The 57,671-nt window shown below is 44.4% G+C and carries 50 protein-coding genes and 1 pseudogene (1 of these 51 running past the window's edge); 30 read left to right on the plus strand and 21 right to left on the minus strand.

Going from position 1 to position 57,671, the window contains the following annotated elements; genetic code table 11:
* Positions 1-365: 365 nt before the first annotated feature.
* The 11 genes and pseudogenes from cobB to Q1A70_RS07045 all read right to left on the minus strand — a co-directional run bounded on the left by cobB (position 366) and on the right by Q1A70_RS07045 (position 11,604).
* Complete coding sequence (cobB, locus tag Q1A70_RS06995; RefSeq protein WP_299690123.1) at positions 366-1,100, minus strand: Sir2 family NAD+-dependent deacetylase; 735 nt, start codon at positions 1,098-1,100, stop codon at positions 366-368.
* Between the two features lie 207 nt (positions 1,101-1,307).
* A pseudogene (locus Q1A70_RS07000) lies at positions 1,308-2,217 on the minus strand (hypothetical protein).
* A 364-nt stretch (positions 2,218-2,581) separates the two neighbouring features.
* Positions 2,582-2,998, minus strand: a complete 417-nt coding sequence (locus Q1A70_RS07005; protein ID WP_299690119.1) for a hypothetical protein — start codon at positions 2,996-2,998, stop codon at positions 2,582-2,584.
* Entirely contained in the window at positions 2,982-4,076 is a 1,095-nt protein-coding gene (locus Q1A70_RS07010; RefSeq protein WP_299690115.1) for a formate dehydrogenase subunit gamma, read from the minus strand. Before Q1A70_RS07010 ends, Q1A70_RS07005 begins: the two co-directional genes overlap by 17 nt.
* Positions 4,077-4,090: 14 nt before the next feature.
* Complete coding sequence (fdh3B, locus tag Q1A70_RS07015) at positions 4,091-4,699, minus strand: formate dehydrogenase FDH3 subunit beta (RefSeq protein ID WP_299690112.1); 609 nt, start codon at positions 4,697-4,699, stop codon at positions 4,091-4,093.
* An 11-nt stretch (positions 4,700-4,710) separates the two neighbouring features.
* Positions 4,711-7,566, minus strand: a complete 2,856-nt coding sequence (locus Q1A70_RS07020; RefSeq protein WP_299690110.1) for a formate dehydrogenase subunit alpha — start codon at positions 7,564-7,566, stop codon at positions 4,711-4,713.
* A gap of 10 nt (positions 7,567-7,576) precedes the next feature.
* On the minus strand, positions 7,577-7,777 hold the full coding sequence (locus tag Q1A70_RS07025) for a twin-arginine translocation signal domain-containing protein (protein ID WP_299690126.1): 201 nt from the start codon (positions 7,775-7,777) through the stop codon (positions 7,577-7,579).
* 77 nt (positions 7,778-7,854) lie between these two features.
* On the minus strand, positions 7,855-8,517 hold the full coding sequence (locus Q1A70_RS07030; RefSeq protein ID WP_299690107.1) for a molecular chaperone TorD family protein: 663 nt from the start codon (positions 8,515-8,517) through the stop codon (positions 7,855-7,857).
* Positions 8,518-8,520: 3 nt separating this feature from the next.
* Complete coding sequence (locus tag Q1A70_RS07035) at positions 8,521-10,182, minus strand: 4Fe-4S dicluster domain-containing protein (protein ID WP_299690104.1); 1,662 nt, start codon at positions 10,180-10,182, stop codon at positions 8,521-8,523.
* A gap of 299 nt (positions 10,183-10,481) precedes the next feature.
* On the minus strand, positions 10,482-11,150 hold the full coding sequence (locus Q1A70_RS07040; protein ID WP_299690101.1) for a DUF3306 domain-containing protein: 669 nt from the start codon (positions 11,148-11,150) through the stop codon (positions 10,482-10,484).
* A complete protein-coding gene (locus tag Q1A70_RS07045; RefSeq protein WP_299690098.1) occupies positions 11,140-11,604 on the minus strand; it encodes a DUF3305 domain-containing protein in 465 nt (154 codons plus the stop codon). The genes Q1A70_RS07040 and Q1A70_RS07045 overlap by 11 nt, the downstream gene beginning before the upstream one ends.
* 549 nt (positions 11,605-12,153) lie before the next feature.
* On the opposite strand from Q1A70_RS07045, the gene fdhD reads away from it, so the two are divergent.
* Positions 12,154-12,990: a formate dehydrogenase accessory sulfurtransferase FdhD gene (fdhD, locus tag Q1A70_RS07050; protein ID WP_299690095.1), complete on the plus strand. Its 837-nt coding sequence runs from the start codon at positions 12,154-12,156 to the stop codon at positions 12,988-12,990.
* A gap of 631 nt (positions 12,991-13,621) precedes the next feature.
* Positions 13,622-15,511, plus strand: coding sequence for a methyl-accepting chemotaxis protein (locus Q1A70_RS07055; protein WP_299690092.1), 1,890 nt, complete (start codon positions 13,622-13,624; stop codon positions 15,509-15,511).
* Positions 15,512-15,704: 193 nt separating this feature from the next.
* On the opposite strand, the gene Q1A70_RS07060 is transcribed toward Q1A70_RS07055, so the two are convergent.
* A complete protein-coding gene (locus Q1A70_RS07060; RefSeq protein WP_299690089.1) occupies positions 15,705-17,288 on the minus strand; it encodes an ABC-F family ATPase in 1,584 nt (527 codons plus the stop codon).
* 506 nt (positions 17,289-17,794) lie between these two features.
* Between Q1A70_RS07060 and Q1A70_RS07065 the strand changes: the two genes are divergently transcribed.
* A complete protein-coding gene (locus tag Q1A70_RS07065) occupies positions 17,795-18,682 on the plus strand; it encodes a mechanosensitive ion channel domain-containing protein (RefSeq protein WP_299690086.1) in 888 nt (295 codons plus the stop codon).
* Between the two features lie 237 nt (positions 18,683-18,919).
* Here the strand turns inward: Q1A70_RS07065 and Q1A70_RS07070 are convergent, their stop codons facing one another.
* The 3 genes from Q1A70_RS07070 to Q1A70_RS07080 form a co-directional block, all read right to left on the minus strand.
* The gene (locus tag Q1A70_RS07070) at positions 18,920-20,947 is read right to left on the minus strand and encodes a cache domain-containing protein (RefSeq protein WP_299690083.1); all 2,028 of its coding nucleotides are present in this window, start codon (positions 20,945-20,947) and stop codon (positions 18,920-18,922) included.
* Complete coding sequence (locus Q1A70_RS07075; protein WP_299690080.1) at positions 20,937-22,403, minus strand: sigma-54 dependent transcriptional regulator; 1,467 nt, start codon at positions 22,401-22,403, stop codon at positions 20,937-20,939. The genes Q1A70_RS07070 and Q1A70_RS07075 overlap by 11 nt, the downstream gene beginning before the upstream one ends.
* Positions 22,404-22,488: 85 nt before the next feature.
* The gene (locus Q1A70_RS07080) at positions 22,489-22,662 is read right to left on the minus strand and encodes a hypothetical protein (protein WP_299690077.1); all 174 of its coding nucleotides are present in this window, start codon (positions 22,660-22,662) and stop codon (positions 22,489-22,491) included.
* A 66-nt stretch (positions 22,663-22,728) separates the two neighbouring features.
* Between Q1A70_RS07080 and Q1A70_RS07085 the strand changes: the two genes are divergently transcribed.
* The 6 genes from Q1A70_RS07085 (at position 22,729) to Q1A70_RS07110 (ending at position 27,969) form a co-directional block, all read left to right on the plus strand.
* Positions 22,729-23,535, plus strand: coding sequence for a substrate-binding domain-containing protein (locus Q1A70_RS07085; RefSeq protein ID WP_299690074.1), 807 nt, complete (start codon positions 22,729-22,731; stop codon positions 23,533-23,535).
* 120 nt (positions 23,536-23,655) lie between these two features.
* On the plus strand, positions 23,656-24,354 hold the full coding sequence (locus Q1A70_RS07090) for an ABC transporter permease (protein WP_299690071.1): 699 nt from the start codon (positions 23,656-23,658) through the stop codon (positions 24,352-24,354).
* 10 nt (positions 24,355-24,364) lie between these two features.
* Positions 24,365-25,084 carry an energy-coupling factor ABC transporter ATP-binding protein gene (locus tag Q1A70_RS07095; protein WP_299690068.1) on the plus strand — a complete coding sequence of 240 codons (720 nt, stop codon included), beginning with the start codon at positions 24,365-24,367 and terminating at the stop codon, positions 25,082-25,084.
* Positions 25,062-25,646 (plus strand): molybdenum cofactor guanylyltransferase MobA, encoded by a 585-nt coding sequence (mobA, locus tag Q1A70_RS07100; RefSeq protein ID WP_299690064.1) that lies wholly within the window; start codon positions 25,062-25,064, stop codon positions 25,644-25,646. Before Q1A70_RS07095 ends, mobA begins: the two co-directional genes overlap by 23 nt.
* Positions 25,646-27,463, plus strand: a complete 1,818-nt coding sequence (locus Q1A70_RS07105) for a bifunctional molybdopterin-guanine dinucleotide biosynthesis adaptor protein MobB/molybdopterin molybdotransferase MoeA (RefSeq protein WP_299690061.1) — start codon at positions 25,646-25,648, stop codon at positions 27,461-27,463. Before mobA ends, Q1A70_RS07105 begins: the two co-directional genes overlap by 1 nt.
* Positions 27,464-27,702: 239 nt before the next feature.
* Complete coding sequence (locus Q1A70_RS07110; RefSeq protein WP_017063882.1) at positions 27,703-27,969, plus strand: DUF2960 family protein; 267 nt, start codon at positions 27,703-27,705, stop codon at positions 27,967-27,969.
* A gap of 113 nt (positions 27,970-28,082) precedes the next feature.
* Here Q1A70_RS07110 and nagK read toward each other — a convergent pair whose 3' ends face one another.
* Positions 28,083-28,991, minus strand: coding sequence for an N-acetylglucosamine kinase (gene nagK / locus Q1A70_RS07115; protein ID WP_299690057.1), 909 nt, complete (start codon positions 28,989-28,991; stop codon positions 28,083-28,085).
* A gap of 344 nt (positions 28,992-29,335) precedes the next feature.
* Positions 29,336-30,076: a tRNA-uridine aminocarboxypropyltransferase gene (locus tag Q1A70_RS07120; RefSeq protein ID WP_299690054.1), complete on the minus strand. Its 741-nt coding sequence runs from the start codon at positions 30,074-30,076 to the stop codon at positions 29,336-29,338.
* Positions 30,077-30,154: 78 nt separating this feature from the next.
* Here Q1A70_RS07120 and Q1A70_RS07125 point away from each other — a divergent pair, with 78 nt between their 5' ends.
* A complete protein-coding gene (locus Q1A70_RS07125; RefSeq protein ID WP_299690051.1) occupies positions 30,155-30,958 on the plus strand; it encodes a sterol desaturase family protein in 804 nt (267 codons plus the stop codon).
* Positions 30,959-31,203: 245 nt separating this feature from the next.
* On the opposite strand, the gene Q1A70_RS07130 is transcribed toward Q1A70_RS07125, so the two are convergent.
* Positions 31,204-33,258 (minus strand): methyl-accepting chemotaxis protein, encoded by a 2,055-nt coding sequence (locus Q1A70_RS07130; RefSeq protein WP_299690048.1) that lies wholly within the window; start codon positions 33,256-33,258, stop codon positions 31,204-31,206.
* Positions 33,259-33,364: 106 nt separating this feature from the next.
* Between Q1A70_RS07130 and Q1A70_RS07135 the strand changes: the two genes are divergently transcribed.
* The gene (locus Q1A70_RS07135; protein WP_299690045.1) at positions 33,365-33,850 is read left to right on the plus strand and encodes an NlpC/P60 family protein; all 486 of its coding nucleotides are present in this window, start codon (positions 33,365-33,367) and stop codon (positions 33,848-33,850) included.
* A gap of 68 nt (positions 33,851-33,918) precedes the next feature.
* Here Q1A70_RS07135 and Q1A70_RS07140 read toward each other — a convergent pair whose 3' ends face one another.
* Positions 33,919-34,263 (minus strand): DUF3802 family protein, encoded by a 345-nt coding sequence (locus Q1A70_RS07140; RefSeq protein ID WP_299690042.1) that lies wholly within the window; start codon positions 34,261-34,263, stop codon positions 33,919-33,921.
* A gap of 418 nt (positions 34,264-34,681) precedes the next feature.
* Here Q1A70_RS07140 and Q1A70_RS07145 point away from each other — a divergent pair, with 418 nt between their 5' ends.
* Both Q1A70_RS07145 and Q1A70_RS07150 read left to right on the plus strand, forming a co-directional pair.
* Positions 34,682-35,548 (plus strand): fructosamine kinase family protein, encoded by an 867-nt coding sequence (locus Q1A70_RS07145; RefSeq protein WP_299690039.1) that lies wholly within the window; start codon positions 34,682-34,684, stop codon positions 35,546-35,548.
* A gap of 109 nt (positions 35,549-35,657) precedes the next feature.
* The gene (locus Q1A70_RS07150) at positions 35,658-35,861 is read left to right on the plus strand and encodes a CPXCG motif-containing cysteine-rich protein (RefSeq protein ID WP_299690036.1); all 204 of its coding nucleotides are present in this window, start codon (positions 35,658-35,660) and stop codon (positions 35,859-35,861) included.
* A gap of 215 nt (positions 35,862-36,076) precedes the next feature.
* Here the strand turns inward: Q1A70_RS07150 and Q1A70_RS07155 are convergent, their stop codons facing one another.
* Entirely contained in the window at positions 36,077-36,691 is a 615-nt protein-coding gene (locus tag Q1A70_RS07155) for a riboflavin synthase subunit alpha (RefSeq protein WP_299690033.1), read from the minus strand.
* 161 nt (positions 36,692-36,852) lie between these two features.
* On the opposite strand from Q1A70_RS07155, the gene Q1A70_RS07160 reads away from it, so the two are divergent.
* Positions 36,853-38,223 (plus strand): MATE family efflux transporter, encoded by a 1,371-nt coding sequence (locus tag Q1A70_RS07160; protein ID WP_299690030.1) that lies wholly within the window; start codon positions 36,853-36,855, stop codon positions 38,221-38,223.
* An 85-nt stretch (positions 38,224-38,308) separates the two neighbouring features.
* Here Q1A70_RS07160 and Q1A70_RS07165 read toward each other — a convergent pair whose 3' ends face one another.
* Complete coding sequence (locus Q1A70_RS07165; RefSeq protein WP_299696823.1) at positions 38,309-39,151, minus strand: DNA ligase; 843 nt, start codon at positions 39,149-39,151, stop codon at positions 38,309-38,311.
* A gap of 311 nt (positions 39,152-39,462) precedes the next feature.
* On the opposite strand from Q1A70_RS07165, the gene Q1A70_RS07170 reads away from it, so the two are divergent.
* The 16 genes from Q1A70_RS07170 to Q1A70_RS07245 form a co-directional block, all read left to right on the plus strand.
* Entirely contained in the window at positions 39,463-39,792 is a 330-nt protein-coding gene (locus Q1A70_RS07170) for an STAS domain-containing protein (protein ID WP_299692501.1), read from the plus strand.
* Positions 39,793-39,853: 61 nt separating this feature from the next.
* Positions 39,854-40,687, plus strand: coding sequence for an OmpA family protein (locus Q1A70_RS07175; RefSeq protein WP_299692504.1), 834 nt, complete (start codon positions 39,854-39,856; stop codon positions 40,685-40,687).
* Complete coding sequence (locus Q1A70_RS07180) at positions 40,684-42,783, plus strand: SLBB domain-containing protein (protein WP_299692507.1); 2,100 nt, start codon at positions 40,684-40,686, stop codon at positions 42,781-42,783. Before Q1A70_RS07175 ends, Q1A70_RS07180 begins: the two co-directional genes overlap by 4 nt.
* Positions 42,783-43,472: a chromosome partitioning protein ParA gene (locus Q1A70_RS07185; protein ID WP_299692553.1), complete on the plus strand. Its 690-nt coding sequence runs from the start codon at positions 42,783-42,785 to the stop codon at positions 43,470-43,472. The genes Q1A70_RS07180 and Q1A70_RS07185 overlap by 1 nt, the downstream gene beginning before the upstream one ends.
* 542 nt (positions 43,473-44,014) lie before the next feature.
* On the plus strand, positions 44,015-45,007 hold the full coding sequence (locus Q1A70_RS07190) for an ABC transporter substrate-binding protein (protein ID WP_299692510.1): 993 nt from the start codon (positions 44,015-44,017) through the stop codon (positions 45,005-45,007).
* Positions 45,008-45,167: 160 nt separating this feature from the next.
* Positions 45,168-46,067, plus strand: coding sequence for a proline/glycine betaine ABC transporter permease (locus tag Q1A70_RS07195; protein WP_299692513.1), 900 nt, complete (start codon positions 45,168-45,170; stop codon positions 46,065-46,067).
* Positions 46,060-47,292 carry a glycine betaine/L-proline ABC transporter ATP-binding protein gene (locus Q1A70_RS07200; protein WP_299692516.1) on the plus strand — a complete coding sequence of 411 codons (1,233 nt, stop codon included), beginning with the start codon at positions 46,060-46,062 and terminating at the stop codon, positions 47,290-47,292. The genes Q1A70_RS07195 and Q1A70_RS07200 overlap by 8 nt, the downstream gene beginning before the upstream one ends.
* Before the next feature lie 380 nt (positions 47,293-47,672).
* A complete protein-coding gene (locus tag Q1A70_RS07205; RefSeq protein WP_299692519.1) occupies positions 47,673-48,077 on the plus strand; it encodes an Hpt domain-containing protein in 405 nt (134 codons plus the stop codon).
* A gap of 164 nt (positions 48,078-48,241) precedes the next feature.
* Positions 48,242-49,747: a sigma-54 dependent transcriptional regulator gene (locus Q1A70_RS07210; RefSeq protein ID WP_299692522.1), complete on the plus strand. Its 1,506-nt coding sequence runs from the start codon at positions 48,242-48,244 to the stop codon at positions 49,745-49,747.
* Positions 49,728-50,864 (plus strand): glycosyltransferase family 4 protein, encoded by a 1,137-nt coding sequence (locus tag Q1A70_RS07215; RefSeq protein ID WP_299692525.1) that lies wholly within the window; start codon positions 49,728-49,730, stop codon positions 50,862-50,864. The genes Q1A70_RS07210 and Q1A70_RS07215 overlap by 20 nt, the downstream gene beginning before the upstream one ends.
* A 204-nt stretch (positions 50,865-51,068) precedes the next feature.
* Positions 51,069-52,442: an O-antigen ligase family protein gene (locus Q1A70_RS07220; RefSeq protein ID WP_299692528.1), complete on the plus strand. Its 1,374-nt coding sequence runs from the start codon at positions 51,069-51,071 to the stop codon at positions 52,440-52,442.
* A 93-nt stretch (positions 52,443-52,535) separates the two neighbouring features.
* Positions 52,536-53,321: an acyltransferase gene (locus Q1A70_RS07225; protein WP_299692531.1), complete on the plus strand. Its 786-nt coding sequence runs from the start codon at positions 52,536-52,538 to the stop codon at positions 53,319-53,321.
* Complete coding sequence (locus tag Q1A70_RS07230) at positions 53,314-54,432, plus strand: glycosyltransferase (RefSeq protein WP_299692534.1); 1,119 nt, start codon at positions 53,314-53,316, stop codon at positions 54,430-54,432. The genes Q1A70_RS07225 and Q1A70_RS07230 overlap by 8 nt, the downstream gene beginning before the upstream one ends.
* The gene (locus Q1A70_RS07235; protein ID WP_299692537.1) at positions 54,429-55,853 is read left to right on the plus strand and encodes a Wzz/FepE/Etk N-terminal domain-containing protein; all 1,425 of its coding nucleotides are present in this window, start codon (positions 54,429-54,431) and stop codon (positions 55,851-55,853) included. The genes Q1A70_RS07230 and Q1A70_RS07235 overlap by 4 nt, the downstream gene beginning before the upstream one ends.
* Before the next feature lie 341 nt (positions 55,854-56,194).
* The gene (locus Q1A70_RS07240) at positions 56,195-57,295 is read left to right on the plus strand and encodes a glycosyltransferase (RefSeq protein ID WP_299692540.1); all 1,101 of its coding nucleotides are present in this window, start codon (positions 56,195-56,197) and stop codon (positions 57,293-57,295) included.
* On the plus strand, positions 57,292-57,671 hold the 5' end (the start) of the coding sequence (locus Q1A70_RS07245; RefSeq protein ID WP_299692543.1) for a glycosyltransferase family 2 protein. The gene runs 808 nt beyond the window's last position; 380 of the gene's 1,188 nt are visible here — the first part of the coding sequence; it begins with the start codon at positions 57,292-57,294; the stop codon falls past the right edge of the window. Before Q1A70_RS07240 ends, Q1A70_RS07245 begins: the two co-directional genes overlap by 4 nt.

Consider the following 57,671-nt stretch of genomic DNA (forward strand, 5'->3'; position numbering starts at 1 on the left):
GGTCATCTTCTTCCTTGGAACATGCCAAAAACGGACGAGTCCCCCATTTCCGAATAGCGTTCAGAATGACAGATACCGCCTTAGTTGGCGGTATCTGTGTTGATATTAGAAAGTCAATGAGTCGGTTCGTAGACGCTTACAGTAATTAAGTGATCAGAAATAGCGCAGGAAAAAAACTTGAGAACAAGGCAGCTCTTTTCAACAAAAATTTTCGGTAAGTAGTTATTCTACAATCAAAAATTCTAACGCAGTTATCAAGCGCTTTTACCAGCTAGGGTGACCAGTTATTTGCTACTATTGGAATAAGTAGCCTCGTGTCTTACTACTGGCGGTTCTGTGTTTATCGCAGCATTATTAAAGCGATTTTAAGCCAGTTGAGAGCCCTTCTCTAAGCATAGTAGTTCACTCACCAGTTTTGGTACTTCGATACTTGCGTTACCGTATCGCTTTTCTTCAAATTCACTTTCAACCGCACTTGGCTCAAGATTAATCTCTATTGTGTGCGCACCATGCATTTTTGCATCATGAACAAACCCCGCTGCGGGATAAACTACCCCTGATGTACCTATAGAGATAAACAGGTCTGCTTCTTCTAATGCCGAATAAATATCCCCCATTCTTAAAGGCATTTCACCAAACCAAACAATATGAGGACGCATTTGAGCTGGAATTTGGCAGCAGTGACAAAGATCTCCTGTATTGATATCCCCTTTATGATCGATAACCTGATTGGACTCACTGCAGCGAGCCTTTAAAAGTTCACCATGCATGTGAATGATATTGTTGCTACCCCCTCTCTCATGCAAGTTATCGATGTTTTGGGTGATGATCGTCACTTTACCATCCAGTTTCTCTTCGAGTTCACCCAGGGCTCTATGAGCTAAATTGGGCAAGATACTATCGCTTTGCAAGCCCTGACGACGTTTATTATAAAATGCTTGTACTAAGTCTGGATCTTTTACGAACCCTTCAGGAGTAGCGACATCTTCAATCTTATGGTTTTCCCATAATCCGTCTTGTGCACGGAAGGTTTGTATCCCCGACTCCGCTGAAATCCCAGCGCCAGTAAGAATTACGATATTTCGATATGGGAAATTCATATAACGTCCTTTTTAATATGTCACATAGTAACAGCTTAGCACTGTTCATATTTCAACAATAGTTTTAGGGATTAGACGATAGTCTTAGCCAACTGAATTCATTGGTTATTTGTGAGGTCACTCGTGTGTTGCGCTGCTTGTACTTTCAAACAAGATAAAAAAAAGCGGCCGAAGCCGCTTATTACCTTTAACTGCTCAGTTAATGAATCAGTCTTCGTTGATAGAGGAAATCTTATGGATTGAAAGATCAGCGCCGTTGAATTCTTCTTCTTCGCTCAAACGTAATCCCGTTAATTTGCTCAACACACCGTAAACAATCAGTGCACCAACCAACGCCACAGTAATGCCTGCCAGGGTGCCGACCACTTGCGAAGCCAAGCTTACACCGCCTAATCCCCATAGCCCTTGTTGCCCGAAGATACCCGCGGCAATACCACCCCAAGCATCATGCATAGGCCACACACCTAATACATCATCAATTTGTGTCTTGTTTTGCATGTAAGTAGGTAAACAAACAGTGCTCCCGCAACGCCACCGGTGACTAACGCACCAAGTGGGTGCATTAAGTCTGAACCGGCACAAATAGCCACTAAACCAGCCAAAGGCCCGTTGTGAATAAAGCCTGGGTCATTTTTACCAGCAACTAACGCCGCAAGAATACCGCCGACCATTGCCATCAGCGAATTCATCGCCACTAAGCCACTGATGCCATTGATTGCTTGCGCCGACATCACGTTAAAGCCAAACCAACCGACACATAAGATCCAAGAGCCTAGCGCTAGGAAAGGAATGTTCGATGGTGCGAAGTTAGTGTGTTTACCTGCGCGAATGCGACCTTTACGCATACCAAGAAAATAAACCGCGACCAAAGCGATCCAGCCGCCGACACCATGCACAACCACTGAACCTGCAAAGTCATGGAATCCGTATCCAAACTGGTTTTCTAACCATGTCTGGAAACCGAAATTACCGTTCCAAATAATGCCTTCGAAGAATGGGGAAACAAAGCCAGCATGCATCAAGAAGACCATGATGGCACCGAGTAATGGAATAAAGTATCTGAACTTTGGGTAAGGGACTGTACTGCACTATGAACTTGAGTCACGGTTTCACTCATTAAAGCATTCTCCTTCGCTTTATTTGATCTGCACTGGTTTCGTGCAAACTAATAGGTAATTAAAGACTCAATAGCTAATGCAGAATACGTTCCAACTTAGTAGCGCACTTTTTGTGCGATAAACTTTAATTTTAAGCTTATGATTTAAAAAGAAATTTGGTTTATTGCACCTATTTATAACTTATAGGAGAAAAAATGAAGTACACACAGCGCACTATTTTGGGGAGGTGCACCATAATCGATCGGTGAATTAACTAGGATTTTATAGAATGAATTACCAAAAAAAGCCCAATGAGTGAAGTCACTGGGCTTTCTAATAACGATTGTTCTAGATAAGTCGCTATCTAGTCTGTCTGGTTCTCTACTACAGGTTTGGTCCTGTTGAAGGATTTTGCGGTAAATTTTGACTTAAACGCTGCATACCTTGATACATTCGGATGAACCAAATCACAATCGCAATACCACCAAATAACATACCGACGTACGGAATGTAATAAGCGATATCATCAATAAAGTGGTTGTGGTACCAGTAGTTGTTAACGCCTACCAAGACACCGTTAGACGTCGCTACCGTTACGATAAGCACCACAAAGAACGTTAGATTCAAGAAAAATGAGCGAATCAGACCATAATAATGAGAGTCGATCACTTCTCCGTCTTCACCTTTATCTAAGCGGTAACCAGCGTAGATGATGGCAATTACGCCAGAAAGGAGACAAGTAAATGGTGTAAAGCAACTTAAAATATAAGCAACCCAAATACCTTTATGAGGTTTGTTCATTCTTATTCACCCCTTCACTCTTATCTGTCGTTACGCTCGCGCTTTCTTCTGCGCTGACACCCGCTTGATCACTGTTTAATTTCTCTTGATCCATCATTTCTTTGTACCAAATGTCATGATGCTCTTTTGCCCAGGTTTCATCAACTTCACCTGTTACCATCGCTTCTAGTGCACCTTCCATACCGAATAATCCGATGTAGATGTGGAACACAAAACCACAGATTAGAATAAGAGCAGAGAACATGTGCACTAGGTTGGAAAGCTCCATATCACGGCGTGTTTGACCGAAAATTGGGAAATCTAAAACCAAACCGCTGATAGCAGCAACAACACCCATGACTATCAACAGCCAAAATAGTGCTTTTTCCCCTGCGTTCGAAAACTCAGCAGATGGATGAGAACCTTTATGCTTGCCAACCATGCCGCCCAGTTTCATGAACCACTGGATATCAACCATCTTGAAAATCGATTTACGCCACCATTTAATAAGAACAGCCATCAACAACACGAAGAAAAGCGGGCCGATGTAGTTGTGATACTGCTTCGCTAAATGAACGATGAATCCCCATAGCTCAGTTGGAATGTATGGTTTCAAGAAGTGCTTACCATAAACCAGCATCAAACCACTGAATGCCAAGGTTAAGAAGGTAAAAGCCATACTCCAGTGCAATGCGCGGTCCATTCGAGACCAGCGTTTGATCTTACGTCCTGTTCTCGGCGCACTCAACATCAATGGACCAATCGCAAGGTACATTAAGGTAACAACGGCAACACTCCCGAAAATAGCGACAGCTCCCGCGGGTGACATCCATTTTTCTTTGAGTATGTACCACGTTTGCCCAGGGGTACTGATCAACACGCCATGCTCAGCAGATTGCGAGGTGGTGTAACCCTCTTCACCGTCTCTGACCTGTCGCCAAAAATCAGCGCCTGCAAGTTGTGTGATTTCTTTTTCAGCACTGCTCGGTTGAGCTTGTGAATTGTTAGTCTCAGATGCATGACTCAAAGGAGACAGCATTGTTAGTGCTGCCAAAACTGGCAGCACAACAAGGAAGAGACGCTTAAATATTGTAAGCATATGTCTCTCCTAACTTAGCTCTTAGTCGCATCATAAGAAAGGTCATTGCCGTCGGTCCAGCCTGCCCCCTTCGCACCACGCTCAACAACACGTTGACGGAAAACATCAGAAACTTTCTCTGCATCGCCCGCTAACAGTGCTTTGGTTGAACATAAAGATGCACACATTGGTAGCTTGCCTTCAGCAATACGGTTCGCACCGTACTTTTGACGCTCTTCTGCGGAACCCGGTTCCGTTTCAGGGCCTCCGGCACAGAATGTACATTTGTCCATCTTGCCGCGCTCACCAAAGGCTTCCTGTTTAGGGAATTGAGGTGCGCCGAATGGGCAAGCAAACAAGCAGTAACCACAACCAATACATAGGTCTTTATTGTGAAGTACAATGCCGTCTTCGGTATGTTCAAAGCAGTCTGCAGGGCAAACTGCCATACAAGGGGCATCTGTACAGTGCATACATGCTACTGAGATAGAGTTTTCACCCGGTTCACCGTCGTTCAGTGTCACAACGCGGCGACGTTGAATACCCCATTCAAGAGCATCGTCATTTTCATTTTTACATGCAGTGACGCAACCGTTACATTCGATACAACGCTTGGTGTCACAAAGAAATTTCATTCTAGCCATTTTAAGACTCCTTACGCTTTACGAATATTACAAAGGGTTACTTTCGTTTCCTGCATCAAGGTGACAGGATCGTAACCATAGGTGGTCGCTGTGTTAGCCGCTTCACCAGTAACGTAAGGGTCCGTGCCTTCTGGATATTTAGAACGCAAATCTTCACCTTCGAATCGGCCACCGAAGTGGAATGGAAGGAACGCCAGACCCGGTTTAACACGACGAGTGACCATCGCTTTCACCTTAATACGGCCTTTCTCTGCCCCCTCAACCCAAACGTCATCGCCATCTTTAAAGCCAATGTCATTTGCATCTTTCGGGTTGACTTCAACAAACATCTCTTGCTGTAGCTCTGCCAACCAAGGGTTAGAACGCGTTTCTTCACCACCACCTTCGTACTCAACCAGACGACCAGAAGTCAGCACTATTGGGTATTCAGCCGACTTGTCTTGAGCTTGGATCGACTTGTACAAGGTCGGTACACGGAAAATCGCTTCTTTGTCATCCCACGTTGGGTAATCGGCAACCAGATCGCGACGCGGTGTGTACAGTGGTTCACGGTGCAGCGGTACACGGTCTGGGAATGTCCAAACAATCGCACGTGCTTTCGCGTTACCAAAAGGAATACAGCCGTGCTTGATAGCCACACGTTGAATGCCACCCGAAAGGTCGGTCTTCCAGTTCTTACCCTCAGCCGCGACTTTCTCTTCCGCCGTTAAGTCATCCCACCAACCCAGTTGTTTAATCAACTTGTCGCTGAATTCTGGGTAACCGTCTTTGATTTCACATCCTTTTGAATAGCTATCTTCCGCCAGCAGGCTTTGGCCTTCAAATTCCACACCAAAACGAGTACGGAAGTTACCGCCCCCCTGTGCAACAGGTTTAGACGTATCGTATAGGATATGCGTACCTGGGTGCTTCATCTCTGGAGTCCCCCAACATGGCCATGGAAGACCGTAAGTCTCGCCATTAGCTGGCCCGCCTTCTGCTTCCAGAGACGTTTTGTGGAATGTGTGCCAATTTTGTTGGTGCTCTTTTAAGCGCTCAGGGCTTTGACCAGAGTAACCTATCGTCCACATACCCTTGTTGAATTCACGAGTCAGGTCTTCAATAAGTGGTTGGTTATTTTCCACTCGGATGTTTTTGAACATCTGATCTGCGAAGCCAAGCTTTTTAGTAAGCAGGTACATGATCTCGTGATCAGGCTTAGATTCAAACAGAGGCTCAACCACCTTGTCACGCCATTGTAGAGAACGGTTTGACGCCGTTACACTGCCGTAGGTTTCAAATTGAGTGGTTGCAGGTAGCAAGTAAACACCGTCAGTACGGTCGTTCATTACTGCTGCGTGTGTTGGATACGGGTCAACGATAACCATCATATCCAGCTTCTGCATCGCCTTTTTGATCTCTGGACCACGAGTCTGGGAGTTCACCGCGTGACCCCAGTAGAACATGGCTCGAACATTTTCGCGTTGGCGAATCTTGTCTTTGTCTTCGAGTACGCCATCAACCCAACGAGAAACAGGGATACCTGCACTGTTCATTGGTTTCTGACCGCCGTATGCATTGTCGTCGAAACGTCCTTTGATCCAATCAAAGTCTACGTCCCAAACTTTCGACCAGTGACGCCAAGAACCTTCAGATAGACCGTAGTAACCTGGGAGTGTGTCAGAGAGTACGCCAAGGTCAGTTGCGCCCTGTACGTTATCGTGACCACGGAAAATGTTGGCACCGCCACCTGATTTACCGATGTTACCTAGCGCAAGTTCAAGTACACAGTAAGCACGTGTGTTGTTGTTACCTGTGGTGTGCTGAGTACCACCCATACACCAAACGATACAACCCGGACGGTTCTCTGAAAGGAGTTTAGCAGTCTGGAAAACGTCTTGTTCGTTTACGCCTGTTACACGTTCAACTTCTGTAGGGTTCCATTTCGCCACTTCTTCACGGATCTCTTCCATGCCGAATACGCGCTGGTTGATGAACTCTTGGTCTTCCCATTTGTTAGCAAAAACATGCCATAGTACGCCCCAGATAAACGCAACGTCAGAACCTGGACGAAGTGATACATAGTGATCAGATTTCGCAGCAGTACGCGTACGACGAGGATCCGCCACAACAATCTTACAGTTGTTCTTCTCTTTCGCGATTAGGATGTGTTGCATCGCAACTGGGTGGGCTTCTGCTGGGTTTGAACCAATGAACAGCATCGACTTACAGTTGTGCATGTCATTGAACGAGTTGGTCATCGCACCGTAACCCCAAGTGTTTGCTACACCGGCTACTGTGGTTGAATGACAAATACGCGCTTGGTGGTCAACGTTGTTGGTGCCCCAAAGTGACGCCATCTTACGGAATGCGTAAGCTTGTTCATTACTGTGTTTTGCACTACCTAGGAAGTAAACCGAATCAGGGCCAGACTCTTTACGAAGCTCTAGCGCTTTGTTACCGATCTCTTCAATCGCTTGTTCCCAAGAAAGCTTCTTCCACTTCCCGCCTTCCAATTTCATTGGGTACTTAAGACGACGTTCACCGTGGCCATGCTCACGCAGAGCGGCACCTTTAGCACAGTGTCCACCAGCGTTGAATGGGTGATCGAATGCAGGCTCTTGACCTGTCCAAACACCGTTTTGAACTTCCGCGTAAATACCACAACCCACAGAACAGTGAGAACAGATGGTACGTTTCACTTCTGTTTTCGCTTCTGGATCGACAGATTTAGCTTGCGCCTTTTTCATCATCCCCGGGGCGAATAGACTTGCGCCTACAACCGCGCTACCAGCGGCTAATGAGGTGTTTTTCATGAAGGCGCGTCGAGACACACCTAGTTGATTGGTTTCTTTGCTCACACTATCGGAGCGTTTGACAAGTTTCATCCGTTATCTCCTAAAGTGTGTCGTAGTAATCACGAATATGCTGTGTTTCACGATAGCCCGTTTTCTTGATGTCTTTCTTTGTCGTATCAACCGTTTCTGACGCAATTGCCACTTTGGTTGTCCCAGCGACAACGGCACCAGCTACGGCTGCAGTCGTCAAGCCTTTGAGTAAGTCCCTACGGCTTGTATTTATATCTTTATTATCTTTCATCATTGCTTCCTTACCTTACGGTAGATCTTTTTTGGAGGCTTAATGCCCCTCTATCGATATAATCGCGTACTGCTCGATTACTCGTAATCAGTGACGTTTTTCACATCAATCTTTAATTTGTGCTTCATACTTTGTGTATTCACGCTAAAACGCACTTGCTCTAGCGTTAGGAATGCTTCACACAGCTGAGCGGCCGACTTGTAGAAGTTCGCGCTTTCTGCCCCTTCAAGCTGACGCGTGAAAGAGTTAAACCAAGGGCCAAGGTGTTTATTGAACACTGCTTGTTGCAGGGCTTCTTCTTCAGCCGTTAGCATGGCCATTACTTCACACAATGCAGCGATATGATCTTCCGGCTCTTTCACTTGATCATCACGTTCAATGCCTAATAGCTCAAGATCATGACGAATTTCTGCTAATGGTTTTTCCATCATGGTGCCCGTTCGATGCCACGAGCCAAATGGAACGACCTCTCCACGGCCAATGCCAATGAACAGATCTTGATATTCTTCTTCTAATGCTTCGCGATTTGATTGTGCGGCGGCTTGTTGAATCGCAACCCACGCTTTTTGCATCGCACTTTCAGACACTTCAATATCTAGTGTCTTTAGGAAATCAATAACCTCCGCAGAAGGCGCACGACGAAACAATGAAGAAAGAACCAAATAGATTTCCGTTCTTAGTGTTTGCTCTTGTGCTTGATCGGCTTCTTGTGTGTGTTCCAAATTAGTATCCAATGCCAACTCCTAGTATTTCAGTTGCTTCAATGGGTCTTCAGCCATCGAATCAAACATATCTATCACACGACAGTCTTCACACATCGCAATACGGTTGATTGCGGATTCATCTGAAAAGTGAGAGTGACCGCGTAACTTATTCTGTAACATGTCAATCATAGATTGCGGTGCGAATGGCTTATGGCAACGAATGCATTCCGCGGCTTTCTCTTCATGAATGACAACCGCTTGTTGACGATCTTCTTTTACCCAATTCATACGTGGAGTCAGGGTAAGAACATTTTCAGGACACGCCTTTTCACATAGACCACATTGAATACAGTCTTGTTCGACAAACTTAAGTGATGGAGAAGCACCGTCGGTATGAAGCGCACGTGTCGGACAAACGGCCACGCAACTCATACACAAGGTACAGTCTTTGCTTTCACACGAAACCGTGCCATAGGGAGCATTCGATGGAAGTTCAACAATGTTCTCTACCGGAATACGAGAGGAAGACATTGCATCAAGTGCGGTGAATAAACGTTGACGTTTATTACCTTGAAGATCGCCAAGTGCAAGGTCAAAAGAGTCTACACACAGTGTTGGAGGACCTTCACGCAGAGATTCTAAATACAGGATATCGATGGCTTCTTTAGGCACACCGATTTGGTCAAGCAGTTCTTGAGCGATACCAACTTCGTTATTTAAAACACGAAGGATGGTTTCTGGCATATAACGAGAAGCGGCAAACAGAACTTGAGTTGCACCATTCACCAGCGCAGCAAACCAAGTATCAATTCCAATCGAAGGCAGCTCTTCAACAACGATAGGAATAACGTTATCCGGTAACACTTTTAGTGCCATCACGTTGTAGGTCTCATGTCGAGAACTACAAATCAGAATGATAGGATCCAGACCGCCCGCTTGCTCATAATTGGCTAGCGTACGTTCAATAAACTTTTGAGTGTCATCAGGGTTTGGCAGCGCATAGGTAATCGCTTCTGTCGGACAACTGGTTGCGCACGTTCCAACACCTTGACATAAGTAAGGGTTAATCTCGATCTTATGACCGGTTTTCTCCGAACCGACACTTGATAGTGCACCTGCAGGACAAGAATCGACACAACGTTCACAGCCTTTTACGCCACGTGAACTGTGCGCACAGAGATCCGTGTCTAAACGAAAGAATTTGGGCTTATCAAATGTGCCCATTAAGGTTGGAATCTCTTCCAGTGCCTCTGCCAGTTTTGGGTAACCACGCCCGACTGGGAAGTAACCCGGAACCGGCACTTCTTCCGTCATGCAGCTATTTAGGCATAGATCCAAAACGACGTCGAAACGGTCTTGGTTAATGGCCACTTTTGCGAGGTTGGTCGATGAAGCTTGAGTTTCAATCAATACTTCAAATGTACCCAAGAAGCCAGATACTTGAACCGACTTGGCGAAGTACAGCTCAGGGTTGCTACCTTTTACGCCATCTGTCGACAATAACGTTAGGCTCGTCAACTGAGGTAGTTGAGCCGCTGCACTTTCAATGATTGCAGTTGGACCAATAACAAGAGTATTACCGCCACTTTCATAGCTAACGGTAGGCGGGATCAAATTGGTCAGCTCAACTGTATTTTCAAATGCATACAGCCTTGCTTTCGCGTTGTTTGAAGTTGCTTGTTGTAATAATTGTTTAAGCATTGCTCAGTTCCATTTATGGACATGGATAGTCTGTTCAACCTTCAGTGTAGTAAGCGATAGAGAACTTGCTGAAGAATCAATTAACGCATCTCCCTTAAGGTAAGTGCGCCATTTTCAGCTTGTTTACGCGTTTAATTACAATAAAGTTGATAATGAACGTCATATAGCAAATGCCGTGCCATTTTAATAACCAATTAATATCAGTTACTTAATGGGTTGAGGCGTTCTATGTGTGTATAAAAAAACCGCCTGAGACATTTTGTCGCAAGCGGCTGTTTGGATGTGTAGTCAAAATGTACCTATTGTTTGTGTGGTATATTTTGTCCCATCTCTTTTAGGTCCTCTTCGTCTGAGATTGTCTCGCCCTTACCTGGTGCTGTGTTTTTATACAGCTCTTTTTCTATTGCCGTCATTTCGGCATTTTCATCAGGTTCTCTATCACTCTCAGCATGGTCTATATCCGATTCTTGACCTTCATTATCAATAACTTGCTGTAGTTCTTCCTGTGTTTCATCTTCGGCTTTTTCGTTAACCCAATCACGTAAGGTTTCCGCTACACCTTTAGAAAGTGATTTCAAATTGCTGTAATCGTCGTCGTAATCGTCTAAACCATCACGAACATTAAACTCTTCAGAGAGAAATAATTTACGCAATGCGGCTTTTTTTACGCTTTCTGATGCTTCTGATACCAATAGTTGAGCAACAGACAAATCTTCACTTGCTTCTGTTACTCCATCTTGCGTGGCTTCAATCTCAGTATCTGAAGCGTTTTCTAATGACTCAGATGTTTCTGCGTTAGCAGAAGAAAGGGCATCAGACGAAGTTTCAGAAGTTGGAACCTCTGAGGAAGTCACTTGAGCTTCTTCAAGCGTTTGCTTGGTTTCTAATGCTTGTTCTGCTTCGGCCGCTTGCTCGGCGGAGTCGTCTAGTTTTCGTTGTGACCAACGGCTGAAAAAATTAGTTGCCATTAGATCGACCTGCACCTTTACGCTTTTTACGTCTTTGCTCTAACAATTCACCATGACGGCCTATAAAAGCTTCCATCCAAGCTTGAATCGGTAACGGCATATCGCAAGATAGCACTTGATTGTCACCATCCATATATTGCCCTGCAACGCTTTGTGACGCAGTAAGTAGTTGAATAATTGGCTTTACATCAGAATCAACATTATCCATCACCAGAAAAAGCTTCGGATGTTGAGAGCTTAAGTTGAAACGGTAGTCCGTACGCTCGTCTTTAAAGAGTTGAAGTAAGCAAACGTCTTGGGTAGTATCGTCTGGCGTTAACTCAAAGCCCGTAAGCTCCCACTGAGTGGTGACCCAAATGCCAGTTTTGATCTCTTTTTCTGCTCTTTGAACACCGATTGGCCAAGCTGCTTCTGTTTTTTCAAATTGTTCTTTGAATTGTTTTATCTCAGACATACTTCACCTAATTGATTCCTCTGGCGTGAATGCGTGTCGGACACTTTGTACTGAGTCCGAGTCTATGAACCCTCTAAGCAATAAACACGCCAATACGCGCTTTGTTCCATCTTTCACATGCTCTTGGGTTGCCGTCCATACTATTTGTTAACGACTGACTCTTTCGACAACTTGTTTATTAAGTTGCTTTATAACGTTAGTCGATACCAGCCAATTCGATGCGGTTAACTCCCCTATTTTGCGCTATTTTAATCTAATGCTTCATCTTTTCATCAATGCCCGTTATTTTGGAATAAGATTTGCTAAGTAAGAATATTATTGGATAACAGGCGCTATAGCTAAGAGTGTTGTTTACTTATGTTATCTGTTTACTAACGATATTGAACGCTATATCGGACGAGTGGATAAGCCGGCAGCCATATAAACAACCGATTGTACTTGTTCATTGAGTGCATTGATTTATTTAGTACCATTGAGCAATTGGAGCGCTGTCGCTCCTGTTGAATTCCTCTCTCATATAATCGCTATCTCATTAAGTAGGACGTGACTGTGGTAAAACCTAACATAATAAAAACCAGTGAAAACCCACTTCAGACCATCAAAGTTGAAGTGTTCGACGAGTATGGGGAGAAGCTAACCAAACAGATCGCTTGCGAACGCCCTCTTACCGTGATGTTGAACTGGAAAGAGATCGTAACCTTAATGACCTTAGGCTCGCGTCCGGAAGCATTAGTCTTAGGTTATTTAAAAAACCAGAGCTTCCTGTCTGATCCAGAAGCGGTGGAATCTATCATCATCGATTGGGAAACCAGCTCTGCAGCGGTTATCACCAAAGAAGATACCAGCCAACTTGAACAAGCATTGAAGAAGAAGACGGTAACGTCTGGCTGTGGTCAAGGCACCATGTATGGCAATGTCATGAAGCAACTGGAAGACTACCAAGTACCTCAGAACAAGATCAAACAGTCGGAAATCTATACTGCCCTTGAAGCGTTGACTCATTACAACGATACCTATAAGAAAGCCGGAGCGGTACACGGTTGCGCTGTGTGTAAAGATGACCAAGTGCTGTCATTTGTCGAAGATGTTGGTCGACACAATGCGGTGGATACGCTGGCTGGCGAGATGTGGCTTAACAAAGAGTCAGGTCAAGATAAGATCTTCTACACCACTGGTCGTTTAACCTCTGAGATGGTGATTAAGGTCGCACAGATGGGGATCCCTGTTCTACTGTCGCGTTCCGGTGTTACACAAATGGGTTTAGATTTAGCTCAACAGTTTGGCATTACGACCATCGCTCGCGCGAAAGGCCTGCGTTTCCAAATATTCACTGGCGCTGACAAGATTGATTTTGACGTCAAAGGCCAACAGGATACTAAATGTTAACAAGCTAATTCCTGGTGCGAGCTCAGGCTTGCACCTCATTTGCTCTGCGTCATAATGAACATTTCCCCCTTTACACTTTCTCTTCCAAGTTACTGGCCCTTTGATTACCAATATCGGCCTTAATTCCTTTATTTTGCATATAAAGCTATTAGAGTTATTGCGTTCGAAGCTCACCTTTTTCCACCTATATTTGCAACCCTTTTGTGGTAGGTAAACCCTCAGATATCGTCACATCATTTCCCTGATTAATATTCATGACAACAGTTCGTCACTTTACTAGGGCGTGTTGATCTTTCGCGGTTAAATTCTGTTCAAGATAAAAGTGTTTTAATCGCGGCGAGGGGAAGTAGCCTTCATTCTCAGTAAACCCTCCTCAACAAAGAGTAAAACGCTTTTAGCCGAACCCTTCGGGCAGCGTTTGCTGGTCATTTCTATTACGTTATCGGTTTCTCATGCACATGTAGTCTTGTATAAATACCCAGCAACTCGCTACAAAAATTAGCTCGAAAAATCAACACACCCTAATTAGCTTGAATTCTTGTATTAGCGTCAATATGAGCTATTAGTTGTATATCAATGAATGATAAGTAAATCACAAAATACCAACGTCTATGGCTAAAGGGAGTTATCCATGAATAATGAACCTGTCAATCAATCTAGGTGGTTGTCTCTTTCGATCCGCAACAAGTTTATTTTAATTAATGTCACATTGTTTGTTTCCGTTTTAATTTATGCTTTTTACGAACAAATCAGCCTAGATAGGCTGGAATCCTTAGAACGTACCGCAAGTGAAAACGTCAAAAGCTCGGTCGATCTATTAATGCTAAGACGGTATGAAAAAGACTTTTTATTAAGAAGAGAGCAAAAATATGTGCTGTGGTTCGACGAAACCGCAAAGGAGTTAGAGCAACGTTTAGCAGCCTTGAATACAACCCTCACCTCACACGAATTACACCTATCCGATAAAATGTCAATCATCTCAGAAACGCTTAGAAAGTATCAAGCGCAGTTCCATCAACTTGTGTATCAGGTTAACGACATAAATCGCGTTGAGCTACCGATGGGTTATGTCGCTGTACTGGATGAGAAACGAAGTGATCTTAAAGAAGTCATTGCACATGAAGAAAACTTGGCTCTGGAACTGGCTTTGTTAGAGCTTTTTGAGAAGGACTATCACTACCTCGCGGATATCAATAGTGACACCAGCAACGCATTAGCGACGGCTCTAACGGTTTTTGAGTCTTACGCTCAGACGTCAATTAGCACGGAGCAGTCCTATAACGCTTATAAGGAGGCGGTAAATTCACTAATGCATGCCAATGCTGAGTTGGGTCTGTCTGCTGAACTTGGCTTAAAAGGCGCGCTGAGAGCGAATGTCCACGAGACTGAAAAAGCGATCAATACGATTCAAATAGAAATCAGCCAAGCGATTACCGAGGCCAGTAATAGAACCAAAAACATGCTACATCTATTTGGCGCGGCCATTGTAGTGCTGCTTTCGCTACTGTTAGCGATGATAGGTCGTACTATCTTGAAACGCATCAAAGCAATCAATCACATGATGGAATCGATTGCCAGTGGTGATGGTGATCTAACGGTGCGTATGAATGCAAAAGGTGAAGACGAGCTAACCCAACTGGCCAACTCCTTCGACGCCTTCATCAATAAACTGCATGGCAATATTAAAGAGCTTTCTGATGTGACGACAGTGCTCAGCGACAGTTCAGCTAGCTCTGCAGAGGCCGCGATAAAAAGTATGAGCAATACCGAAAAGCAGAAGCAACAGTCGGAGTCAGTTGCGACAGCGGTCAATGAACTGGTTATGACCAGCAATGAAGTTACCGCCAACATTGAAAATGCGGCGCTCAATGCTGATCAAATAAAACGTAACGCTCAGCAAGCACTTGAAGAAACACACTCAACTAATGAGAGCATCAATCAAATGGCAACTAACATTGCAGAATCGCAAAGCTTGATTGTTGATCTTGAAGTACAAAGCCGAGAAATTAATCAAGTGGTGACCACAATTCAAGGGATCGCAGAGCAAACCAATCTATTAGCGCTCAATGCAGCGATTGAGGCAGCGCGTGCGGGTGAACATGGGCGAGGTTTTGCGGTCGTCGCCGCCGAAGTTAGAGAGCTTTCTTTGATGACCAATGATTCAACACACCAGATTGAATCGACGATACAAGCACTGACGTCTGGTATTGATAAAACCGTTGCAAAAATGGCGACGAGCCTAGAGCAAACGGAGTCCGTAAAATTACAAACGAAGGATGTCGTCAACGCCATTCAAGGAATACATCAGCAAATAATTGAAATGTATGACTTAAACACGCAAATAGCGACTGCTTCCGAGCAGCAATCGGCGGTATCTGCCGAAATAGACCGCAATATTACCGATATCGCGCTTAAGGCGGGTGATACCAACTCTATAGTCTCAGGGTCGGTTCGTTGTAGCGAACAAGTATCCAATGCGAGTGTCAAACTGGATAAAATCGTCGCCCAGTTTAAATACTAACAAGACTGTCCTGTGAAAAAAGGGGCACTCATGTGACTGAATCCACTTTGTTTAAGTGACACAAAACAAAAGGGCTCTATCTTATAAAGAAGATAGAGCCCTTTCTCATTGAGTATACGTACTAACTGTCATTTACGAATTAACTATCTACTTATATTAACCATCTACGTATATTAACCATTACTACACGGTATTAGCCGCGTGCTTTCAAGAATTCAGCGTAAGTACCACGGAAGTCATTGATCTTGCCGTCTTTGATTTCAAGAACGCGAGTTGCTAGTGAGTCTACGAATACACGGTCGTGAGAGACGAAGAACAGTGTGCCTTTGTAGTTCTCAAGAGCCAAGTTAAGCGCTTCGATAGATTCCATATCCATGTGGTTGGTTGGTTCATCCATTAGCAGGATATTTGGTTTATGCATCATAATCTTACCAAGAAGCATACGACCTTGCTCACCACCAGAGATAACCTTAACCGATTTCTTGATGTCGTCTTGACCAAAAAGCATACGACCTAGGAAACCTCGAACAACCTGCTCGTCTTCGCCTTCTTGACGCCATTGGCTCATCCAGTCAAACAAGTTCATATCTGTCTCGAAATCGTGGGCGTGATCTTGAGCGTAGTAACCGATATTTGAATTTTCAGACCACTTGTACTCACCAGTTCGAGGCTCAAGAGCGCCGGCTAGTGTGTTAAGTAGTGTTGTTTTACCCACACCGTTCTCACCGATGATAGCAACACGCTCACCTACTTCGAAGATACCGTCAAACTTATTGTATAGGTCTTCTTCAAAACCTTGAGACAGGTTTTCAACCACAAGTGCATTACGGAATAGCTCTTTAGACTGTTCGAAACGGATGAATGGGTTTTGACGGCTAGACGCTTTAACTTCATCTAGTTGGATCTTATCGATCTGCTTAGCACGAGACGTTGCTTGTTTCGCTTTCGATGCGTTAGCAGAGAAACGAGATACGAACGTTTGAAGTTCAGCAATTTGTGCTTTCTTCTTCGCGTTGTCAGATAGTAGACGTTCGCGAGCTTGTGTCGCGGCTGTCATGTACTCATCGTAGTTACCTGGGAATAGACGAAGTTCACCGTAATCAAGGTCAGCCATGTGAGTACAAACAGAGTTTAGGAAGTGACGGTCGTGCGAAATGATGATCATTGTGCAGTTACGTTGGTTTAGCGTATCTTCCAACCACTTGATGGTGTCCATGTCCAGGTTGTTCGTTGGTTCGTCAAGTAACATGATATGCGGGTCTGCAAACAGTACTTGAGACAATAGAACACGAAGTTTCCAACCCGGTGCAACTTCACTCATCAGACCATAGTGCAGTGACTCTTCGATACCTACCGCAAGAAGAAGCTCACCGGCTTTCGCTTCTGCCATGTAGCCGTCCATTTCTGCGAACTGAACTTCAAGATCAGCCACTTTCATGCCGTCTTCTTCGCTCATTTCAGGCAAAGAGTAAATACGGTCACGTTCTTGTTTGATCGCCCAAAGCTCTTTGTGACCCATGATAACCGTGTCGATTACCGTAAATTCTTCGTAAGCAAATTGGTCTTGGTTTAGCTTAGCAACGCGCTCGTTTGGATCGTAGCTTACGTTACCTGCCGTTGGCTCAAGTTCACCAGATAGGATCTTCATGAATGTCGATTTACCACAGCCATTCGCGCCGATTAAACCATAACGGTTACCTTCGCCGAACTTAACTGAAATATTTTCGAAAAGTGGCTTAGCGCCGAATTGTTGGGTGATATTTGCTGTGGAGATCAATGCCTTTACCTTTTTAATGTGAAAAACGCCGCAACGTTACTTGTTCAAGGCTTTAACTGCAAGTATTGATTGCAATTACTGGCCATTAAATGAGTGACGACCTAACTAAATCATAGTTTGCGCTGACTCACATTTTCAATTTTATGTTTACAGCGAACATATCGTCTATTTTCGAGGAAAAAATAGACCGTGCAACCTTCTATCATCGCCCATACACAAGGCTTTAATTCATGCCAGCCGTTGACGTTATCGCCTGCTGACTTTCTGGTTGGAAAAAAGCCAGATTTACAAAAATCGTACCAACCCCATTCTCACCTGAAATCTTATCTGAATGTACCCAACTGAGCACCGCCGAGATCACCGGGATCCTGCGTTATTTTGAAAGCCGTGGCTATATTGGTTGGCATGAGGAAAAGGCTCGAATTTCCGAACACTGGTTCCGCCATATTACTAACGTTCTCGACCGTCAACATCTGCTAGTGAAGTAAAATGAAGGGTGAAATAAAATGAAGAAGTTATTTGTCCTATTATTTGTTGGCTTGGCGACAGCGGTAAGTTTCCCGACTTATGCGACAGAAGAGTTAGCTAATGTAGAAAACATTTCTAAGATTGCGAGTCTAGTGCGTTGGAGTGGCGTGTTGTTCTCTATCATCGTCATTGGAGCGATGTGGCTATTATTGAAGTTCATCAACTCAATGGTGACTAGCTTTGGTAGTCAGTTTGTTCAATATCGAATGCTGTTGCAAAAGCTTCAATCGTTCATGCAGTTCTTCATATACGTGAGCACTGGTCTTATCGTGTTCATGATGAGTTTCCGCATCAACGACCAAATCTTGGCTCTAATTGGCGGTACCCTGGCGGTGTCGGTTGGCTTTGCACTTAAAGACTTGGCAGCCTCTTTCATCGCGGGTATCACCGTAATGATTGACAGACCATTCCAAGTCGGTGACCGTGTCACGTTCGAAGGTAACTACGGTGACATTATTACAATCGGTTTACACTCGGTACGTATGAGAACTTTGAACGACGACATCATCACGATTCCGAACAACAAGTTCTTAAACGAAGTAACCACCAGTGGTAACTATGGCGCGTTGGATATGCAGGTGGTGATTCCGTTTTACGTAGGTATGGATGAGGACATCACCCTCGCCCGTGATCTGATACAGGAAGCGGCCTCATCAAGCCGTTACATCCACTTACCCAAGCCTGTGACGGTTTTGGTGAAGCAGACGATTACCGATAACTACCTCGCAATACAATTGACGTGCAAAGCTTATGTCGTGGACACCGCTTATGAAAAGTTGTTTGAAACCGACATCACCCTACGAGTCATGAAAGAGTTTAAAAAGCACAATATCAACCCGCCGAAAATATCGGTGACCGCGCATTAACGGGTCGGTGTAAGGTCTTACGTTCGAGGTCTTTAGCAATTAGTCCTTAATCATTAGGGTACCTATCCATCAGCACCTCTTATTTCGGAGGTGCTTTGGTGTTGCGTGCTTGAGGTGTTGGTGGATAGGTAAGTGGTAACGCTTCACGCCAGTTTAGCAACGGCTCAGGTCTGTTTAGAGAGCAAATTCACCGTATTACTACAATGCCACCAACATGACTGAGTGCCCAGCCTGAACTCAAAGATTCGACACCAACAACTGCGGTGTGGCTTTCTGTTGTAGGTAGATACTAAAACAGCTTCCCTTACCGACTTCAGATTCCACTCTTATCTCACCACCAATTTGGCTTAAAATACTTTGAGAGACTGATAAACCGAGCCCGGTACCGTCCCTTTTCGTGGTATAAAAAGGGGAAAAGATACGTTGTAATTGCTCTTCTTTGATACCACAGCCTTGGTCTTGAACATGAATAATCGCCCCGTGAGATACGCCATTTTCAATCCAATCCTCACTTATGATAGTCAACGTTCCTTGTCCGTCCATCGCATGAATGGCATTCATCTGGAGGTTAACCAGAATCTGTAGCAGTTGGTTGCGGTTAACTTCGACTGACGTTTTCGCATTCAGCTCGGAAACATAGACTATGCCTTTTTTCTTCGCGCCTGTTTTTACAAGTGTAATACTCTCATCAACGATTGGGTTGATATGATGCCATGTCACTTCGTCTTGAACACCGCCATGCCGGCTGTATTGCAAAAGGCTGCGGGTAATGTTTCGAATTCGGTCAATCTGTTCCATGATCGCGTGAACTTCTTCGTCGACTCTACTGATGTCATCGCCCAACTCAAACTTCATCAGCTCGACATTACCTAAAATCACGGCCGTTGGATTATTGATCTCGTGTGCAATACCGGCCGTTAGCTCACCCAGTGCCGCGAGTTTTTCATTGACCACCAGCTTGTCTCTTGCTTGATTAAGGAGCTTAATATGGAGCTCAAGCTCCTCGGTTTTCTCTTTTAAACTGGCGGTACGCGAATGTACCTTACACTCAAGCTCTGACGCGGCTGTCTGAATTTCCTGATTGCGTTCATGCAGCAAATCCAACATTTTATCGAATTGCGTCGCTAGCAGAGCAAGTTCATGTTGATCATCTAGCCCAAGCGTACCAATTCGCTTGTCTTGTCCCATTTGCACCAGCTTTATGACCTTATGAATCCGCTCAATAGGGGCGAAAAGATCACGAGCGCCACGGTGAACGATCAAGCCTGAAGCCACTAACAACAACATAATAGTGAAAACGATTTCGCCAAGGTGAGTCACATAGGTTTGTATTAACGGCCAAACCAAATACCCTGTATAGAGCATGCCAATCACGTTATCAGATTGGTCGTGAATCGGTTGATAAGCCGTAATGTACCAAGCGTCGTAAACAAACGCGCTGCCTAACCACTGTTCGCCTTGATCTAAGACTTTATGACGAACTTCATTGGAAACACGCGTGCCGATTGCGCGTCCTTCACTGTGTTTACTGCTGAGAGGCACATTAGTACTCACCCGTAGATCGTCGAGAAACACGGTCACAGTGCCAACACGACGATTAAAACCCTCACGCTGCGGATAGATTAGATCACTGATTTTATCGACTAATTGAGTACTGTTATTAAGCAGGACCCCGCCATCAAGAAACCCTATTACACGATCATTTTCATCCAGAATAGAAACAATGGTTCGACTGACTAAACCACGAGTCTCGACACCTTGCTCAGTCAGCATCGCCACTTCCGCTTTATTCACCAGCTCTCGACCTAGGCTGTCGAGTTCCTTTTGATTAAGAACACTGAAAAACGACAATTTATCTGCCAAACGTAAATACTCATGCTGATTTTCTACGCTATCCACACTACGCCAACGTAAAAAATCGAGCTGATAGCGGGATTTATTTCGAGCAACCCAATGCGTCAGTTGTTCTTGTGAAGGGTTGCTGGCGAGTTTGGTGCGAAACTGATGAGACTCAGCAAACGCACGAACGTTGTAAGTTTGCTGCTTTTGAATAAGATGAATGCTGTTATCGGCCACATACAGGCGCTCATCAACATCAATAAGCGCCTCCTGCCAAGTATAGTGAATAGACCAATATAGGGTAATGGCGACAAGTGCACACAAGGTTAAAATGATCGGCGCAGAGGTCAGAAACAACAGCCGATAACGAACCATGGTTTTAAACCGAAATACCCACTTTGACCACCAACAATGGCTAATTGGCATAATCAGAACCTTCGGTATTCCAGTCTTTGTATTTACGCTCTAGTGTTTTTCGAGCAACGCCAAGATCTCTCGCTGCAGCCGATTTGTTACCATCATGGTAGCGAACAAGTTGTTCAATGTGCGCCTTTTCGACCTCTTTGAGCGTCCAAGAGTTCGGATATCCTTCGCCCGCAGCTGTCTCATTATTGGCATTGACCGTGTCGGCATTCGGTGACGCCGTCACTGAAACGTTGGACGATGCCGTACTGCCACTAAGCTCTCGCCAATAATGAGCGGGGGGCTTATTCAAAAGAATGCATCTTTCCACTAAGTTTTTAAGCTCACGTACATTACCCGGCCACTCGTACTCATTCATCGCCAAGATATCTTCATGTGCCCAACTAGGGAGCGGCATGCTAAGTTCACGTGATAATAACCGCGTAAAATAGGGAACCAGTTCCTTTAGGTCGGATGGTCTCTCTCTCAAAGGGGTAACATCAATCTTAAGCACATTGAGTCGGTAGAACAGATCGCGTCTAAATTTACCGCTGTCGACCTCTTGTTGCAGGTTTCGATTGGTCGCAGTAACCACACGTACATCGACAGAAATTTCTTTTTCGCCACCTACTGGTCGAATAGTACGCTGCTCTAAGACACGTAATAACGCAGCCTGCATTGGCAGTGGCATTTCGCCAATTTCATCCAAAAATAAAGTACCGCCACTGGCCACTCTAAATAGGCCTTCTCTGTTTTTTTTCGCACCAGTAAATGCACCGGACATGTGCCCAAAGAGTTCACTTTCTAAAAGCTCTGGAGCAATTGCGCCACAGTTAATTGGTACAAATGGTCCTGCACGCTTACTTGCTTCATGCACGCCACGCGCAACCAGTTCTTTACCTGTACCCGACTCGCCCTCAATCAGAACCGACGCCTTGGATGGTGCAAATTGGCTAATAAGTAACTTAAGTTGTTGGGTTTGCTCTGAATTACCGATAAGCTCTGTTTTGATATGGCGGCTAACATCACGTTGCAATGCATATTGCATGCGTTGCTCTAGGCGCTTGTCCATACAACGTAAAACAGCTTGAATCATCTGTTCTAGGTTGAAAGGCTTGAGAATAAAATCAGATGCGCCTAACTTAAGCGCTGAGATGGTCATTTCGAGATCAGCGTAGCCCGTCATAAAAATAACGTCGGTGCGTTTGTCATGGTCGTTAAACACTTCTTCCCATTCAATACCAGAGCGACCTGGCAGATTAATATCAAGAACGATTAAATCGAAGTGCTCATTACAACGCAAGGTTTCAGCATCCTCTACGGAACCAGTACTAGAAACCTTGCTAAAGTACTTACCCAGTGCTTTCTTAAGAATAGCCTGCATCCCTACTTCATCGTCAACCACTAACACAGAAAACGCCTGATATTGAGTTGATGTACTAGGGTGGAGATGAGAGAGATTTGAACTAGGCAAAGACATAATGGACACCGATGGGGAATTTGGGACAGAGTGTACCAATTAAACTTTAGTACAACAGCGGCAATGTGCGACATTTTGTCCTAGCTCAAACTACCCGCCATTTTATCGAACCAAATAGCGCTATTTTATCCGGATTAGCGGTTTTATCTGGATTAATAGCATTCAATCGATTTGGATAGCAATAATCTTGATAGTGATCATCTGGCATGAATATTGCTTTACTGCAATTTAAAATGACAAAATCAATATCTGTGTACATGCTCTAAGTCACTCCCTTAAAATTGTAAGCATGTCATTAATTTATCAAAGAATGGACATAATAATAATGAAAGTGATTCCCTTAGCTATTGCTGCCCTTTCCATCGTTAGTTACTCGGCCAGCAGTGCTGAAGACGTGAGCCACATCAAGCTTGCGACAACCACCAGTACCTACCACTCTGGTTTACTGGACTACTTATTGCCTGAGTTCGAAAAAGATTCAGGTATTAAAGTTGACGTTCTTGCGGCGGGGACAGGTAAGTCACTTCGCATGGGAGAAAATGGTGATGTTGATCTGGTGATGACGCACGCACCGCAAGCCGAAGAAAATTTTGTAGAGCAAGGCTTTGGTATTTTACCTCGCAAATTGATGTACAACGATTTTATGATTGTGGGCCCACAAACCGATCCCGCTAACATCGCTTCTCAAGAGAATATAACCTCAGTATTTACCGCTATCGCGAACACCAATGCAACGTTCATTTCTCGTGGTGACGATTCCGGTACACATAAAAAAGAATTGGGTATTTGGGCTCAAACAAAAATGGAACCAAACTTTGGCGGTTACCGCAGCGTGGGTCAAGGCATGGGGCCGACTCTGAATATGACATCAGAAATGCAAGGCTATACCATCACAGACCGTGGCACTTGGCTGGCTTATCAAAACAACCTGGATCTTAAAATCCTTTTCCAAGGTGATGAGGATCTCTTTAACCCTTACCAAGTTATTCTCGTCAATCCAAAGCGCTACCCTGAGATCAACTACCAAGCCGCAAAAGCATTCAGTGACTGGCTAGTGAACCCTAAAGGGCAAAAACTGATCAACGAATTTAAATTGCACGGCAAACAATTGTTTGTGGCGAGCGCAGAGTAAAACGTTGTAGCAAGCGTAGAGTTAAACAAAGCTGATCCAGGCCTATGTGGCTTGCATCAGCTATGATTAACGTGAACCACTCCCGACAGACACTGATTATCAATAGACACGAGATACTTCATGACCTTATGGCAAACAACGCTTGATGCTTTGAACTTATTAGTGAGTTTTGACCATGAATTGTGGCAAATCGTCGCGGTATCTTTCAGCGTATCTTTGTCCGCCATTTCACTTGTGGTTATACCCGCGATCCTGATGGCTTTCTTATTGGCCTACACTGAATTTCCGGGCAAGTGGACATTACTATCGATAATAAACACCTTGCAAGCCATCCCTACCGTGGTGATTGGCTTGCTGATGTACATCATGTTATCTCGCTCAGGCCCTTTGGGGGATTGGCAACTCCTCTTCACCCAAAAAGCGATGATTTTAGGCCAAATGCTGATCTGCTTCCCTATATTAGTCGCCATGATGCATGGCGCACTTCAAGCCAGTGACCGCCGTGCGGTCGAAACTGCGCGTACGCTCGGCGTGTCAACGACTCGAGTTGCGTGTACCTTAATTTGGGAAACTCGCTTTCCTCTATTAGCCTCTGTCATCGCTGCTTTCTCACGCATCGTTACCGAGGTCGGGTGTTCAATGATGGTCGGGGGCAATATTATGGGCATGACCAGAAATATTCCCACTGCGATTTCGATGGAAAGCCATAAAGGCGCATTCGCCCAAGGTGTTGCGCTCGGTATGGTGCTATTAGCATTAGCGCTAGCCCTGAACTTTTTTCTCTCCAGTGTGAGAGGAAAAGGCTATTTAAGAACTTAGGAATGCTGTCATGAGTATAAAAATAACAACGCAGCAAATATCAATGCGCTACAAAGAACGTGTTTTATTTCACATCCCAGAGCTGTCTATCGGCCCTAATGATGCCATTTACCTCAAGGGCGATAACGGTGTAGGTAAAACAACCCTGCTTAAAATCTTGTCTGGATTAATTCAGCCTAGCTCAGGGAATATTCAACCACCGACACAAAGCTGGCAGCAGCACTTGTTTCCTCGAAAAAAATTTAAAGATATTATCTACTTGCATCAAACGCCCTATCTATTCGATGGCACAGTGTACCAAAATGTCGCTTATGGCATTCGCTTTGTTAAAGAGAGCCCAAAAGACAAGCGAGCTCAAATAATTAATGCGCTAAGAATGGTAGGTTTAGAGACCCTTGCCGATGAGCATATTTCAGTTTTATCTGGCGGCGAGCGGCAACGTGTAGCAATGGCACGAGCTTGGATTCTTAAACCATCCATTTTACTAATGGATGAGCCAAGTGCTTCTTTAGACAAAGAATCGATTGAAAGATTGGTCACTATGGCCGAAGATCTTCTGCAGCGAGGCGCGAGTTTAGTCATTACCAGTCATCAAACTAACGCGCTGACCGACTTATGTAAGAAGCAATGGTGGATCAAAAACAATACGTTGACTGAGTCTCCACTGCTGCAAGTTATTACAAAAAACAGAGCACAAGAGAATATTTATGCTGCTTCCAACACAAACTAGTTGGGTTATTTTGGCTGGCGGACAAGCCAGCCGTATGGGCGGAAAAGATAAAGGACTCGTTGAGCTTAACGGTTCCCCGCTTATTCAATACGTGATCGACAAACTGTCACAACAAAAAGTTACGATTACCATCAATGCCAACCGTAACTTAGAGCGCTATCAAACATTTGCTCCGGTTGTTTCTGACTCCTTTCCAGATTATCCAGGCCCGTTGGGTGGCATTCACGCTGGTCTTAAGAATGCCAACACTGATTGGGTCGGGTTTGTTCCTTGCGATAGCCCGCAGATCAGTGATGATCTGGTCGAGCGTTTCTGCTCTGCGGTCAAGGCAGACAGCGACATTCTTGTAGCACATGATGGCGAGTTTAAGCAACCGGTATTCACCCTGTTCCACAAACGTGTTCTACCAACGCTCGAAGCCTTTTTACAACGTGGCGACCGTAAAATTATCTTGTTATATAAAGAGTGTGTGACCGAATACGTTGACTTTAGCGACGAGCCAAACTGCTTTGTTAATCTCAACACGCCCGAAGAACTCACCCAATTTGGAACGCTTCAATAATGAAAGATTCAAAACGACGCCCTAACCTTCCTCTATTGGGCTTTGCTGCATACAGCGGCACAGGAAAAACAACCGTACTTGAAGCTTTGTTACCTTTGTTAACCAACGCTGATTTAAAGGTTGGCGTGCTCAAACACGCGCACCACGACTTTGATGTCGATAAACCGGGAAAAGACAGCTATCGCTTACGTAAAGCGGGCGCCAACCAAATGCTCATTGCATCTCGCAACCGCCATGTAATGATGACAGAAACACCTGAAGCCGAAGCAGACTTCGATTACCTGCTGACTCGCTTTGATACCAACACGCTTGATCTCATTTTGGTTGAAGGCTGTAAGAACATCGCTTTTCCTAAAATTGAACTTCACCGTGAGGAAGTGGGCAAACCTTGGTTGTATCCGAACGATAACAACGTTATTGCTATCGCGGCAGACAGCCAAGTTAAATCCGATCTGCCACAAATGGCGATCAGCGACTTAGAAGCGATTCGTGACTTCATCGTCGATTACGCACAGTCGTTTGATCGCTCCTCAAAGGCAGGCCAAACTGTAGCATGCTCATCTTCAAAAGACGCAGTGCCAGCCGTTTGTTGTGATTCGTTTTCGCCAACGGGCTTAACCGTGACTCAAGGCCAACAAAAGATCGTTGATAGCATTGACGCGCTTGAACTCACGGAAAGTGTTGATCTCGTACAAGGCTACGGGCGCGTGCTGGCTGAAGATGTTATTTCACCCATCAATGTTCCTCAGAACACCAACTCGGCAATGGACGGCTACGCAATTCGCAGTGAAGATTTAGAATTGGATAGCTATAAACTGGTTGCTGAAGTGATGGCGGGTCATAGCTATGAGCAAACCGTTCAGCAAGGTGAAGCGGTTAAGATCATGACTGGTGCACCAATGCCAGAAGGCGTTAATGTGGTCGTGATGCGCGAACAAGCCGTTCAAGATGGTGACAAAGTGAGCTTCCCTAATGCCAAAATCTCGGTTGGTCAAAATGTCCGCCTGGCAGGTGAAGACTTAAAGATCGGTCAACCTGTCTTTACTCGCGGCACACGCATCGAAGCAGCGGAAATGGGTATGATGGCCTCACTCGGTTTTGGCTCCTGCCCTGTTCTACGTAAGGTTAAGGTGGGCGTGTTCTCTACGGGCGATGAAGTTCAAGCACCGGGGAGAAAGCAGAAACCAAACTCTGTTTACGATTCTAACCGCTTTACTATTATCGGGATGCTGCAAAAGCTTGGCTGTGACATTGTCGATTACGGCATCATTGAAGATGACGAACGAAAGATGGTCGATGTGCTTCATTCTGCATCTCTAGAAACCGATATGGTACTGACGTCTGGTGGTGTGTCTGTCGGTGATGCCGATTACATTAAGCTTGCATTAGATAAGTTGGGTGAAATCAACTTCTGGCGTATCAACATGCGTCCAGGTCGCCCATTGGCTTACGGTAAAATTGAAAACAAACCTTTCTTTGGTTTGCCGGGTAACCCAGTTGCAGTAATGGTGTCGTTCATTAACTTTGTTGAGCCAGCAATTCGCAAGCTTCAAGGCCAAACGAACTGGATGCCCGTGAAAGCGAACGCAATAGCCACCGAACAATTGCGTTCACGCCAAGGTCGTACTGAATTTAGCCGTGGCGTATTCTCGATGAATGAATCAGGTGTGCTTGAAGTAAAAACGACCGGTAAACAAGGTTCGGGCATTCTACGTTCAATGAGCGAAGCAAACTGTTTGATCGAAATTTCCCCGGCGGTTGATACAGTAAAAGTTGGCGAGACCGTAACGATTATCCCGCTGCAGGGTCGCGTGTAGTTTCTACCTTTGCCTCTGAAGTCTAATAAGATAATGTTTGATAGTCAGAGGCTTGCGGTTCGCACTCATCAATGATGCTAATGGCTGCAAGTAAAAGCGTAAGCACTTTGAGATGAGAAACCGCTAACTAATTAGGGCGTGTTGAACGCGATAATCTTAAGATTTACTACCATTACCTTGAGCCACGTACGGTTTTTATGTAGAGTGCGCGCAAAGTAATAATTCTATTGGAGAGCACCATGGCTCGTACCATTCTGTACACTTACAAAGATGAAGACAAAGAGTTACTGTTTTCAAAGCAAGAACACCGCACCATTCAAGAAGCTGTTGCTGCAGCTGAAGGAATCGACATTTCTGAATACCTAAAAACCGAGCAGCAGCTTGAGTTGATTTCAGACACTAAAGCTGTTCGCAACTACCAAGATAACTACTTCCGCAAGCTTGGCTTTACTAAGCTGACGTTGAAGCAAAAAGACAACCTTGGTGTTGGTAAAAAGAAGAAATAGCTTCTAGCAAAAAATATTGAACAATAAAAATGCCGCAACCTCTTTCGAGATTGCGGCATTTTTGTATCTTTAACTGGCTATTCGCTAGGGCGTGTTGACCTTAAATAAACGAATTACTTAATGTTAAGGAATGCAGCACCACGTACGCCGCCAGAATCACCGTGCTTCGCTTTAATGATCTTAGGACATTTCGCGACAGGCAATAAATGCTTAGGGATACGCTTTGGCATCTCTTCGTAAATCAGGTCGAAGTTTGAAAGACCGCCACCCAGAGCAACGACATGTGGATCTAGTGTGGTAAATAGGTTTGCGAAGCAGATAGCCAATAGTTCCATAAAACGGTCTACGTGCTCAGCTGCTTTTGGTTCGCCTTCATTATACGCTTGGATGATTTCGATCGCTTTTTTCTTCTCACCGAAGTAGTGCTCATAAATCAATTCAAAGCCACGACCTGATAGATAACTATCCAAACAGCCTTTTTTACCGCAGCCACAACTTAGTAGCGGTGCGTTATCACCAAGATGCAGCCACGCATCGAGCGGAAGACGCATGTGGCCGACTTCACCGGCTACGTGGTTACGACCGGAAAATACAGCGCCATTGAATACCAGACCGCCGCCGAACCCCGTCCCTAAAATAAGGCCCGCGACGGAAGGCTCATCTTTAAGTTCGTCGTCCCATGCTTCAGAAAGCGCGAAACAGTTCGCATCGTTTTCAATTTTTACACTGCGACCAATCATCGCTTCTAAATCCTTGCGCATTGGCTTGCCGCTTGAAGCGGGTACGTTAACCACCAACATCGTGCCGTCATCCGCATCTTCCATGCCCGGAAGACCAAGTCCAATTTTGCCTTCGCAAGAGAATTCGCTATCATATTTCTTTATCAAGCCAGCAATCGTATCAAGCAATAGTTGATAGTCATCGGTAGGCGTTGGAACACGCTCTGTTGCTACTCGCTCAAGTTTCTCATTAAACGCACCAAATTCGATTTTAGTACCGCCAACATCGAAGCCGTAATACATGACATCTCTCCAATTCTTCCCTAAATTCGGGCAAATAAATTTCTAAATAAAACAGTCAATTTTTAATACCAATCACAGTAAGTAAGTGTTCAGAAATAGCGCAGGAAAAAGGCTACTCTTTTCAACAAGAAGTTTCGATAAGTGGTTATTCTACAATCAAAATTCTAACGCAGTTATCGAGCGTTTTAACAAGCTAGGGTGACCAATTATTGACTACGATTGGTATAAATCAAACAGCATGTGAGCATTATCCATAACACTCCCCCTACAAACTGTGATGGATAACAAACTTATCTTGCGTTCGAGTTTGTTTGAACAACAAGTCAGCACAAAGCAGATAAAGGTTAGAGAGATCTCTCACTTTTGCTGTGCTCTATGAATGCATTCAGGCTCGGTTTGGTCGGGTCTGACTTATAGCGCGTCTTACTTAGCATGTAGCTTTCACGAAATGCTTCAAACCAAAGCTGTAACGTTTTTGCACCCGCCTCTTCACCCGCTTGCTTTAACACTAAGCTGGCCACTTCTGCGGTAGAAAGATGTTGGTCATTGTCTGACTTGCGCATCATGTACTGAGAAACAGACTCAGGCTCGATGGATAATACTGGTAAATCTTGTAGATACTCGGAGCGTCTAAAGATACGTCTGGCTTCACGCCAACTGCCATCAATGAAAATTAGCAGCAACTTTTTATTCCGTTCTCGTATCTGTGGAAGGTCTTGAACCACCCGAGTTTTGTCATCGGTATAATCTTCAGGGAAAACAATCACAGGTTGGTATTGCTCATCTTTCAGAACGTCCAACATCTCGGAGTTGGGTTCAGTGCGATGCCAAAGGTAGACATGACTGTCTTTTACCGTATCTACAATCAAACGACCCGTGTTACTTGGTTTTAATATTTCGTTGTCTGATAAGATCAACATAGTCGCGACATTCGTATCGATGTCAGGTTGGTGTTCGCAGATACAGCTGTCTTGTTTGATTTTACAGTATTCACAACGTACCACTTTACAGCCGCGCGCATTAAACGGCTTGGTAGAAAGAGACAAGCGATGTTGGTATAGACGGTGAAAAGCGTGGATTCTCATGGATAATAACGATAGATAGCTCTAGAAAAGTGGCACGATTGTACTTACAGTGGCTAGATAATGATAGAAGGAATTCTTATGCAAGACCCATCGTTGCTTCGCCTGGTTTGTTTTATTGTCGTTTTTGGTTTGTGTGCGCTTTGGGAATACCGTTTCCCGCGTAAAACACTGACTCAAAATAAGAGGTTTCGCTGGGTAAACAACGTCGCGCTAGTCGCTTTGAATAGCTTTCTATTGGCGACTCTAATGCCTATTGCAGCATTCCAAGCGGCGTTCGTTGCACAAGAGAACCAATGGGGTCTGTTCAATACCCTGTCACTTCCTAAAGAACTCACCATTCTGATCTGTGTGCTGCTGTTAGATTTCGCTATTTACCTGCAGCACATGCTGTTTCACCGGGTTCCTTGGCTATGGAAGTTACATCGAGTTCACCATGCAGACCTAGATATCGATGTCACAACCGGTACTCGTTTTCACCCTATTGAGATGATTCTTTCAATGCTCATCAAAGTGAGTTTGGTGATCGCACTCGGCGTTCCTGCGATAGCTGTCGTGATATTTGAAATTGTTCTGAATGCCAGTGCGATGTTTAATCATAGCAATGCGCGCCTGCCGCTGTGGGTGGACAAGCAGTTAAGAAAGGTGATTGTAACGCCAGACATGCACCGCGTTCATCATTCGGTGATAGTGAAAGAAACACACTCAAATTTTGGTTTTTTCTTTTCTGTGTGGGACATCGGCTTTAACACCTATCGAGACCAACCAAAGCTTGGTCACGATAACGTTCTGATTGGCATTCCAGAGATAAAAGATGCGAAAGAGCAGCGACTGGATAAGTTGCTCACACAGCCGTTTAGGTATAATACTAATCGTCGTAAATAACTTGTCACCCTAGCTTGTTAAAACGCTCGATAACTGCGTTAGATTTTTTAATTGTAGAATAACTACTTATCGAAAATTATTGTCGAAATGAGCCGTCTTGCTTCTCAAGTTTTTCCTGGGTTATTTCTGCTCTCTTACTTACTGTGATTGGTATAACAAAAAATAAAAGGCAGAGTCTCAAGCGCTGCCTCTGGTTGACGCTATTTTACTCGATAAAATGACCAATAATTATGAATAGTCCGATTCTATTTTTCTGCGCCAAATTGGTACTTGTGAAGCATCGCTTGTTGATGGCCTGCTATTTCGGCGACTTGCTCTGAACTTTTGATCATCGATTCAAGCTGCAACTTGGTATTTTCACCCTGCTCCGAAACGTGTGTGATAGAGCGCGTTACATCAACTGTTGCACGCGCTTGTTGCTCTGTCGCGACCATAATTTGTTCAACGCGGCCTTTGATTTGGCTAATTGAGACTTCGATTTTTTCAAAGGCTTGTTTAACGTCACCACTGGTTTGCAGTGCACTCGCCATTTCACTTCGTGATTCAGTCACAGACGTCCGCGAGCGATCAGCCGCCGCCACCAGCTCATTCATCATATTACGAATATTGGTCGTCTGTTGCGAGGTGCCACTGGCTAATTTTCGAACCTCATCGGCAACAACCGCAAAACCTCGACCTTGCTCTCCTGCCCGTGCCGCTTCAATGGCCGCATTCAGAGCCAACAGGTTGGTATTTTCCGCGATACCACTGATCACATCGACCATTTCTCGTATCTGCTTGACTCGACTATCGAGATCGGCCATTGATGCTTCGTTAATGCTAAGAGACTTCTCCAAAGCTTGCAATCGTTGTTGGTTCAGGCCGACAACCTGACTGCCCGCAGCGGACTCATCTTCTGCGGCCTCTGCATCGTCGTTGGATGCGTTAGAAATACGCGCAATTTCACCAATGGAAGCTTCAAGCTCAGTAATTGTGGTGATCATATTCTGCAATGATTCATTCTGCTCATTTAAGCTTGAATTGGTTTTTTCTGCCGCGTCATGGCTCACTTCAGCCGTCTGGTACAGTGTTTCACTGTTGCGTGTCACCAAACGAACAGAGTCTGCTGTTGAATCAACGACAGTATTGAGCTTTGAAGTAATAACCTGTAACTCTAGTGGTCCGCGTAGATCATTTTGCAGAGAGAAATCGTGCTCAGCGAGTAAACTCAATTGCTGAGTGATATTATTCAGGCCTTTATTCATCCAGCGGCGTAGCGTTATCCAGGAAATCACGATGATCAATGCGATCACCAAGCTACTAATCAGTAATACGCGATCAATGCTAGTAATGGTTTGATTGACCACCAGCTCACTCTCGTCAATCAGTAGTGAAGCGGTCGAAGACAGCTCGTTCAGTGTATTGATAAGGGTATTAGCTAAGGTAATCACTTGTGCGAGGTTCAGCTCTTGCTGCTTAGCCAGCTCTAGTTTCAGGAGAATGTGCTTGATTACCCCTTGTTCGGTAAAGCCCTCTTTCACCATTTGGTAAGGTGTTGTTAAACTGGCGAATTCAGCAATGTCTGGATGCCAATCTGCAAAATCACTGTAAGCCAAGTTAAGCCCTGCGATACGGTTTCTCAACTGGCGGTATTCATCTTGTGCTTTACCCACGTCAGATTGCATCATCAACATCAAGAAAGTATTGGCCATCGCTGACGCACTGGATGTGAATCGGTTAGCAGCATCACTCGCTTCTGGGTTGTCTTCGACCAAGAAGGAGCTAATTCGATTCATTTCAGGCCCAATAGATCCAACACCGTAACGAAACTCGCTGATTTTACTGTCGATGAGATTCTGGGTACTTTGAATGTCAATTTGCGCCAACAGTACTGTGTGGGTCACTTGTTGCAGTTGCGCCATATCATCTATCAGGCTTTGCTTTTGCTCTAATGAAATCGCATCAGGAAAAGACTGAGAGATAAAAAGTAACTGCTCTAGCGTGCTCTTACTCTCTTTGGCAAGTTGATCGATAGAAGCCCTAATCGCATTCAGTGCCTCTAGGTCCGTTGATTGTGTGCTGTAAGTCAGCAGTTTGACTTGCTCTAACACGCTCTGCGTTAATTGAGCATTATGCAGTGCGAGCGGCAGTGCTTGTTCTGATAAAGCATCGAAATGGCCTCCTACTCGATCAACCCCTCTGATACTGACCATAGATAGAAAACTGACAAGCAATAGAATCGAGATAAATACAGCACTAACGGTTTGAATGAGCGAGAATGTATAACGTGAGGGGTTTAGTGGTAAACTTGTGTCAGGCATGTAAGGTCCAATTTGACGACGAAAAAGAGAAATCCTTTAGTTGTTCGGTATACTAGAAGCCCTTGATTACATTTTTATTTCAGTTTTTTTGTCAAACGAGTTACGCATGAAATTAAGAAAAGTGCTGACAGTGACCATGATGTACACCACATTGGCAGCATGCAGCTCAGCACCGCCTTCGTCTGAGTTGAATCAAGCGAAACAACAGCCTCTATCAAGATCTGAACAATTAACGACCCATGCGTATATGAATGTCTATGAGCAGTGGAAAGGCGTACCTTATCATTTTGGTGGGACATCATTTAGAGGAGTGGACTGCTCCGCGTTTGTTCAAATTGCCGTGCAAAATGCAACGCAACAAGCACTGCCAAGAACGACAAAAGATCAAAGTAAACAAGGTGTCGAAGTTGCTTATAGTCATGCTATCAGTGGCGATTTGGTTTTTTTCAAAACGTCACCACGAGTGAGACATGTCGGTGTCTATTTGGGTAACCACCAATTTCTACATGCGTCGACATCGAAAGGTGTCATTATATCGAGGTTGGATAACCCCTATTGGGCTTCCAAATTTTGGCAATTTAGGCGTTTATAGCGATATGTTGCACGTTCTCTGCTAGTTTTATAAGTCTAAGTAAGCGTGCATGATGCGACAGTGGGAACCTAGTCGTATTTGGCAACGGCCGTATCAAACAGATTTTTCACTAAAGCAATATATTCATCCAAAAAGACTATTTGCTCATTGGTTGCTTTCTTAGCCCATACACCGGCCAACACTTCACCTAAATCCGCCATCACCGCATCCGCTTCTTTTAATAATTGAAAACGAACGCTCGAATGCAGCTCAGGATTTTGCTCGAAAATCGCCATAATGTTGGTTGAAATCATGTCAGTGATGATGTCTTCAATACTCTCATTGCCTGTATCACCATTACTATTAGTGAAAATACTCAGATTAAATGAAAGGTGCTCGATTAAGGCTAAATAACCATCGGTTTCTACAACCACAATAAATCTCCGTTTACGCTCTAGAGCATATTTAATTCTTATTTGCCTAATACTATGTAAATGGAGCGATTTGTCATCACTTAATTGCTAAATAATTGATTAAAATAGCTCTAATGAGAGCTTAATGGCGCTTTCAAATGGAAACACAATCCATACCCAGTCACTGCGACATACCAAGTTATCCAACTCAAACCCATTTCGATTAAGAATGCCATTTCACCATCTTGAAATTGTACTTTATGTTTGCTTTTCAATGAGTTTGAAACCGCTCAATGTCACAAATCAACGAATTTATCGATATTGAATTATGCAAGAACCAAGAACATTGACCAATGCGTCTATAAATTACTCAGATTTATCCTAAACTATTGCTAATAAACAGGCAGTAATTCAATCCAACAGTCTTTGAGGGTTTCCTATGTGGCAGGCCATTTCTCAACAGCTTTCTGACACACTTTTGTTCAATTTCCAGATCACCGAACGTACTAAAGTGTCCGGAGGTGAAATTAACGATTGCTATATGATCAGCGATGGTAATGAACGTTACTTTGTTAAGGTGAATCAGCGTGAATTTCTGCCTAAGTTTGAGATTGAAGCTGAGAACCTGAGTCTACTTAGAGAAACTTGCAGCGTTTTCGTACCAGAGCTGGTGTTGATTGGGCAAACCAAAGAGTGCTCGTTTATTATACTCAATTACTTGGCAACCAAACCGCTTGCAACAGGCAATAACAGCTTTGACTTTGGCGTGCAACTCGCGATGCTTCACCAATGGGGCGAGCAAAAAGAGTTTGGGTACGATCAAGACAACTACATCGGCAGTACCCTTCAACCCAACCCTTGGCATAAGAAATGGGGGCGTTTTTTCTCAGAGCAACGCATTGGTTTCCAGTTGCAACTGCTGAAGGAGAAAGGCATTGAATTTGGCAATATTGATGAAATCGTCGATATCGTCAACATGCAACTTTCCGGACATAACCCTCGACCTTCTTTGCTTCATGGTGATCTTTGGCACGGTAATGTCGCTAACTCTGCCTTTGGTCCCATCTGTTATGATCCTGCTTGCTATTGGGGGGATCATGAATGTGATTTAGCGTTAACTGAATTATTTCAAGGGTTCCCACAAGAATTTTATGACGGCTACCAAAGCGTCAGTCCACTAGACGTTGGCTATAATGATCGTAAAGACGTTTACAACTTGTACCATCTTCTTAATCACTGCAATCAATTTGGTGGCAAGTACTTAGCACAAACAGAGGCATGCATTAAGAAGATACTGGCTGTTTAGTATCAATGAACAGTATTACCAATTAACAGCGATTTACTAGGAACGATATAGCTCAACGATCGATTTAACCGACTACGATTGGTATCAGTTACAGTGAGGAGAGTTCGCCATGCGTAAATACACAGAGAAACATGTCTCCTGCCCGCATTGTGGGCATGCCATCAGCATAACGCTTGATGCTTCTAACGGAAGCCAAGATTTCTACGACGATTGTCCAGCATGTTGCAATGCTATTCACCTCGACATGCAGGTCGACGAAGTCAGAGACAGGATCAATTTGTCGATTGATGCGGACGATGAACAAGTCTTCTGACCTGTGATCCGTTGGTGATTTAAGCTAGGCAACGCACTAACGATATAAAGTGCTAACGATATAAAAATACGCACGATGTAAACACTATCAAAGCGACCGAATACCCAAAAGAGCACCCAGGGTGCTCTTTAGATGAGTGCGACGTTAATTTAACACTCGGCTTTATTTATCGCGTATTTATAGAATCAACACCCTATTAATAAACCAAGAGTAATCTAACCCAGTTTTTGGTTTGCTAATACACGTTCAACCGTATCAACAATGGCTTGTGTTTGAGGATCAAACTCAATGTTTACTTGGTCGCCTACTTCACGGCCGCCAAACAGAGTGCGATTCAGCGTTTCTGGGATCAGGTGTACAGAGAAACGGTTCTCTTCCACTTCGCCAATTGTCAATGAACAACCATCAACGCCGATGTAGCCCTTGCTCAACACATACTTCATTGAGTCTTGAGGCAGCTCAAACCAAAGCGTGCGGTTGTTTTCTGTCTTAATCACATCAACAAGATTAGCCACCAGAGTAATGTGACCAGACATGCTATGCCCGCCAATTTCGTCACCAAACTTAGCTGCACGCTCAACATTCACTTTGTCACCAATATTCAGCTGGCCTAAGTTCGTCAATCGCAATGTCGCTTGCATTAAATCAAAAGCAATCTGGTTACCTGAAATTTCCGTTACCGTTAAGCAACAACCGTTATGAGCGACTGAAGCACCAATTGCTAAGCCATTAATCATTTCATCCGATAATTCAATAATATGGGTTTGAAAGTGCTCTTTTTTGTTAATTGCAACCAGCGTTGCCATACCCTGAACGATACCTGTAAACATAAGTTTCCTATTTGCTGTTTTAGTCACATTTTTTCATAGCAGTTATTGTGACATTTCTTTATGATTCGTCCAGTGGAAGCTTAAGCGCTATACCTCTGTTCCCTTCAGAATGCCCATTCCTACACTATTATTCTCATTATCTCTCTTATTTGGAGTTATTTGTGCATCGTTACAAAGAAGAAGCCTCAAACTTAATCAAACTTGCGACCCCTGTATTGATCGCATCCGTCGCACAAACTGGAATGGGCTTTGTCGATACCGTGATGGCTGGGGGGGTAAGTGCGATTGATATGGCGGCCGTTTCCATTGCTGCCAGTATTTGGCTTCCCTCGATTCTATTTGGTGTTGGGTTGTTAATGGCATTGGTTCCTGTTGTTGCACAGCTGAATGGCTCAGACCGCCAAATAAAGATTCCGTTTGAGATCCAACAAGGTGGTTTTTTAGCACTTGTCATCTCCCTGCCGATCATTGGTGTGCTTTTTCAAACGCGATTAATACTGGAGTGGATGGACATTGAACCGCTCATGGCGCAAAAGACCATTGGCTATATGGATGCCGTGATGTTTGCGGTTCCTGCATTTTTGTTGTTCCAAACATTGAGAAGTTTTACGGATGGTATGTCTCTCACCAAGCCAGCCATGGTGATTGGCTTTATCGGCTTACTGATAAACATTCCACTTAACTGGATGTTTGTATACGGAAAACTGGGAGCACCTGCGCTTGGTGGCGTGGGTTGTGGCGTTGCAACGGCCATCGTCTATTGGGTGATGTTTGCTCTGCTGTTCGGTTACGTTTTAACATCAAAGCGTTTGGCAAAAATCAATATCTTCGGCACCTTTCATAAACCTCAACTGAAAGCGCAAATTCGTCTGTTTAGACTTGGCTTCCCAGTTGCCGCCGCAATCTTCTTCGAGGTGACTCTGTTTGCAGTGGTTTCCCTGTTGGTTGCTCCATTAGGATCACTGGTTGTGGCCGCACACCAAGTGGCGATTAACTTCTCTTCGTTGGTATTTATGATCCCAATGAGTATTGGTGCCGCGGTGAGTATTCGTGTGGGACATAAATTGGGTCAACACAACACAGAAGGTGCCAAGATAGCAACCCATGTCGGGATTGTTGTTGGTCTAGTGACAGCGTTAATGACCGCATTGCCAACCGTACTATTGAGAGAGCAAGTGGCGTTGCTGTATACCGAGAATACAACGGTGATTGCGGTGGCAATGCAACTATTAATTTTCGCTGCGGTTTATCAATTTGCTGATGCCATCCAAGTTATCGCTGCAGGTGCTCTGCGTGGCTATAAAGACATGCGTTCAATCTTCAACATTACCTTCGTAGCTTACTGGTTGCTTGGCCTTCCTATCGGTTACATTCTAGGAATGAAAGATTGGATTGTTGAACCTATGGGTGCGCACGGCTTCTGGGTTGGTTTCATTGTCGGTCTAACATCAGCTGCGATTATGCTGGGTATGCGCTTACACTGGATGCACAATCAGGACGACGACGTACAGTTAGAATTTAGCTCTCGTTAGATTCGCACGCCCTAATTTCGAATACAAAAAGAGCTCTGATTTTCAGGGCTCTTTTTCGTTTAATGGTCAATCGATCATATGTGCCTTAATATTCACTCTTCTCTCGAACAAAGCGGGCAAACTTGGGTTTTCCGTTTTGAGTAAAACCATTGTAGCGAAAGGTAATACGGCTACCGATTTCAGGCGGTGTAAGTCTCATTTGGTCACTGAACCCGCTGCCTATATAAAATTCCACACCCTCTTCTGTGTGAACCAAAATTGAACCCATCATCCCTTTGTACTTCCCTGTCCCACTTTTGTAGCCCATAACTGTGGCTTCGGCATCGTGATGCCTTTTGAGCTTTAACAAGTCATTACTTCGGCCTGCTTGATAACGACTGGTGATCTTTCTCAGCATCAAACCTTCGCCATTACGCTCATCGACATTATCAAGTTGATGGAACAGTGCTTCTTCACTGTGAATCGGTATATGTTCTATGTAGCTGACATGAGGCTCTCCAATCACGCTTACCCAGTGCAAAATGTTGTAATAGCGCTTTTGATAATCTCCTGCGGAGCCTGGCATATCAAACAGCATGAAATCTATTTGCCGCCATGCTGTGTCACTCGGCGTATGATCGAGAACGGTAGATTGAACGAGATGGAACTTGCCTCTTCCGGCCCACAACTCTCCTTCGAGATGGACCTTAGGTAAGTTTTCCGTAAACCACTTCGGTGAGTAAATGCGATTTCCATTGCGAGTGTAAAGGTGTTGTCCATCCCATAGAGCCCGAATCCCATCAAGTTTTTCGCTCTTCCAGTATTCAGAAACATCTATGCCTTGCTGATAGGAGTTTGCAAGCACCAAATGATCGGGCGGGAAATAGGATGAATGAGATGAAAGCGAACACGCCCATAGAGTGGCTAAAGCCAGTTTGGTTAATCTCATCATCTGCTCCGTATTAATATCTGTAGTGGTCAACAAATGCCTTTAATCCTAAGCGCTCTAACACGCCGTTAGACAATCTTTGCGAGAAGATGCGATCAACTCGTCAACCTTATCTAACCTTTGCACTTATTCATTAAATTAATGATTTATAACTCTCATATGTTCCGCCGTTTTTAATTCTCAAATTGAGAAACGGCTTTTCTCAATTTGAGATGGCAATTCGCACTGAATGTAACCAACTGAAAAATAACGATATAAAAGTTGGCACATTCAGTGCAATTGTCCATACATACTTAAGAGGAGATATCGCTATGGAACTACGTAAGATTGATTTAAATACAACGACACTGACACTTTCTATTTTCGGTGATTTGGATGCAGCAGGCAGTCGTGATGCACAAACAGACATCGACGATGTGATTTCCAACGATGGCCACCCTGAAATCGAAGTTGATTTTAGCCAAGTTAAGTTTTTAGATTCATCTGGTGTTGGCGCAATTGTTTATATGTTCAAACGTCTCACTGAACGCGAACGCAATATGCGACTCGAAAATGTGACGGGGCAGCCTCTTGAAATTATGAATCTGCTGCGTATTGGTCACGCTATCCCTGTTAACTCAAAAAATCCAACTAATTCATGAAGGTCCACTAAGCTAGAAGTAACTAAAAATAATAATAAAAAGAAAAACAAAGGATGTTGGCATGAAAAAACTTAAAAACTACATAGCCCTTTCTCTGTCTGTCCTAGTTCTGGGTTGCACAAGTTACCCAGAACAAGGCACCGGAGGTTTGGCGGAAAGTTACGACTCGATTAATTATCAGAACTCTGACTTCTCTCCTGTCATGCCCGATGAGCCACTTGGTCCTGAACACGGACTACGTTTCGATTGGCAACTAGCAAAACTACATTTAGATGCCTTAATCCAAGAAGGTGCGCGCTGGTGTTTCCCTGCTGCCGTTGTTCAAGCAATCGAAAAGCAAAATCGTATCGCACGAGAACTGCAAGGCGGTTTGTTACTGGATGCCGCCAACGACCTTGTCATCCAAAGAAAACGCCTTAACGAACTTGAAGTCCAACTTGACTATGTCACTTCGCAAGCTCGCTGTGAGCCGCCTAAAAACGAAAACCAATTCCGTATGCAGTTGTCTGTGATTGAACAGCTGTATGACCTGCTTAATGTTGACAACCAATTCGCGGAAAACTCTACTGAAGTAAATCCTAAATATATGGGAAGACTGGCCGAGGCAACCACTTTACTTAAAGAACACAAATCTCTGGACCTTGTTGTTACCGGCCATGCTGATGCAACGGGTGCCGAAGAATATAACGATAAGTTAGCACTTGGACGAGCGAAACAAGTCGAACGCTACCTGACTATTTTTGGACTAGGCGCTCAACGAATCAAAGCCGTCTCTGTTGGCGAAACCGTTCCTCTTTTTGAGGGTGAATCTGACGGCACGCGTTTAACGAACCGCCGAGTAAGTATCGAAATTATCTCGCCTAAGAATGCCGAGAAAATGGGAGGTGGACTATGAAATCCTTGATCGCTTTTATCATCACCCTATCGTTATGCTTTGCGAATGTCGTCAATGCTAACGACGAGTTTTCAGACGCGGTTCAAGTCGGTGACCTTATCCAAGTTAACGTACCCGGTGAAAGTACCTTAAACACAGGGTTCCAAGTGGATAAGCGTGGACGTATTACCCTTCCTGAAGTAGGCGCTGTGTTTGTTGCAGGTTACGACAGCGAACAGCTTAACAAAGTCGTTCTAGAATCGCTGGCAACCGCTTATAAAGATCTTTCAACCGCTTCAGTGTATGTGAAAGAGCAGCAAATCATCATCTACGTGCAAGGCTATGTAGAACAACCGGGCGAGTACACGCTCGCATTGGGTTCTAGTATCCAAATGGCGTTGTATGCAGCTGGCGGTTTACGTCCGGGCGCACAGCTCGACAAACTGATCTTAAAACGTGGTGCCGACAAAAAAGAGTTCAACTACAAACGTTTTCTAGATTCCGGTGACGAAGCTAACCTACCGACACTGCAATCGTTAGACTCTTTGTTTGTTCCAGCTTCCCCACTTGTTGGTAATATCGAACAAGAGTTTGATGCAGCAAAACTTGCTAACTCTGGTGATAGTGCGGATTCTCGCAACGCCATCAAGGTGTTTGGCGAGGTGAACGCACCTGGCTCATTTACTTATAAAGAAAACACTGACCTAGTTGATGTACTGATGCGTTCTGGTGGTGTAACTCGTTATGCCAGCGTCGAGCAAATTCGCGTGATTTCAAACAACACGCCTACTCTGTTCAATCTTAAGCGCTACCTAGATTCTGGGGATAAAAGCTTGTTGCCAAGTCTGCAACCCGGCTCAACCATTTTTGTTCCGAAACAAGAAGAAGAGATTAAATCGGGTGCGAACATGGTTTACGTGATGGGTGAAGTCGCTGCCCCTGGTGCTTTTGAAGGCAAAAAAGACGCGACCTTTATGGATATCCTTGCCAATGCGGGTGGCCCGACTCGATTTGCAGAGTCACGACAAATCCGTGTCATCAAAGCGGATGGCAGAGTGCTTAAATTCGATTTAGCGGCTTACACTGAAGGCTTACCTAACTCTAATCCTCCGAGCATCAAAGCTGGTGACGCGATTTTCGTTCCTGAGAAAACCGACATGAACGAGAAGTCTTGGTTGAAAATTACGCCAGACAGAGCGGTTAACGTGATTGGTGAAGTGAACCGACCTGGGCGTATTGAATGGTCAGATGAAATGAATTTTATGGGATTACTGGCGCATGTCGGCGGACCGACTCTGCGTGCTGATACATCAAAAATTGAAGTAGTAACCGGTAGAAAATTGGTTGTGTTTAACCTTGATGATTTCATCCGAAATGGCGCGCCCCGTGACCAAATGCCGCAAATTCGCGCAGGGTCTATTGTGCGGGTTCATGACTTGCCACAAGATCCTTCAGACAACAAATCACAATGGGTTCGTCAAAGCTCTGATGCTTCTATCTATATCTTTGGGCAAGTGAATGCTCCCGGTCGCTACCGCTTCACCAAAGACATGCACTTCCTTGATATTTTGTCAGCAGCTGATGGCCCAACCAAGGATGCCGACATCCACAATGTTCGCGTAACACACCGCGACAAAACCTATTCTCAAGTAAGTAAACTCAATCTATCACTGTACTTTGAAACTGGTGATGAATCCTTGCTGCCAAACGTTACCACTGGCGACACCATTTATATCCCAGAGAAAGGTAAAAACTGGCTAGATACACCAAAAGAGACAACCGTACGTGTGCTTGGCGCGATTAAAAATCCGGGACGTTATGTGTTCAACGACAACATGACCATTTTGGATATCTTGGCAGAAGCAGCAGGCCCTACCGATAATGCTTACGTAGAAAAAATTACCATCGTCAATATGTCTTGCTGCCAAGGTCAAGCTCGCACCTTCGACCTTGTTGAATTCAGCAAAACGGCCAACATTTACAACCTGCCTGTATTGCGCGCGGGCGACACCATTTACATCCCAGATCGCCGTGAAAGCTTTATCGAAAAAGCACGTGTTGGACTGGATGACATACTGCGAATTACCACCACCATATTATTAATAGGTGCTTTATGATGACTATTTCAGCGACCCATGCCGAAATCGAGCAACTGTATTTGGCTTCTGAGCTTAACGCCCACAATTCGATTTGTGTAACGGCTTGTCATTCAGGTGACGGGGTAACATCTATTGCAGCAGCCTTAGCTGAGCGTTTTCTGTTGGCGGGCCATTCTACACTTTATGTCGATCTCAACTTATTGAATCCGGCGTTCAAAGATTTAAATATGCGAGAAGACAATCAGCAAGGTCAATTAATAGAGCATGTTGAATCTCAGCGCCTATTCATGGGTGTTACTGCGCCACAATTGGCTTCGACTAAACTGGCTTATAAGGATCCAACAACGCTGAAAAAAGTGGTCAATCTATGGTTAGAGAAGTACGACCGAGTAGTGATTGATACCTCGCCTCTACTCAACATCAATAAAGGGAATATTCCAACTCAATCCGTTGCTAGTGCTTGTGACAGCACACTGATGGTTATTGCGTATGGTGAAACTTCCACTCATCATCTACAACAAGCGAAAAAGCTCCTTGAAGCCCCAGGCATAAACTTGGTAGGCAGTGTGATGAACATGAAACAGGCTCCAAGCTTTGCTCAGGAGCTGGTAAGACAGCTCAACCGAATGACCTTTATTCCAACTAGACTTCGAGATAACCTGACAAATAAGCTGTCCCAAAACGAGTTTTTAAACATGCCGATGTAACTTTTGTGTTTGTCTGTTAGCTGATATGGAAAGCGTAACAGCCAACTATTCTATTAGCCTTAGATCTAATTCACCCAGTATGAATTTTTACTATTTTTGGCGAAATTCTTGCTAAAAATACGATGTTTAAAACCATTCAACGCATTTCACACACCTAAATCATGGTCTTACCACCTTTAAGTCCCATTATAAATCAACATCCCTACGTCTAACTTTCGCGTTAATGTGACACAGATAGTTAAAGCACCATGTAAATCGACTCAAAGGTGGCATTTGTCGATATATTCCTTAGGCTTATAAATGGAGGTGATTTTTGATTAATTTGTAATGATTTGGCAAAATATACGATGGCTGCTGAAATGGAATGTATCAATGAGTCAATCACACTGCACTGATTTAACTCGTTTATCCATTCAAACTTCACCCATCCTACTTCTGCTCAAATGATTCAAGTGCACGGCAAGGATCACCATCGAGCAATTTAGTTAGTCAACAGACCTTGATTAGCTTGGTTGTATTATTAAAGAGAAAGGAAACTCAATATGAAATACAAGTTAAGCTCCCTATTTTTGTTAGTAGCAGCAGCCAGTGGTCATGCTAACGCTGGAGAATGTGGCAGCGTAACAATCGCAGACATGAACTGGAACTCTGCAACTTTAATCGCCAATATTGACCAATTTATCCTAGAACACGGATACGGTTGTGATGCTGAACTTATCCCTGGCGATACAATGCCAACCGGCACGTCGATGATTGAGAAAGGCCAACCGGATGTTGCACCAGAGCTTTGGAGTAACAGCCTGAAAGATGCCCTTGATAAAGGTGTTGAAGAGAAACGTCTTCGTTATGCTGGTAAAGCATTGGTCAATGGCGGTGAAGAAGGCTTTTGGGTTCCAGCTTACCTCGTTGAGCAATACCCAGAAATGGCCACTATCGAAGGCATACGTAAGAACGCTAACATGTTCAAGCACCCAGAAGACCCAGATACATCCGCATTCTATACTTGTCCTGCAGGTTGGAACTGTCAGATCAGCTCCGGAAACTTGTTTGAAGCACTTGCTCTAGAAGAGAGCGGTTTCAGCATTGTTGACCCAGGCTCGAGTGCTGGTTTATCTGGATCTATAGCTAAAGCTTACGAACGCAAAGAGGGGTGGTTTGGTTACTACTGGGCACCAACTGCGGTTCTTGGTAAGTACGACATGGTGAAAGTCGACTTTGGCAGTGGCGTTGATAAAGAAGAGTTCATCAACTGTACGACTCAAGAAGGCTGTGAATCACCAAAAGCGACCATGTACCCGCCTTCACCTGTCCACACGATCACCACTGAAAGTTTCGCGTCACGCGCACCGGAAGCGTATGACTACTTTACGAAACGTGGTTTCACTAACGACAAAATGAACGCACTTCTTGCTTGGATGGAAGACAACCAAGCCGATGGTGAAGAAGCGAGTATACATTTCTTAAGCGAGTTCCCAGAAGTATGGCACCCATGGGTTTCAGACGAAGTCGCTAAGAAAATTGAAGCTGAGCTGTAACTGCTAGATTTTAAAACTAGCGATATTTCAGCAAAAACTAGACTTCACTAAAACGGAAATAACGTCGCTATACTTGATGTTATTCATAATTCGGAGCCTTGTTCTTACTCATATTCAACGAGTGGTAAGGACAAGTTACTCCGAACTATAAGGATATAAAATGGCCGACAGCAATTGGTTATCAAGCTTTCCTGAGATGGAACGCTCTGATTTACGAGCAATAAAAAAAGCGCTAGATGGTGCTTACCGTGATTTTTCCCGTGAATATGGAGAATTGATTGAATCCCTTTTTGACCCTCTTCTTGCTTTCCTTGTTTGGTTTGAAAAACTCCTAATATCAACACCTTGGATTATTGTAATCGCCGTGTGTACCAGCCTTGTCTACGCCGCAAGTCGCTCTTGGAAACTGGCGTTAGGGTGTGTCGGTTCTCTGCTTCTTATTGGTTACTTTGGAATGTGGGAAGACACCATGCGAACGCTCAGTATCATCACTGTGTGTACCTTGGTTTCGATCTTTTTGGGGATCCCGATTGGTATTGCGATGGCGCGTTCCAATCGAGCTCAATCCATCGTTACGCCAATGCTTGATATTATGCAAACCATGCCTGCATTCGTTTACTTGATCCCTGTGGTGATGCTACTCGGCATCGGTAAAATTCCAGGGCTGATCGCCGTGGTTATCTACGCTATCCCACCTGTGATTCGTTTAACGAACTTGGGTATACGCTTAGTCGATAAAGAAGTGCTTGAGGCCGCTACCGCATTTGGTGCGAGCAAAAAGCAACGTTTATGGGGCGTTCAGCTTCCTCTCGCGATGCCAACGATCATGGCAGGCATCAACCAGACCATTATGATGGCACTGTCGATGGTGGTTATTGCGTCTATGATTGGTGTTAAAGGCTTAGGCCAACCGGTTCTTAAATCCATTACCAACCAATACTTCACTTTGGGCTTAATGAACGGCTTTGCGATCGTTACCCTCGCGATTCTATTTGACCGAGCTTCACAGGCATATGCGCGACGAACCAATGCGCACCTAGGAGGATTCAAACATGACTAAACCATTAATAGAAATTAGTGGCCTATTCAAAGTGTTTGGCCCTAAGCCGCAGTCGGTGATGAACCGAGTTAAGAACGGTCAACACAAAGACGAGATTCTTGCAGATACTGGCCATACCGTTGGTTTGAAAGAGATAAACCTCGAAATCAATCGTGGCGAAATCTTCGTTATCATGGGTCTTTCAGGTTCTGGTAAGTCGACTTTGATTCGACACTTCAACCGTTTGATTGACCCAACCGAAGGCAAGATCACGGTTGAGGGCATTGATGTAATGAGCCTCAACACTAAGGAATTGGAAGAGTTCCGTCGTCATAAAATGTCGATGGTATTCCAGCGCTTTGGCCTAATGCCTCATCGAACTGTGGTTGAAAACGTTGCATACGGATTGGAAGTTCAAGGCATCAAGAAAGAAGACCGTTTAGCGAAAGCCAACGAATGGTTAGAGACTGTAGGTTTGAAAGGCTACGGTAATCAGTACCCTGCCCAACTGTCTGGCGGTCAGCAACAACGTGTCGGCTTATCACGAGCTCTGTGTACTAACGCTGAAATCTTGCTGATGGATGAAGCCTTTTCAGCTCTCGATCCTTTGATTCGTAGCGAGATGCAGGATCAACTTATCGAGCTTCAAGAAAAGCTTCATAAGACGATTGTTTTCATCACCCATGACTTGGATGAAGCTCTGCGCTTAGGTGACCGAATCGCAATCCTTAAAGACGGTGAGTTAGTACAACAAGGTACGCCACATGAGATTCTTTTGAACCCTGCCGATGATTACGTCGAAGCGTTCGTAAAAGACGTTAACCGTGCCCGAGCATTGACTGTAGAAACAGTGATGCAGCCTCCTCTCTACCGCATTACTTCGGAAACCATTGAAGGTGCTCTTGCTCAGATGAAGATGCTGAAAAACGATTACGCTTATCACGTGACCGATGACGGCTATCAGGGCTTAGTGACCCAAGAAAGCCTGCAAGATGCGGTTGAAGATTCCTCAGTGCATGATTTCAGTGAAGAGATTTACGAAGAAGTGCCAGCGGTGTTGCCTGACGCTGTAATCGAAGAAGTTCTGCCAGACACCATGTCTTGTGATTACTCTCTTCCTGTTGTTGATGAGGAAGGTAACCTTAAAGGCGAACTTGAGAGAAGTGCTGTAGCGGATATCTTCTCTGAAAATAGCGAGGAAGAGGTAGAACCTTCCCCAAAGCCAAAGATTGATAAAGCCTCTTAGCCTAAACGCTATTTTACTTTAATTGGACAGAATCTAATCCTTAGCGTAACTGGATTCTACGCACCAACTTAACCTAGGCCACTGTATTGATTTGATGCAGTGGCCTTTTGTTTTGTTCAACCTTTCCCTTATGTCGGCCCTCTTTACGAGTCGCTTATTAGACACTTAAGTGCATATTTCATAAATAAAAATACATCAAATCATATTGTTACATCCATAGTTTGAGTGTTCCAAAACGTCTCTTAACACGATTTAATGCCATAGTTTTTAAGGCAAGCAGTTGAAATTATTCTATAAAATGACTAAAACTTAATAGTACCAATGAATATTAAGCTCAAGCAGACGTATTGGATTACGACTTAACAAAAGGACTTCGTTTGATGAATTCGACTTTAACGTCAGACACACCTCAAAATGTAACTAACCAAGTAGACCTCGAGCTTGTTGATGAAAGCGTTCTGGAACAAATGATTCGAGACACCAGTGCGGACATCATCCCCATATTAATCGACCATTACGTGGCGGAATCACAAACTCGCTTGGTGGCGATCAGAGAAGCAACAAGCAATCGAGACGCTCAAACACTTGAGTTTGAAGTACATACTCTCGGCAGCACTGCGCTTTCGTTAGGTAACCGCCCATTGGGCGAGTTATCACGTGCTTTAGAGCAACAATGTTTAGAGCAGCAACACGACGAAGCGTTTCTGCGAATTGATGAGTTGCTCGAACTTGCAGACCGATCAATCGAAGCCCTACTTGAACGAAAAGAAGTGGGATTCAGCTGATCGTTTTCTGACTACTTATGTATCTATTTACTGTGCACTCCCACAACACAAAGCGATATTAAGAGATTGCATGCGGTAGATAACAATTACATTCAAATCGTATTGATGGTTACATGTCACTATGTTATTGATTGGTTAGGATAAAGTTTCAAAAGGAATACACAATGCGCCCTAAGGTATTGTTAGTTGAAGACTCCACCTCACTCGCCGTTCTCTACAAACAGTACGTTAAAGACGAGCCCTACGATATTTTACACGTCGAAACTGGAGCGGAAGCTAAAACCTTCATTGAAAGACATTCACCGCAGCTTGTCATTCTCGACCTTAAACTGCCCGATATGCCCGGCGAAGAGGTGCTAGATTGGATTCAAGACAATGAAATACCGACCGCGGTCATCATTGCTACTGCCCATGGGTCAGTCAACATTGCAGTAGACCTTATCCAGCGAGGCGCGGAAGACTTCTTAGAAAAACCGATTCAAGCCGAGCGACTCAAGACCTCTGTCCGCTTACATCTAAAAAGAGCCAAGCTCGAAAACCTCGTCGATAACATGCAAAGCAAGTTCGATCGTGACCGCTTCCATAATTTCATCGGCTCTTGCCTACCCATGCAGGCGGTTTACAAGATCATTGATTCGGTAGCGCCAACCACTGCTAGCGTGTTTATTAACGGCGAAAGCGGTACCGGTAAAGAAGTGTGTGCGGAAGCGATTCACCAAGAGAGTCAGCGGAATGGTAAACCTTTCGTGGCTATTAACTGTGGCGCTATCCCTCGAGACCTAATGGAGAGTGAAATCTTTGGCCACGTTAAAGGTGCGTTTACCGGTGCAACAACAGACCGTAAAGGCGCAGCAATGCAAGCACACGGCGGCACACTGTTTCTCGATGAACTTTGTGAAATGGAACTGGAGATGCAGAAGAAGCTCCTGCGATTTTTACAAACCGGTACGTTTACTCCGCTCGGTGGTAACCGAGAAATCAAAGTTGACGTTAGAATTATCTGTGCGACCAACCGCGACCCACTGGTTGAAGTAGAAGAAGGACGCTTTAGAGAAGACCTTTACTATCGCGTTCACGTTGTGCCTATCGAGATGCCACCACTTCGCGAACGTGCGAGTGACATTGTCACGCTGTCTAATCACTTCTTGAAGCTGTACGCCAAGCAAGACAAGAAGAAATTCAAATCAATAGATAAAGAAACGCAAAATCTACTTAAACGGTATGCGTGGCCAGGCAACGTGCGTCAGTTGCAAAACATTATTCGTAACATAGTAGTGCTCAACAACGAAGCTTGTGTCACCAAAGACATGCTGCCCGCTCCCATTAATAAAACGGATACAGCCATAACGAAGCCTGTGTCACCAATTCGAGTCACTGCGCCCCAACCAGCTGTTGAAGCACCACAAGCTAAGTTGCCAGCGATTACTCCGGAAGAGTTGGAGAAATCATCAACAGTTCCAACGAACAACGAACCGGTGACGCCGGCCTTCACCACCAGCAGCGGTGCTATTCGTCCAATGTGGCAGATTGAACGTGAAGCCATTCAACATGCTATTAACCATTGCGATGGTAACGTGTTGAATGCAGCCGTGTTATTGGAGCTCAGCCCTTCTACGGTTTATCGTAAGAAACAGGCTTGGGAATCGGAAGATGAGTACAATCAAGCCTAACCTCGAAGAGCTTAATCAAAACCAACCTCTTGAGGCTCAGGAGTTCACAAATCCTGAGCCTCAAGAGATTTGGCTGTTAATCGACAGCCAAACCTTTGGAGGGATCGAAACTCATGTCATTGAGTTAGCGTTAGGCTTGATTGAGCATCAACGTAAAGCACGAGTGATACTTCTTACCAAGTTCGAACCTCTTCCCCCTATCATCACTCGTTTGACTCAACTTAAACTTCCTTTTTGTCATCTCAGCGACATCGCACCAAGTCAAGGTAATGCCTTGTCACAACTGAAACTGGCTATTACTCAATTCCGACCATCACACATCCATGCTCATGGCTACAAAGCGAGTATTGTCGCTAAACTGGCCAAGTTAACGACGAGTAGTTCCGATAAGCCACGTCAAATATCAACTTATCACGCAGGCGAAACTCCAACTGGAAAAGTGTGGTTCTATGACTTTTTAGACCGTTATACGAGCGTGATTTCTGATCATTCATTGGTGGTAAGCGATAAAATTAAAGATAAGCTCCCTTCGAAAAGCACCCGACTCAACAATTTCATCGCGATTCCTGAACATTCACTCTCACCTAACGTTTCTGACGATGCTCAGATTGCAGATTCGACTTATCACGTTGGATTCGTTGGTCGTTTAAGTCATGAAAAGGCACCAGATCGATTTGTTACGCTTGCTCAAACTAACCCGGCTCACCATTTTCATCTATTTGGTGATGGCCCAGAAAAACAAGTGTTAGAAAGCAGTAACTGCAAAAATCTCACGTTTCATGGCCACCAAACCAACATGAGCAATGCATGGCAAGCCATTGATGTTTTAGTTATTCCATCCAGATATGAAGGGTTACCCATGGCAGCGCTCGAAGCCATGGCGCGTGGAATACCTGTCATTGCAACAAATGTTGGTAATCTCCCACAGTTGATTGAACACCAAACCAACGGGTATATCGCACAAAGCGAAACACAACTGCAAACATGTTTAATCGAATGGCTTGGCCTTTCTTGCCAAGAAAAATACGTCATGAGTCAAAAGGCTAGAAACACGATTATTGAACACTACTCCCCCCAGGCTGTCATTCCACAAATATTGGCGTGTTACGGTAACTAAACGTCTTAAACTCCGCATACCTCTTTGAATAATCTTTGACTCATACCGCTGCCAATTTGATTCTCATTTTGAACAACGGTAAAATCAGCCATTGCCCACTTTAAAAAACACAATAAATACAAACATTTAAATCAAGTGCGCATCTGGCATTCACCTTGCTATTACTTTAATTAGTTGGAAGTTAGCTAGGTTAAGGAAAATACAATGCGAGACCAAGTGAATCGAACACCGTTGATTGTCGGACTCTGTTTCCTGAGCCTGATGATCGGCGTTGCTTGGTATCTAGTCCCTCACCCAATTGTTGTTATTGTCCTTGCTTTCATTCCCTTAGGTGCCCTGTTCGTTATCAACAAAGCATTTTGGTTTGTACTTTTGTTTGTGGTGTTTTCCTTCTTCCGGATTCATGAGGCGCTACCACAACTTTATCCACTTAAAATACCTTTACTGTTGTCGATGGGCGCTTTGTCCGCCCTTTTATGGCATTCACTGATCAGTAAAGAACTAAAGATCTTTTGGCACCATTCATTCAATTGGCTTGCAATATTCTGGGTTTTAACCACCATAGGGGTTGTCTTTGCCTCGAATAGACCTATTGCATTAGCTGAATTCACGGGCGTTTATTGGAAGATCATTGTCATGACCCTCGCAATTGCTTGGCTGGTGAATACCACAGAGAACTTGGCAAAAACGGCGATGACTATCATTTACGCCGGAGCTTTGGTCAGTGCGATAGCGGTCTACAACTCCATAAACGGTATTGGATTGGTCGAAGGTTCAAGGGTCACCATAGGACGAGACTTTGGCTCGATGCTCGGTGACCCGAACGATCTGTCGCTGGTACTTATGTTCCCACTCGCCTTCACAATTAGCCAAGCGAGTACCCCCGGCATTTCCTATTTCAAACGAATTATCAGTGCGTTAGTTTGCGTTCTGTTGCTTGCCGCTATCATAGCAACTCAAAGTCGTGGTGGATTGTTGGGGTGTATCGCTGTAATTGGCATCTTTGCGTGGAAGTTGGTTCATTCTAAAGTCTTGTTGATTTCGTTAGGTTCAGTTGCTGCCGTCGTACTTTATCTGGTTGCAGGAATTTCCGATCGAGCGTCTGGTGGCGCAGCAGAGCAAGGCATCGATGAATCTGCCATGGGTAGGATCTACGCATGGGAAGCAGCAATAAAAATGGCGATAGACAACCCGCTGACTGGCGTTGGGCTAAACAACTTCTTCTCTAACTACTTCTTTTACAGCTCTCATTGGGACGGTCTTAATCACGCAGTGCACAGTACTTGGTTTGGCGTGTTAGCCGAAACGGGCTTCATCGGCCTGATTATTTTTGTCACTCTGATTGCCTCATTGATCAAAACTTCGCGCGCAACGCTCGCAAGGCTTTCAAATTCTACGACACACGTGCCGCCAGAACTTAACGCTGTGGCTTACGCTGTTTACGCCGGTCTTATCGGTACTATTGTGTCGGGAACCTTCCTAACTCAGGGGTTCAATTGGCCCATTTACATACTAGCTGCACTCACTGTATGTGTTTCCAACGTATCCCAAACTGCTTGTCAAAATGAGAAAACCTAAAAGCATAATTTTAAATCATTGAAAAATAATGGATTAGCTTATGGCACAGTATATGAAAGTACTCCTATATAACAAGACATAAGGAGTTTCATTATGACGTCAGTATCTATCCACCAATTCAAACATTGGCTTAAGTTTCATCCTAATTCTCGAATTAGAAATGTCTTTTTCATTTTGAAAGACATCAGAAGCGCAGAGCTACCTACCCCTCAAATACTGAATAGCTGCCTATATCAAGCGCACAAGCTAGTGGTGAGCTTGGTTTCTGGCTTTACGCGATTCTTCTACTGGACCCCGGCTTTCAAAGGTCGTGTGGCTCGATGTGGTAAACGCCTGTATTTGTATGGTGGTCTCCCTTTCGTCAGTGGTCCGGTACGCATTTCGATTGGAGATAACTGCCGTATCTCTGGTCACACTACATTCTCTGGTTGTACTCAACCACTTGATGGCTTGGAACACCCATTATTGTCGATTGGTAACAATGTCGACATCGGTTGGCAATCGACTATCGCTGTTGGAGGTAAAGTGGTTATCTCTGACAACGTACGCATCGCAGGTGGTGCGTTCCTATTTGGATACTCTGGACACCCACTTGATGCAAAACGCCGAGCACTAGGTGAAGGTGATGACCCTCAGCAAATCGGCGATATCATTCTTGAACAAGATGTATGGTTAGGTACGAATGTGACAGTTAAAGGTGGCGTAACCATCGGCGAAGGCGCTGTGATTGCTGCTGGTAGTGTAGTAACAAAGAATATCCCTGCCTTCGTAATCGCAGGTGGTAACCCAGCTCGAGTTGTCGGTCAGATTAAATCCGTTGAAGTGACAGAATCCGATGTCTTCGATTTACTAGAGACTCATGGAGGTGACCATGCGTGATTTAATCGTATTTGGTGAAGACTTTGGTGGCCTGCCTTCATCGACTCAACATTTAGTTCGTCACCTTGCTAAGCAACACAAAGTCTTATGGATCAACTCTATTGGCCTAAGACAACCGAAGCTGTCCGCTAAAGATGCGGCAAGAGCGTTCAACAAATTGTTTGGCAAGACCAAAGCCGTTACTCAAAACATGCTTGACTCTGAGGGACACGATAATATTACTATCGTTAACTTAAAGACAATCCCTGCACCTGCTTCTCAATTTTCTAGAAAGTTGGCTCAGCAAATGATGCAGCACCAACTAAAGCCAGTGATTGCGGAGCTTAATCTTAACGCGCCTATCCTATGGACTTCTCTTCCGACCGCTGTTGATTTGTGCGGACACTTAGGCGAGTCATCTGTGGTCTATTACTGCGGCGATGATTTTAGCGCGCTGGCTGGTGTTGATCATGACACCGTTGCACAGCACGAATCGGAATTGATCGATAAGGCTACGCTTATATTCGCAGCTAGCAAAAAATTGATGGATAAATTTCCAAAACATAAAGCGCACCTGCTACCACATGGTGTCGACGTAGACCTATTTTCAACACCCGCACCAAGAGCAAAAGATTTACCGAGTAACCACCGCCCTATTGCTGGTTTCTACGGAAGTCTTTCTAAGTGGCTTGATTACGACATGATAGAACGTGTCGCGAATGCGATGCCGGAATGGGACTTTGTTTTCATTGGTCCAAACGAGCTTGATACGCTCATGCTACCTAAGTTGAGCAACGTACATTACCTTGGCCCACGTCCACATCACACCCTGCCAAGCTATTCTCAACACTGGGATGTAAGCCTGTTGCCGTTTGTTGATAACGAGCAAATCCGAGCGTGCAGCCCACTCAAACTAATGGAATACCTTGCGGCTGGCACACCAATTATCACAACGCCGTTCCCTGCTTTGCTTCCATATCAAGAGCACGTAACCACGGTTGGCAGTGCCAACCAAATGATTTGGGCGCTTGATCATGCGCGCCAGCTAAGCAATTCACCTATCTCTGTCGTCGAACAAGACAGCTGGCAGAACCGTGGTAACTTCGTACATTGGATGTTGGAGCTATTATGAATAATCTGAAATTGCGGTTATTAGTCATCATCAATGCGATGTGGCGCCAACGCTACGTTATCGTTCTGCCAATGCTTATTTTGCCCTTTGTAGGCTTTGGTGTGAGCAAGTTGGCTCCGACTAAATATGATGCGCATACTAGTATGTTGATTCAAGAAACGGCCAAGATGAATCCCTTCTTGGAAGACATCGCCGTTTCGACCATGCTCAAAGACCGACTTAACGCATTGAGAACACTGCTTCACAGTCGACATGTGCTTTACTCGGTCGCTGATGAACTGCAATTAACCACGCCAGATATGCCTGAAATTCAGAAACAAGAGATCATTACTGACCTGTCTCAGCGTTTGTCGGTGACTCAGCTTGGAAAAGACTTTCTAAAAATAAGCTTAACCTCCAATACACCAACAGGAATGGAAGCAACGCTGCGCTCGGTGAGTGAACATTTCATTGAACAGTTGCTCGCGCCGGAACGTTCATCGATTGAAGACTCAAGTAACTTCTTAAAAATTCATATCGACAAACGGAGTGTGGAGCTTGAAGAAGCGGAAGAAGCTTTAGCCTTGTACATGAACGAAAACGTGCAATCGACGCCAGAGGTACAAAGCCAAAGTTTGAATCGCTTAGCATCACTCAAACAAACACTGGCGGAAAAAGAGGCTGAATTGTCGGGTGTCGAAAAAAGCTTAGGGTCAATCGACCAACAACTTTCAAGAACCAACCCAGTGATAGGTAAATTAGAGGACCAGATCATCGACATTCGAAGCGACCTTACCTTGCTACAAGCTAAATACACAGACAAACACAGTGCTGTACAAGCTAAAGTCCGAGAATTAGAAAGACTTGAAAATGAGCGAAAGAGTTTGCTCGACGTAACCCAGCCAACGATGAACAGCGACCAGCTTTGGGACATCGCAAGTAGCACGACACTGAACAAGCTTTCTGATACCCAACCTCTTTTGGTCACTCAACTACACAGCCTACAACTGGTTCGTGCTCGCTTTGAGTCTTTAACTGAAGAAACCAAAAGTCTTCGTACTATGATTTTCGAATTAGAACACAAGGCGAATAACTTCGGCGAAAATGCAAAAGAGATGTACCGCCTTAAACGTCAAGTTGAAATCAAGCGTCAACTCTATGATGAATTGACAGAGCGTTATGAAATGGCTCAGCTAACGGGTTCGCTTGGTGTATTCGAACAAAACAAACGTGTGAAGATTATTGATTTGCCTTTCACACCGAGTATCAAATCTAACATGCCGACTTTTATCTTTATTCTGGCTGGATTCATTGCAGGTATCGGATTGGGTGCTGGCTTAGCTGTGTTGTTCGAACTGTTTGACTCTTCAATCAAACGTAAAAGCGAAATTGAAGATATTTTGGGTGTTCCTGTGATTACCGTTATTCCTAAAATGAGTTAATTAACTCTAGAAAATCTAAGCTTAACTTAGGTTTATTTCCTATCAGAAAACGCCAACACTAGCTTGGCGTTTTGCTTTTATACAGCCTTAAGTTTTAACGCTACTTTCGATTTACCCAAGCCCTATGATTCAAACTGCCATTCAATCGCATTTTGTTTTGATTCCCATTTTGAGAAATGAAAACCGCCCTAGAACAAAATGCCGTAAGCAATTGAAAATTGGGTGTTATTTTGTTGGCATAACTCCTGCAATCTCCTTGTGTAGTTAAACGTTTTAAAGAAGTTACTTAAAGAGAAACGTCAGAAAGGCGAAACAAGAATTATAAAGGCAGGGTCCGAATTATGAATACGCATTTAACGAAGCATGGCAAAAAGATCATACACGTTGTTCAGCACCTTGCGCCGGGTGGACTAGAAACCCTAACTCTGGATTTGCTGCGCCTTGCCAAGCCAACAGACCAAGTATTGATTGTCAGTTTAGAAGGTACAAAACAAGAGTCGGTCAACAACTGGCCGAAACTAGAGCCATACAAAGAACAGATCGTCTTTTTGGATAAAGCACCAGGCGTACAATTCAACATCATTATTAAGCTAATTAAAGCCTTCAATGCGATTCGCCCTGATGTGGTTCATACCCACCATATTGGCCCACTGTTATACGCTGGTTATGCCGCTCGCGTAACAGGGGTTCCAACTCGAATCCATACCGAACATGACGCTTGGCATCTGAACAACAACAAACGTCGTCGATTACAAGCGCTTGCTTTAAAGGCTGCTCAACCAACGTTAGTTGCCGACGCAACACGTGTTTATAACCAACTACGCACCGCTTTTTCTTATGAGAACATCATTACCATCAAAAATGGCGTTGATTGTGAGAAGTTTAAGCCAATGTCGAAAGAACAGGCAAGAGCAAGTCTAAACCTGCCGACAGACAAACACATCATCGGTTGTGCAGGCCGACTAGAACATGTCAAAGGCCAAGACCAACTTATTAAAGCACTGACTCTTTTACCTGAAAATATGGTTGTCGTATTGGCTGGCGGCGGTACCAAACGCAATCAACTCGAGCAACTTACTAGCCGCTTGAATCTGAGTGACCGAGTGTTCTTTCTAGGCCTAGTTGAAGACATGACCACGTTTTACGGAGCGTTGGATACCTTCTGCCTACCTTCACGCCACGAAGGACTACCGCTTTCTACACTCGAAGCACAAGCATGCAATATCCCAACCGTCGCAATGGACGTTGGCGCTGTCGATGAAACCTTGTGCCCAATCAGCGGAACACTCGTTAAAAAAGGCAGTATCACGGGATTAGCCAATGCCTTGTTAGAAAATCAAAATGAACGTTTTTTATCACCTCGACACTACGTTCTTGAGAACTTCGACATCATCAAAATGGTCTCGTCTTACAACAACATCTCAGAAGGAGCTTACGCATGATTGATTGGTTGCTTGCGGGACTGTGTTTATGGTCTGGCGCGTTGATTGTCTATCATCACGCAGCCTACCCTTTGTTACTGCGTTGGTATGCGAAAGGCCACCCTGCACGTCAAGTTGAAGAGAGCCATCGTTGTTACAAAGAGGAACAGCAAGATTGTACGTTACCGACTATCACCATTCTTGTTCCCGCCTTTAATGAGGAGCAATGGATAGCAGACAAGATTCGTAATCTCGCTTCGTTAGATTACCCAAAGAAGAAGCTGGAAGTGATCATCGCTTGTGATGGCTGTACCGATAAAACCGTCGATATCGCTCAGATGACCATCCAAGAAGCAATGTGCAGTGATGTTTATTTTGAGATACATGACCATCAAGT

This window comes from uncultured Vibrio sp., assembly GCF_947488985.1.
GTDB lineage: Bacteria > Pseudomonadota > Gammaproteobacteria > Enterobacterales > Vibrionaceae > Vibrio.

Coding starts and splice junctions, on each gene's coding strand:
- cobB (WP_299690123.1), bottom strand. CDS start 1,100: ATGAATTTCCCATATCGAAATATCGTAATTCTTACTGGCGCTGGGATT.
- Q1A70_RS07005 (WP_299690119.1), bottom strand. CDS start 2,998: ATGAACAAACCTCATAAAGGTATTTGGGTTGCTTATATTTTAAGTTGC.
- Q1A70_RS07010 (WP_299690115.1), bottom strand. CDS start 4,076: ATGCTTACAATATTTAAGCGTCTCTTCCTTGTTGTGCTGCCAGTTTTG.
- fdh3B (WP_299690112.1), bottom strand. CDS start 4,699: ATGGCTAGAATGAAATTTCTTTGTGACACCAAGCGTTGTATCGAATGT.
- Q1A70_RS07020 (WP_299690110.1), bottom strand. CDS start 7,566: ATGAAACTTGTCAAACGCTCCGATAGTGTGAGCAAAGAAACCAATCAA.
- Q1A70_RS07025 (WP_299690126.1), bottom strand. CDS start 7,777: ATGAAAGATAATAAAGATATAAATACAAGCCGTAGGGACTTACTCAAA.
- Q1A70_RS07035 (WP_299690104.1), bottom strand. CDS start 10,182: ATGCTTAAACAATTATTACAACAAGCAACTTCAAACAACGCGAAAGCA.
- Q1A70_RS07040 (WP_299690101.1), bottom strand. CDS start 11,150: ATGGCAACTAATTTTTTCAGCCGTTGGTCACAACGAAAACTAGACGAC.
- Q1A70_RS07045 (WP_299690098.1), bottom strand. CDS start 11,604: ATGTCTGAGATAAAACAATTCAAAGAACAATTTGAAAAAACAGAAGCA.
- Q1A70_RS07055 (WP_299690092.1), top strand. CDS start 13,622: ATGAATAATGAACCTGTCAATCAATCTAGGTGGTTGTCTCTTTCGATC.
- Q1A70_RS07065 (WP_299690086.1), top strand. CDS start 17,795: ATGAAGAAGTTATTTGTCCTATTATTTGTTGGCTTGGCGACAGCGGTA.
- Q1A70_RS07070 (WP_299690083.1), bottom strand. CDS start 20,947: ATGCCAATTAGCCATTGTTGGTGGTCAAAGTGGGTATTTCGGTTTAAA.
- Q1A70_RS07075 (WP_299690080.1), bottom strand. CDS start 22,403: ATGTCTTTGCCTAGTTCAAATCTCTCTCATCTCCACCCTAGTACATCA.
- Q1A70_RS07080 (WP_299690077.1), bottom strand. CDS start 22,662: ATGTACACAGATATTGATTTTGTCATTTTAAATTGCAGTAAAGCAATA.
- Q1A70_RS07085 (WP_299690074.1), top strand. CDS start 22,729: ATGAAAGTGATTCCCTTAGCTATTGCTGCCCTTTCCATCGTTAGTTAC.
- Q1A70_RS07090 (WP_299690071.1), top strand. CDS start 23,656: ATGACCTTATGGCAAACAACGCTTGATGCTTTGAACTTATTAGTGAGT.
- Q1A70_RS07095 (WP_299690068.1), top strand. CDS start 24,365: ATGAGTATAAAAATAACAACGCAGCAAATATCAATGCGCTACAAAGAA.
- mobA (WP_299690064.1), top strand. CDS start 25,062: ATGCTGCTTCCAACACAAACTAGTTGGGTTATTTTGGCTGGCGGACAA.
- Q1A70_RS07105 (WP_299690061.1), top strand. CDS start 25,646: ATGAAAGATTCAAAACGACGCCCTAACCTTCCTCTATTGGGCTTTGCT.
- Q1A70_RS07110 (WP_017063882.1), top strand. CDS start 27,703: ATGGCTCGTACCATTCTGTACACTTACAAAGATGAAGACAAAGAGTTA.
- nagK (WP_299690057.1), bottom strand. CDS start 28,991: ATGTATTACGGCTTCGATGTTGGCGGTACTAAAATCGAATTTGGTGCG.
- Q1A70_RS07120 (WP_299690054.1), bottom strand. CDS start 30,076: ATGAGAATCCACGCTTTTCACCGTCTATACCAACATCGCTTGTCTCTT.
- Q1A70_RS07125 (WP_299690051.1), top strand. CDS start 30,155: ATGCAAGACCCATCGTTGCTTCGCCTGGTTTGTTTTATTGTCGTTTTT.
- Q1A70_RS07130 (WP_299690048.1), bottom strand. CDS start 33,258: ATGCCTGACACAAGTTTACCACTAAACCCCTCACGTTATACATTCTCG.
- Q1A70_RS07135 (WP_299690045.1), top strand. CDS start 33,365: ATGAAATTAAGAAAAGTGCTGACAGTGACCATGATGTACACCACATTG.
- Q1A70_RS07145 (WP_299690039.1), top strand. CDS start 34,682: ATGTGGCAGGCCATTTCTCAACAGCTTTCTGACACACTTTTGTTCAAT.
- Q1A70_RS07150 (WP_299690036.1), top strand. CDS start 35,658: ATGCGTAAATACACAGAGAAACATGTCTCCTGCCCGCATTGTGGGCAT.
- Q1A70_RS07155 (WP_299690033.1), bottom strand. CDS start 36,691: ATGTTTACAGGTATCGTTCAGGGTATGGCAACGCTGGTTGCAATTAAC.
- Q1A70_RS07165 (WP_299696823.1), bottom strand. CDS start 39,151: ATGAGATTAACCAAACTGGCTTTAGCCACTCTATGGGCGTGTTCGCTT.
- Q1A70_RS07170 (WP_299692501.1), top strand. CDS start 39,463: ATGGAACTACGTAAGATTGATTTAAATACAACGACACTGACACTTTCT.
- Q1A70_RS07175 (WP_299692504.1), top strand. CDS start 39,854: ATGAAAAAACTTAAAAACTACATAGCCCTTTCTCTGTCTGTCCTAGTT.
- Q1A70_RS07180 (WP_299692507.1), top strand. CDS start 40,684: ATGAAATCCTTGATCGCTTTTATCATCACCCTATCGTTATGCTTTGCG.
- Q1A70_RS07185 (WP_299692553.1), top strand. CDS start 42,783: ATGACTATTTCAGCGACCCATGCCGAAATCGAGCAACTGTATTTGGCT.
- Q1A70_RS07190 (WP_299692510.1), top strand. CDS start 44,015: ATGAAATACAAGTTAAGCTCCCTATTTTTGTTAGTAGCAGCAGCCAGT.
- Q1A70_RS07195 (WP_299692513.1), top strand. CDS start 45,168: ATGGCCGACAGCAATTGGTTATCAAGCTTTCCTGAGATGGAACGCTCT.
- Q1A70_RS07200 (WP_299692516.1), top strand. CDS start 46,060: ATGACTAAACCATTAATAGAAATTAGTGGCCTATTCAAAGTGTTTGGC.
- Q1A70_RS07205 (WP_299692519.1), top strand. CDS start 47,673: ATGAATTCGACTTTAACGTCAGACACACCTCAAAATGTAACTAACCAA.
- Q1A70_RS07210 (WP_299692522.1), top strand. CDS start 48,242: ATGCGCCCTAAGGTATTGTTAGTTGAAGACTCCACCTCACTCGCCGTT.
- Q1A70_RS07215 (WP_299692525.1), top strand. CDS start 49,728: ATGAGTACAATCAAGCCTAACCTCGAAGAGCTTAATCAAAACCAACCT.
- Q1A70_RS07220 (WP_299692528.1), top strand. CDS start 51,069: ATGCGAGACCAAGTGAATCGAACACCGTTGATTGTCGGACTCTGTTTC.
- Q1A70_RS07225 (WP_299692531.1), top strand. CDS start 52,536: ATGACGTCAGTATCTATCCACCAATTCAAACATTGGCTTAAGTTTCAT.
- Q1A70_RS07230 (WP_299692534.1), top strand. CDS start 53,314: ATGCGTGATTTAATCGTATTTGGTGAAGACTTTGGTGGCCTGCCTTCA.
- Q1A70_RS07235 (WP_299692537.1), top strand. CDS start 54,429: ATGAATAATCTGAAATTGCGGTTATTAGTCATCATCAATGCGATGTGG.
- Q1A70_RS07240 (WP_299692540.1), top strand. CDS start 56,195: ATGAATACGCATTTAACGAAGCATGGCAAAAAGATCATACACGTTGTT.